Genomic DNA, 57,671 nt, shown 5'->3' with positions numbered 1-57,671 from the left:
CCCTGACTGTAAGTGTCAGTGTGCGCGTCGAAGTGAATCAGAGCCATCTCACCGTACTTCTTGCCGTATGCTCTTAACAAAGGCAGTGTAATGAAGTGATCGCCACCTAAACCTAACAGAGTTTTACCATTGTTTAGAATCGCATCAGCAGCCGCTTCTAAACGCTGAGTTAGGTCTTCTGCATCACCACAATCAAACACAAGATCGCCAGCATCAATCACCGAGGTGTGTTCAAATACATTGAAGTCCCAAGGGAATTTTTTGCCTTCCCACGCCAAGTTTACCGACGCACGACGAATCGCATCTGGTCCCATACGAGCGCCCGGACGACCCGACGTCGCCATATCTAACGGCGCACCTAACACAACCACATCGGCATCGCTATCGATTGGGTTCTGTACCAATGGACGACGCATAAACGTCATGGCGTTGGAATAAAGCGAGTAATCTGGTTTCGTAAATAGATCGTTCATTAAAAATCCTCAAGATAGGTGTAACCCATCAGGCCTTGCTCTAACTCTTCAAGTACGCTTTGCTGCTCTTGTGCTGGTACTTTTGCTGTTACCAGTTCTTTGTAGTTCTGACGAATCAGGTCCATATCGATGTGAACATAACGCATCATGTCTTCAACCGTATCGCCTTCGTTGATATAATCGATATTCGCTTGACCACTTTCATCAACATTCACCACTACGCTGTGAGTATCACCAAATAGGTTATGCATATCACCCAAGATCTCTTGGTATGCACCTACTAAGAAAAAGCCCATCAGGTATGGTTCATCTGGGTTCCATGCAGGAACAGGCAGCGTTGTTTCAATACCTTGGCCATCAACGTACTGATCAATCGTACCGTCAGAATCACATGTGATATCCAGTACAACAGCGCGTCGCTCATCCGCATTATCCAAACCACTTAGAGGTAATACAGGGAATACCTGATCGATACCCCAAGCATCTGGCAACGATTGGAACAACGAGAAGTTAACAAAGAACTTGTCGGCTAAACGCTCGCTCAACTCATCCAAAATAGGACGGTGGTAACGGTTCTTAGTGCTCATACGAGAGCTAAGTTCGTAGTTAATACGCAAAGACATCTGCTCTGCCCAAGCACGGTGCTGAAGATTCAGCATGCCTGTTGCAAATTGGTTGTGCGCTTCTGCGATATCACTCTGCGTGTCGTTATAGATCTCGATCAACGCTCGATCATCATTGCCTGCATCTAACTCCAAGAAGTTCTTCCACATGTTGTTTAGCAACAGTGGTGCGTCTGCTTCTGGCGCCGCCATGTCTTCTGGCGAGTAGCTTTCGGTACCAATCACGTTGGTCACTAGTACTGCATGGTGCGCAGTCAGTGAGCGACCAGACTCCGAAATAATCACAGGTTGTGGCTGATTGTAGAGCTTACAGATATCCCCTACTGTCATCACAATATTGCGAGCGTACTCAAGCAAGCCGTAGTTCATTGAGTTTGAAGATTGACTGCGTGTGCCGTCGTAATCAACCGCCAAACCACCACCAACATCTAAGTACTTCAATTGAGCACCGATATCGCGCAGTTCACAGTAGAAACGAGCTGCTTCGCTCACACCATTTCGTACATCACGAATATTGGCCATTTGTGAGCCAAGATGGAAATGCACTAACTCTAAAACATCGAGTTGGTCTTCTGCTTTCAAGCGTTCAATAACGGTCAATACTTGTGATGCAGACAAACCGAATTTCGACTTCTCGCCACCACTTGCTTGCCATTTACCTGCACCTTGAGATGCAAGACGAATGCGTAAACCTAAACGAGGTTTCACGCCAAGCGCTTTTGCTTCAGAAAGAACAAGATCAAGCTCAGAGAGCTTCTCTAGAACGATAAATACTTTATGACCCAGCTTTTCGCCAATAAGAGCAAGACGGATGTATTCTCTGTCTTTGTAACCGTTACACACGATCACCGAGCTCGCTTTTTGAGCCAGTGCCAATACCGCTAATAGTTCAGGCTTGCTGCCCGCCTCTAAACCAAGCTGCTTCTGCTCTAATTGAGCTTGGCTCGCTAAGATCTCGTCAACCACTTCTTTCTGTTGGTTAACTTTAATCGGGTAAACAAGTAGGTAACGGTTATCGTACTGATATTCGTCGATCGCTTGGTTGAATGCGTTACAGATATTGTGCACACGTTGATGCACGATTTGAGGAAAACGCACAAGAGCAGGCAAACCAATATTTCTCTGCTCTAACTGTTTTACGATCTGACTAAGAGGAACTTGATGATCGGTTTCGCTCGGTGAAACATACACCTCGCCATTATCATCAATTCCATAAAAACCTTGGCTCCAGTGCTTTACATTATACTCAGCACGGATGCGTTCCAAATTAACCGAATTTTCCAATTCTAGAGACCTCACACTATAGGGCCATCGACAGAAGATACCTCATTGGAATAGCGAGGTATAACCCAACAAAAAACGTTCGAAAACGATTTGTTGGCTGCATTAACCGATATTATTAAGAGTGAGTCCAACCATTGATATTTGTGGTTACGATTACGTTTTTTTATCGTCGAACCGACTTAAAGTGACAGGTAAGGTATTACAAGGTTTTAGACCAAAAAACAGGCTGAAGCGCATGAGATTTAAAGCACTTTCTAACAAAAAATCAGGTGAATAAAATACCAAAGACACATAAAATTCTTGGCTAATCAGGTCAAGTTAAGTCAGGGTTTTGACAAATATGACCACTTCCCAATCTGAACTCTCGCTATCACAAACACTACTTGTATCCCACGATTCGAGGCCTATAAACACTTCGTTCTTCCTACTAAAACTCGCTCACTTCAATGTTGTAACCGCTCAATTTTTGAACTTTTCTCACGCATATCTTGTATTCGGTTCGATCTTCTTGTAATTTCAGCTGACCAACCAATCGGTCAGCTTTCGAATTTAGGGGATACTATGAGCCATAATCTAGACCTTGAACCAACCACGTCGAACATCAACGACATGGATAAAATATTCAACCGACAAAAAGATCACTACCGCAGTAATGTTAATCCAACGCTTGAGCAGAGAAAAAAAAACCTCTCGGAATTAAAAGCGTTGCTAATACGCTACCAAGAGCAATTGATTGACGCAGTGTCTGAAGATTATGGTCATCGCGCAAAACACGACAGCTTGATTGCTGATATCACCCCTTCTCTTCACCAAATTAATTACAGTGATAAGAACCTTAAGAAGTGGTTGAAGCCATCACGCCGCAAAGCCGGTTTGATGCTGACGCCAGCAAAGATCACGGTTCATTATCAGCCTGTGGGCGTTGTAGGCATTATCGTTCCTTGGAACTTTCCTATAATGCTCTCTTTAGGTCCTCTCATCACTGCGTTAGCGGCGGGCAACACTGCAATGCTCAAGATGTCCGAGTTTACTCCTGCGACCAACCGAGTTTTAAAAGCCATGCTGGCCGAAGGCTTTAGTGAAGATCAAGTCGCGATTATCGAAGGTGAAGCGGATGTTTCCGCTAAATTTAGCCAGCTCCCGTTTGACCATATTCTATTTACTGGGTCGACCTCTGTGGGTAAGCACGTCATGAGAGCAGCAGCCGACAACTTAACGCCAGTAACTTTGGAGTTAGGCGGAAAGTCTCCGACCATCATTGCGCCTGATTTCGATGTCGCTGACGCGGTTGAACGTATCTTGTTTGCCAAGAGTCTAAACGCAGGTCAAATCTGTGTTGCACCGGATTACATCTTGCTGCCACGAGAGAAAGTCGATGCATTTATCACCGCTTACAAGCGCTACTTCAAGAAGCTTTACAAAGCAGGAATTGAGAGCAAAGACTTAACCTCAGTGGTTAATATGCGCCAGTACAATCGATTAAAAAGTGTAGTTGAAGATGCGAAGTCAAAAGGTGCTGTAATACACACTGTCACCGAGCAGGCACAAGACGACGTGAACCACAGAATGACACCGCACCTTCTCACCGAAGTGAATGATGACATGGTGGCAATGCAAGAAGAGTTGTTTGGCCCTGTGCTTCCTATCGTGCCGTATGATTCAATTGACGAAGCGATAAGCTACATCACATCAAGAGAACGTCCACTTGCGCTGTACCTCATGAGTCACGACAAGAAAACCCAAGACCGATTCCTATCAGACACTCATTCAGGCGGCGTTTGTATCAATGACTCTTTGGTGCATGTAGCAGCAGAAGACGCACCGTTTGGTGGTATTGGCCCTTCAGGCATGGGACACTACCACGGTATTGAAGGCTTCAAGACCTTTAGCCATGCAAAAACCGTGTTGACTCGAGGCAAGATCAACTTCACTAAGTTGATGCACCCTCCATACAACAACCCAATCAAGAAAATGATGTTCAAAGTACTGAATCGATGATTACAAAAAGGCAAAAAATCCTAGATGCTGCGCTCCTACTCTTTTCCCAACAAGGATTAGAGGGCACATCTACTGGGCAAATAGCGAAGACCGCCGGTGTAGCGAAAGCGACACTGTTTCATCACTTCGAGAACAAATCTCTATTGATTGATGAACTGTTTCGCGAGCTGAAATTGGAGCTATTCTCTACCCTTCAACAACACACTGATATTGCTGAGCAGGATCTCTATCAAGCCTTTAAGTTCATGTGGATCACTGGGATTGAATGGGCACTAGAAAATCCGGTTGCGATGAAGTTCTTCACCAATGTTCATTTCGACCCAACGACCCAAACTCGTGAAGTCATTGTTTCGCAAATGTTTGCGTCACTCGATGACATCATTTTGAAAGGACAGCAAGCCGAAGAGTTGATGGTGTTAGACATTAATCTCGTGAGACACTTCATCCATAGCCACTTTTTGATCTGTGCGAACTGGCTTATTGATCAACAAGAGCCGCAGCCAGAGCAGTCAGAAAAGTACATCAACGACAGTTTTGATATGTGCTGGCGTGCTATTGGTGGTCAAGCTCAGTCGTCCTATTAGCTAGATTATCTGCGAGCTGTAAGCTAAATACCCTGCCATTTAGCAGTGTCAGGTTTCATCGAATCAATAAAAGCGTGTCATCGGCGCTTTTATTATTTGGGTACATTTTAATCACTTCACCCTGTTGACTTTCTAAGCCCGTATTCAGTACCATTCCACCATCATTTCAAAAGAGAATAACGCCATAATGAAGTACTAACATCCTGACATCCGATTTATTTTTTAAAAATCATTTGGACACTCGGGGTTAGTGGGCGTTACTTCGTCATCTATTTTCGCGACAAATTAAGCTCTTAAAGATCCGCCTGTTTACGGCCTATATCTTCCAGAGCACACCTAAAAGACAGAAACTATCTCTATACCGCTTTCTCTCTTTCATTGGTCATCTACCTAAGTAACGCCTATGGCGACCTGTTGTTAGCATCCAGTTGGATCTTGCACAGAAAAGCGCCTCGCCCCTTTTACTCGTTTATACGTAAAGGGAGGTATTTTTATGCCTACTATTTTAGCCAATAATCTCTCATTCCAACTAGATACTGGTGAATGGCTATTTCAAGACGTCACCTTCAATTTGAACTCAAGACTGACTGGCTTAGTTGGAAGAAACGGAGCCGGAAAATCGTTGCTACTTTCATTACTCACTGGGCAAGTGCAGCCGACATCTGGGAGTGTATCTAGACAAGGCTCGATTGGTTTCTACTCACAACTGCCTTCAGAACTTTTGGATAGCACGATCAGCATTTCTGATTTCTTAGGTATCACGAATCAACTCAATGCCTTGCGAGCTATCGAACAAGGCAGCTGCGAGCATCAACATTTTGACATCGTTGGTGACGATTGGGATTTGCAAGACAACATTCAGAGGCTATTGACCAATCTGAAAATAACCAGCGAGTTGACCACGCCATGCAACACACTAAGCGGTGGGCAGCTTGCCCTTTTACAGCTTCATCAACTGTTTACGTCAGACCACAACATACTGATTCTCGATGAGCCGTCGAATCATTTAGACAGTGACGGGCGCAGCTGGTTAATAGAACAGTGCCAACAATTTGAAGGCAAAATACTGATGGTTAGCCATGACCGAAGCCTGTTGAGGCACATGGAAGGTATCTACCATCTCAACAGTTTGGGGTTACGTTTCTATAAAGGAAACTACGATGACTACTTCAAACAAATGTCGAATCAGGCCGATGCACTAGATAAACAGATTGCTCATCACCAGTCCGAAAAGAAACGTCTGGATCGCCAAGCTCAAGCCAATAGAGAAAAAACACAACAGCGAGAGGCGCAAGGAAACCGATTGCGAAAATCAGGCAGTCAGCCCAAGATCTTACTGGATGCAATGAAAGACAAAGCCGGACGAACACAAGCAGCATCAGCCACTAGCCAAAATAACTTAAAGGAGCAAAATCAAGATAAGCTTCAATCTCTAAAAGAACAAAAAGAGCAACTGAAACCGCAGGCCTTGTATCTACAACAGAGTAATAGCAAGAAAAAGAACGCGCTATTAACTGTTGAAGATTGCCGACTTGAATATGGGTCTGGTACTGCTATCAATTTTTCTCTGTCACAAGGTGAACGCTGTTATCTAAGCGGCGCAAACGGCTGTGGTAAGTCGACACTGTTGAAAGCGATTCACGGTCAACACGCCAATTATAAAGGCTCGATTAAGCGCTTGGGGGCGACCGTCTATTTGGATCAACACTTTGGCCTGTTAGACACCAACGATACGATGTTCGATAATTTAATAACGCATAGTTTTGGATTAACAGAGAGCGACGCGCGAATCCTGCTAGCGGGAATTGGATTCAGGCGAAACTCGGTATATCGAAAAGTCGCTCACCTCAGTGGTGGAGAGAAAATGAAGCTAGCGATGTTGATTATCAGTCATAAGCAAGACTCCCCATTACTGCTGCTTGATGAGCCAGACAATCATTTAGATATCGACTCAAAGCAGATATTGGCGTCAGCTTTGCGTGAATACCAAGGAGCTTTTATCTTAGTCAGTCATGACTTGGATTTTGTTGAGGAGGTCGGCGTTAGCCAAAATCGTATTCAGCTTTAACCTTGATATCAACAACCACTGAGTTTAGATAGGCGAGTATTGTTGCGGATACTCGCCTTTCTCGGTTGAGACAAGTAAACTACGCGCCTCGAACATCTATTCATAAGGCTAAGGTTTGCATACTCTAGAACAACTAAAATCAGGGCAACTTAAAGGGATTAAGCACTTACAACTGTCAGCAGATCTCACCGAATTTCCATTAGAGATCTTAGAGCTTGCCGATTCTCTAGAGGTTCTAGACCTTTATGGAAACCAACTATCAAGCTTACCAGACGAGTTTTCACAGCTTACGAACCTGCGTATCATCTTCGCTTCAAATAACCTGTTTACGCACCTGCCTGATGTTCTGGGGTCACTTCCTAAGCTTGAAATGGTTGGCTTCAAAACCAACCAAATCAAAACCGTTAGCGAGCAGTCTCTGCCGACTCAACTACGTTGGTTGATCCTGACCGACAATGAGATTGAGGCTCTGCCTAGCTCACTAGGTGAAAGACCACGACTACAGAAACTGGCATTGGCGGGTAACAAGATTCGCGTGTTACCTGAAAGCATGGAAAACCTATCCAACCTTGAACTGGTTCGCCTGTCTGCAAACCAACTGACTGAGTTCCCTGAATTCCTTATTAAGCTACCAAAACTGGCTTGGTTAGCATTTGCGGGTAACCCGTTTTGCAAACACCCTAGCAGCTTAGATAGCGTGCCTGCTGTAAGCTCGCAATGCTACTCACTGAATCAAGTACTTGGTCAGGGGGCATCTGGCGTAATTTCACATGCTAACTGGTTGAACGGCGATTTTGATTTCCCACAGGAAGTCGCTGTAAAAGTATTTAAAGGTGAAGTAACAAGCGACGGCTACCCACACGATGAGCTCGAAGCTTGTTTGCAGGCTGGTCACCATAGCAACCTAGTGAAGTCGATAGCTCAAGTCGATGAACCAGACTATCTCGCATTAGTGATGGAGCTTATCCCAAGCAACTATTACAACCTAGGCTTACCCCCTACTCTTGAAAGCTGTACTCGCGATACGTTCAATGAAGGCTTTGAGCTTTCAATTACTCAGATTAATAGCATTACCGAACAGATGGTTGATGTGTTTGAACACCTTCATGCCAACAAAGTCTGTCATGGTGATCTATACGCTCACAACACTTTAGTGAACGAAAAAGGTCAGATGATCTTTGGCGACTTTGGAGCGGCAACTATCTACGGCTACCTAACTGGAGAGCAGCAACAAGGCATTCGTCGTATCGAAGCTCGCGCATTAAAGTACTTTATTGAAGACCTACTGACGATTTGTGCAAAGCAAGATCAAGACAGCGAGCTTTATAGTCAACTAGCGAACTTCAAAGCTTAATGGCTTAACTGAATAGCTTAATAGCGCGTTGATTAGAAGTACTCGGTCGAATTGAAAACAACAAAGCCAACATCACTGTTGGCTTTGTTGTTCTTGGAATATCACTAATTTTAATGGACAAGCAAGGTTGGCTAAAAGGGATTAACGCTCAGCCTGCACCAATTTCAAATAAGAGTGCAGCTCACCATTTTTATATTCCACTGCAGAGTGAATATTAAGATCAGCACGAGCCACAACAGTAAACTGGTAGCGGTTCTCACCCTTCAGAATCTCGACGTGTAACAAACCATCTTTTAGTTGCCACTGCCCTGTGGTTTCAAATCGGTCGAACAAACGATATTCAATCAAAGAACCGTCAGCATTGAAGTGCACTTCAGTGATGTAACCACCGGGACAGCTCTTCACCCAAACTCGATTATCGATATCACTGACAATGAAGTCACGCTTTGTATCACGCCACGCTAGAAAGCCTTCGCTATCATAAAGAGCAATGTCGAGATCAGTTCTAGAGATTAACGGCTGCTCAGTCTGTTCACGACAATAAAGTTGAAGTTGAATTTTCTGAACTGTTTCGTTCTGTAACTCACTCATTGTGACTCCCCTCTCATTGCTCTGTGTTAGACGCGGTATTGATCAACCAATTCTATTTAAAGCGGGCTACACAAGCTCGTAAGAAACCACATACAGCTGAGAAATACCTGGGTAGATGTCTTGAATCACGTCTTTCAGTACTTGCAGTGTCATGTTCTCTTGCTGAGCATGGAACTCACCTAAGTCATCAAACAAAATGGGCTCAACGCTGATGATCTTAAGGTTACAGAACACACGTCCTTGCTCTAGCGTTGATACTTCCACAACACTGCCTGGCAGGTAGTCGCGCTCAGATTCATCGCGAATAGTAATCGTCTTCTTGCCAGAAAGGATGTCAGTTTCAAAACGTTCGAAGAACGTCATAGTAGTCGGTGCGGTCATTTATTTCGGTCGCTTAACATTTAAAGGTTAGGTAAATGTTTATATACTAGAATGCGTGTTCAAGCGAATAAAAATTAGGTGCGGGATGCGAGATGCGAGATGCGAGATGCGAGATGCGAGATGCGAGATGCGAGATGCGAGATGCGAGAGAGTATGGCAAAGCCAAATTACAGGCAATAAAAAAGGAGAACCGAAGTTCTCCTTTTCTTAAACCTTTAAGCTAACTCTAAATTATAGAGATGCTTTCGCTTTTTCAACTAGAACAGCAAATGCTGCTTTGTCGAATACTGCGATGTCAGCAAGAATCTTACGGTCGATCTCGATAGATGCTTTCTTTAGGCCATTGATGAAACGGCTGTAAGATAGACCATTTTGACGAGATGCCGCGTTGATACGTGCAATCCAAAGTTGACGGAATTGACGTTTCTTGTTGCGACGGTCACGGTAAGCGTATTGACCAGCTTTGGTAACTGCTTGGAAAGCTACGCGGTAAACACGTGAACGTGCTCCGTAGTAACCTTTAGCTTGTTTTAGAACTTTCTTATGACGTGCACGAGCTTGTACACCACGTTTTACGCGAGGCATTATGCTTCTCCTAAACTAAACGAATTTATAAACTAAAAAGAATTAAGCGTATGGCATCATACGTAGAACTTGAGCAACTTCACATTTAGGAAGGATCGAGTTCGGACGTAGCTGACGCTTGTTCTTAGTAGTACGCTTAGTCAGGATGTGACGTTTACCAGCGTGCTTAAACTTAATACCACCAGCAGTTTTCTGGAAACGCTTAGCAGCACCTTTGTTGGTTTTCATCTTAGGCATGATGAATAACTCCGCATTGTTGAGTTGTTAATAACATAGTAATTAGGGCGAATAAAACCCCGCAACCTGAGGCTGCAGGGTTTAATTACTTGCAAAGCCGTTAATTACTTCTTTTTAGGGGCCAACACCATGATCATCTGGCGACCTTCAATTCTCGTTGGGAAAGATTCGACAACTGCAAATTCTTCAGTATCTACTTTCAAACGATTAAGAACGTCAACACCGATTTCTTGGTGAGCCATTTCGCGGCCACGGAAGCGAATTGTTACCTTCACTTTGTTGCCGTCTTCTAGGAAACCAGTCAGGTTGCGTAGTTTTACCTGATAGTCTCCAATATCAGTTCCAGGTCGGAATTTAATTTCCTTGATCTGAACCTGCTTTTGCTTCTTCTTCTGCTCTTTCGCAGCTTTGCTCTTCTCGAAGAGGAACTTACCGTAGTCCATCACACGACAAACTGGCGGCTCGGCGTTAGGGCTGATCTCTACAAGATCCATACCAGCTTCATTTGCAGCTTCCATCGCTTCAGCGATTGATACTACACCAACAGCTTCGCCGTCTGCGCCAGTTAGACGCACTTCACGAACGCCACGAATGTCACCGTTTAAACGGTGCTGGTTTTGTTTGGCCGGTTGTTGGCCACGTCTTCCGCCTTTAATAGCTATTCCTCCAGATTGAGCTTACGGCTTGAAACCTCGGCTTGGATGTATGAAATAAAGTCATCCACTTTAAATTTGCCAAGGTCCTTACCTTTACGTGTACGTACTGCAATTTCGCCGGCTTCCATTTCTTGGTCACCACACACAAGCATGAACGGTACACGTTTCAAAGTATGTTCGCGGATTTTAAAGCCAATCTTCTCATTTCTCAAGTCTGCTTTGACTCTAAATCCACTTTTTTGCAGTTTTTTCGTAATTTCTTGTACATATTCAGACTGTTTGTCTGTAATGCCCATTACAACTGCTTGTTCTGGCGCCAACCACGTTGGGAAGAAGCCAGCGTATTCTTCAATAAGAATACCAATGAAGCGTTCTAGTGAACCTAAAATCGCGCGGTGGATCATAACTGGCGTGTGACGCTCGTTATCTTCACCTACGTAAGTAGCACCTAAACGTTCTGGTAATGCAAAATCGAGCTGCACTGTACCACATTGCCAAGCGCGGTCCAAACAATCATGCAAAGTAAATTCAATCTTAGGTCCGTAGAACGCACCCTCGCCTTCTTGAATCTCGTATGCAATGTCCATTGCCTCTAGCGCTTGCTTAAGGTCAGCCTCTGCACGGTCCCACATTTCGTCTGAACCTACACGCTGTTCTGGACGAGTAGATAGCTTAACAACGATGCTTTCGAAGCCGAAAGTTGTGTAAGTATCGTAAACCATTTCAATACAAGCTTTAACTTCTTGTTGAACTTGGTCTTCAGTACAGAATACGTGAGCATCATCTTGAGTGAAGCCACGAACACGCATAATGCCGTGAAGTGCTCCAGACGGCTCGTTACGGTGACATGAGCCGAACTCAGCCATACGTAGCGGTAGATCACGGTAAGATTTCAAACCTTGGTTGAAGATTTGAACGTGACCAGGACAGTTCATTGGCTTGATAGCGTATTCACGGTTCTCTGAAGAAGTAGTGAACATCGCTTCAGCGTACTTATCCCAGTGACCAGAGCGTTCCCAAAGAACACGGTCCATCATTAATGGGCCTTTAACTTCTTGGTAATCGTACTCAGTCAGTTTTTGACGAATAAATACTTCTAGCTCACGGAAGATAGTCCAACCGTTGTGGTGCCAGAACACCATGCCTGGTGCTTCTTGCTGCATGTGGAATAGGTCAAGCGCTTTACCGATTTTACGGTGGTCACGTTTAGCCGCTTCTTCTAGGCGCACAAGGTGAGCTTTAAGTGCCTTCTTGTCGTGGAATGCAGTGCCGTAGATACGTTGAAGCATCTTGTTGTCACTGTTACCACGCCAGTATGCACCCGCTACGTTAAGTAGAGTGAAGTGCTGGCAGAAGCTCATGTTAGGCACGTGTGGACCACGACACATATCGATGTATTCTTCGTGATGGTACAGGCCTGGACGATCGTCTTTAGAAACGTTCTCGTCCAAGATTTCAATCTTGTAAGTCTCGCCGCGAGCTTCGAATGCGTCGCGCGCTTCCTGCCAGCTAACTTTCTTCTTAACAACCTGGTATTTGGTCTTCGCTAGCTCTTTCATGCGCTTTTCGATCTTTTCTAGATCGTCTTGCGTTAGAGAGTGCTCAAGATCGATATCGTAGTAGAAACCGTTATCGATAGTAGGACCGATCGCCATTTTCGCTTCTGGAAAAAGCTGCTTAACCGCGTGGCCTAAAAGGTGAGCACAAGAGTGACGAACGATTTCAAGGCCATCAACTTCATCTTTAGCTGTGATGATTTGTAGGCTTGCATCGTTTTCGATAAGATCACAAGCATCAACACGCTCGCCGTCTACACGACCAGCAATGGTAGCTTTCGCAAGACCAGGACCGATTGATAGGGCAACATCTAGAGTTGATACAGGGTTGTCAAATTGACGCTGACTACCGTCAGGAAGAGTAATAATTGGCATTATTTGTCCTTTACAGTGGTGTTGCACACCAAGCAACACATGAAAATGTTTAATATATGTCTTTCAATCAACGAGTACGCTGATTGGGGATATATGCATAATAAATATACCCACATAGAAGCAAATACAGATGCCACATCTGTGAGTAGCCGAACATTGTAACGAAATAATATGAAATGACAATGTTAGTCCCGTAGCACCACAAAAACTATATGACTGAAATGTCTCTTCTATATAGATCCTTCTAACGCCTTACCCATAGCTCAATCATTAATTCGTTGGCTTTATCTACAATACAAAAAAGCCGAACGTTTAAGTTCGGCTTTAGAAATCATATTGAACCTATTAATAGAAAGACACTACTAACAGAGAGGGAACTACGCACTCATGATTCTTGATACAGCGTTGCGAATGTCTGAGTCGGCCGCATTAGCAGGTAAGCTGAATGAGATGTATTGGTCGCCGCGGAAGCTCATTGAGCGGTCGATTTCTGCTAGGCAGTGAACCATTGAACCTTCAACGATGAATGACAGCTCGATCTCTTTATTATTCATGAAGCCGCCGCTGCGAAACTCAATCTCTTGGTAACAGCCCGAACGAGAAGCAAAGCTGTTGCCTTTTAAGAAGCCCTTCTCTACGTCTGCTTTCACCATTGCCATACCTGATGCTTCCACGCCTCGGATGATTTTAGCCACTGTTGGCAATGGGTGTACGGAGATAAAGTCACGGTCTTTAGGGTCAATCGCGAAGCCTATATCTAGGTTGGTTTCAACCCACACATGGCATTGGTTCATTTGTGCGTTCAACGCGGTGACTGGCGTTTCATCATTTAACTTAAGACGGAATGGAACCAGTTTGGTTTCGTCCGGTTGGATAACGAAAGGCTCTACGGCTTGAATACGACCCAGTGAAAAGGTTTCGTAGCTGGTGCTATCTTCCGTTTCTACTTTTACTTCTGTGTTGAGAACCAAGTTGATCAGGTCGATTTGTTGCTCAACGTCACCACCAACAATGTGAACATTGCCAGACAACTCTCCACCTTGGAAAACTTCAATATTATCTAAGACAGTATCAACCTTTGCTGCACCGATGCCCAACGAGGCCTTTAATTTCTTAAACATATTATTTCCCTTTCTAATTATCTGATTTACGAATAGTTATTGCGTGACAATTTGCGACACTTGCCTCACAGAATCAAGCAATTTGCCCCATCTATGTTGAATAAGGTCACATTGCCCGAGGAAATGTTGAAATCGTGAAAAATTCCGTTACTCTATTTGTATAGTCAAATAAGGTTTCATTATGTCGAAAGCACCGCTCTACCTTCAGATAAAACAGTTCATAGATGACAAGATCAGCAGTGGTCATTGGCCGGTGGGTTACCAAATCACCACAGAACTCGAACTTACCGAGCAGTTCAATGTGAGTCGAATGACGGTCAATAAAGCCATTCGAGATCTTGTGTCTGAAGGCAAGCTCATCAGGAAACCAAGACTGGGGACTTTTGTTTGTGAACCCGACGAAAAAGCGCAATCTCCGTTGCTTGATATCAACAACATAGCGCAAGAGATCAAAGACCGAGGCCAAACGTATACTAGCCAAGTTATCAAGCACGATAGTATCAAGGCTGATGAAAGCACGGCTACACGGTTAGGTGTGATGATTAACGCAGAAGTGTTCTATAGTGAAATCATACACTTTGCGGACAACGCACCGATTCAATTGGAAGCGCGCTGGGTGAACTCTCAAGCCGCTCCAAAATACCTAGAGCAAGACTTTTCAACCTCTACGCCCAACGAATACCTTTCAAAAAGCTGCCCGTTAAGTGCTATCGAGCACACGGTTGAAGCCATTATTCCAGATTCTCAAATCAGAACGTCACTAAAGCTATCTGAATCAGAACCTTGCCTTCTTTTGAATAGAAGAACATGGAGCAAAGAACGCCTCATCAGCTTTGCATTGCTCTACCATCCTGGTTCTAAGTACAAATTAAGCTCCAAGATACTTCTAAATTAAAGAACATCATCCTGATCGCCGATCACATTTTTGCAACATCGACTTGATTCGGGTCAGCGTTTAGCCTATTTATTTGTATATACATTTAATGTTTAGCAAAGATCTAGGTGATTATGAATTTGATCCTCAAAAATGCACGAGTGGTCTCCATGAGCTCGGGAGTCGACGGTTATCAGCCCTCTTCCCCTCAAGATATCGTTATCGAAAGCGGTAAAATCGTGTCCATCTCTTGTTCAAACCAAGGCGCACTTGCTTCTGAGTTAGAACAAGTACGTGTTGATGGTTCTTTGGATTACGTCACCTATGACTGCAAAAACAAGCTCGTTACCCCAGGTCTTATTGATTGCCACACTCACCTCGTATTTGCAGGCAATCGCGCCAACGAATTTGAACAGCGTTTGAATGGTATCTCTTACACCGACATCGCCAAACAAGGCGGCGGGATTCTTGCGACAGTCACTGCAACACGCGCAGCGCAAGAGTCTGAACTGGTTGAAATGGCACTACCTAGACTCGATGGCCTACTAAGAAGTGGCGTAACCAGCATCGAAGTAAAATCTGGCTATGGTTTAACACTTGATGATGAACTCAAAATGTTACGCGCAGCCAAAGCTTTAGAGAATCATCGCCGAATTAAGATCACCACTACTCTCCTTGCAGCGCATGCTGTGCCACCCGAATACAAAGAGCAACCGGACAGCTATATCGATCTGGTTTGCCAAGAGATCATTCCTAAAGCTGCAGAGCAAGGGCTCGCCGATGCAGTTGACGTGTTTTGCGAATCTATCGGCTTCAACCTAGAACAAACCGAACGTGTATTTGCAGCAGCCAAAGCACATGGCCTCGCGATTAAAGGCCACACTGAACAACTTTCGAATATGGGTGGCAGCGCGCTTGCAGCTAAATACGGCGCACTCTCTGTTGACCATGTTGAATACCTTGATGAAACCGGAGTAAAAGCACTGGCAGAATCAGGCACAGTTGCCACCTTGCTACCCGGTGCTTTCTACTTCCTGAAAGAGACTCAACAGCCACCTATTGCTTTACTTCGTGAACACAAAATCCCAATGGCGATCGCGACCGACCTAAACCCCGGCACATCTCCCTTTGCAGACTTAACGCTGATGATGAACATGAGCTGCACCCTGTTTGGTACGACGCCTGAAGAAGCGCTACGCGGTGTAACTTGTAACGCGGCGGCTGCCATTGGTAAGTCACAAACCAAAGGCAAAGTCGAAATCGGTTATGCCGCAGATTTGGCTATCTGGAACATCGACCACCCTGCAGATCTAAGCTATCAAGTCGGTGTTCCTCACCTGCATAAACGCATTGTTAATGGCGAGGTGTGTCATGACTCAATCTAAATCCAACGGTATCCAAGAGAACGCAACAACCGTGCATAACTTTGTGTGGACCGGACGTAATGATCTTGAAGATGTCGCACTCGGTACTCGCGTTCATCACATTACCAAGCAAGTGCAAAGTAGTGAGTTAAGTGACAAGCTGACTGACGGTGATATCGCCTTGGTAGGCTTTGCCAGCGATGCCGGTGTTGCAAGAAATAAAGGACGCGTGGGCGCGAAACAAGCACCTAACTTGATACGCCAAGCGTTGGCGAATATGGCTTGGCACAGTGACGCACACATCGCCGATCTTGGTGATATCGAGTGCAATGATGGTCAATTAGAAGTCAGCCAAAAACAGTGTGCTTCTGTGATTGCCAATGCCTTAGCAACCAACAAAGTGATTACCCTTGGCGGTGGTCACGAGGTGGCTTGGGCAACGTTCCAAGGTCTCGCTGAGCACCTAAATAAAATTCAATCAGAACACAATCCTAAGATCGGCATCGTTAATTTTGATGCTCACTTTGATCTTCGTGAATTTGAAAGCGACATCACCGATGTTAAACCGAGCTCCGGCACGCCTTTTAACCAGATCAGTGATTACTGCCACGCACATCAATGGCCGTTTCATTACGCTTGTCTTGGTGTGAGTGCCGCCAGCAATACCAAAGCGCTGTTTAACAAAGCTGACCAACTGGGCGTGTGGTATGAACACGACCGCAACATGACCCAAGTGAATCAAGTCGCTCAACTGATCAAGTTACAAAAATTCATCGTTGAGTGTGATTATCTCTATCTCACCATTGATCTCGATGTTTTCCCCGCAGCTACTGCGCCGGGCGTAAGTGCACCAGCGGCAAGAGGCGTGAGCTATGAAGCGCTTGCTCCTTTTCTAGAACAGATTTTCCAACACAGTGAAAAACTCATTATCGCGGACATAGCGGAATACAACCCAAACTACGACGTCGATGGCCAAACGGCTCGATTAGCGGCTCGTTTATGTTGGGATATTGCCAGTGCAATGGCCAGCGACTAATCCAGCTATACCGATAACTACAACTACAACTACAACTACAACTACAACTACAACTACAACGATATAACGTGAAACAGAAGGAATTCCAAAATGACGGAACACCACAACAGTGACCCTCGTCTCGACACGACTCGCGAAATTCGCGCACCTCACGGCACCACTTTGCGCGCTAAATCTTGGTTAACAGAAGCACCACTGCGTATGCTGATGAACAACCTAGACCCTGATGTGGCAGAACACCCACATGCACTGGTTGTGTATGGCGGTATTGGTCGCGCGGCACGTGATTGGAAATGTTATGACAAAATTGTTGAAGTATTAGAGCGTTTAGAGGACGACCAAACGTTACTTGTTCAATCCGGTAAACCTGTGGGCGTGTTCCCGACTCATAAAAACGCACCTCGCGTACTGATCGCTAACTCGAACCTTGTTCCACACTGGGCGAACTGGGAACACTTCAACGAGCTCGATAAAGAAGGCTTGATGATGTACGGCCAAATGACCGCGGGCAGCTGGATCTACATTGGTTCACAAGGCATCGTTCAAGGTACTTACGAAACCTTTGTCGCTATCGCGAAGAAGCACTTCCAAGGTGAAGCAAACGGCAAGTGGGTTCTAACGGGCGGTCTTGGTGGAATGGGCGGCGCTCAACCTCTTGCTGCAACGATGGCTGGCTTCTCAATGATCGCAGTGGAGTGTGATGAATCACGAATCGACTACCGCTTGCGTACTGGCTATGTAGACAAAAAAGCCACCAGCTTAGATGAAGCGATGGCAATGATTAAAGAGTCAGACACGCCAATCTCTGTTGGCTTATTAGGTAACGCCGCAGACGTCTTCCCAGAGTTAGTTGAACGCAATATCACACCTGATGTGGTGACTGACCAAACCTCTGCCCACGATCCTCTTAACGGCTACTTGCCGCAAGGTTGGACGATGGAGAAAGCCGCACAAGAGCGCTCCATTGATGAAGCAAAAGTGGTGAAAGCCGCTAAGCAATCTATGGCGATTCAAGTACAAGCGATGTTAGACCTGCAATACCGCGGCGCAGCGACCGTGGATTACGGTAATAACATTCGCCAAATGGCACTGGAAGAAGGCGTAGAAAACGCGTTTGATTTCCCAGGTTTCGTTCCGGCTTATATTCGACCTTTATTCTGCGAAGGTATTGGTCCTTTCCGTTGGGCGGCACTATCTGGTGACCCAGAAGACATCTACAAAACAGACCAAAAAGTAAAAGAACTGATTCCAGACAACCCACATCTACATAACTGGCTAGATATGGCGCGTGAACGCATTCAGTTCCAAGGCCTGCCAGCGCGTATTTGTTGGGTTGGCTTGAAAGATCGTGAACGCTTAGGCCAAGCATTCAATGAAATGGTGAAAAATGGCGAACTGAAAGCACCAGTTGTTATCGGTCGTGACCACCTAGATTCAGGTTCAGTAGCAAGCCCGAACCGCGAAACAGAAGGCATGATGGATGGATCAGATGCCGTATCAGATTGGCCTCTATTGAATGCCCTTCTGAACACAGCGGGCGGCGCAACTTGGGTTTCTTTGCACCACGGTGGTGGCGTTGGTATGGGCTTCTCGCAACACTCAGGCATGGTGATTTGTTGTGACGGCAGTGAAGATGCATCACAGCGTATTGCTCGCGTACTTCACAATGACCCAGCAACAGGCGTTATGCGTCATGCTGATGCGGGTTACGATATTGCCAAGCAGTGTGCTAAAGAGCAGAAGCTTGATTTACCTATGCTAAACGAAGAACTTCGTCGCCTTTAACTTCTGGAGAGAACATGTTGAATTTATTACTTAAACCAGGACTTCTAGGCCTGCCTGAACTTCGAAAAATCAGCCGTAGCCCTGTAAACTTATCACTCGATCCAGCAGCGATTCCTGATATTGAAGCGAGCATGCACGTTGTAGAACAAGTGATTGCTGAAGATCGCACTGTGTATGGCATCAATACGGGTTTTGGCTTATTGGCAAATACCAAAATTGCGCCTGAAGATTTAGAAGTACTACAGAAAAGTATCGTGCTTTCTCACGCGGCCGGCATTGGTAAATTCATGTCTGATGAAACCGTGCGCTTGATGATGGTGTTAAAGATTAACAGCTTGTCTCGTGGTTACTCGGGTATCCGACTCAAGGTGATTAACGCTCTTATCGATCTTGTGAACGCACAGGTTTATCCGTGTGTTCCACAAAAAGGATCTGTGGGTGCTTCAGGAGATCTTGCTCCCCTCGCCCACATGAGTACGGTACTTCTAGGTGAAGGCCAAGCGCGCCACAACGGCAAAATCATCACTGGCTTAGAAGCAATGCAGATCGCTGGCTTGGAGCCAATCACACTTGCTCCGAAAGAAGGCTTAGCTCTGTTAAACGGCACACAAGCATCGACTGCCTTTGCATTAGAAGGTCTGTTTGCAGCTGAAGACTTATTCGCGTCTGCAACCGTATGTGGCGCGATGTCTGTAGAAGCAGCGCTGGGTAGTCGTCGTCCGTTTGACCCTCGAATTCATCGCGTTCGTGGTCATCGTGGTCAAATGGATGCCGCGCTTGCTTATCGCCATATGCTTGATCAAAAGAGTGAGATTGGTGAATCACACACTTGCTGTGAAAAGGTTCAAGACCCTTACTCGTTGCGCTGTCAGCCTCAAGTGATGGGTGCCTGTTTACAGCAAATTCGTAATTCAGCAGAAACGTTAAACGTTGAAGCGAACTCGGTATCGGATAACCCACTGGTATTTGCTGAAGACGGCGACATTATTTCAGGTGGTAACTTCCACGCAGAACCTGTGGCAATGGCAGCGGATAACCTAGCACTTGCGATTGCAGAAATTGGTAGCCTTTCTGAACGAAGAATGGCACTGCTGATTGATAGCGCACTAAGCAAACTTCCACCTTTCTTGGTCGATAACGGCGGCGTTAATTCAGGCTTTATGATTGCTCAAGTAACCTCTGCTGCTCTGGCAAGCGAGAATAAAACACTGGCACACCCAGCATCAGTAGACAGCCTTCCAACATCGGCAAACCAAGAAGATCATGTATCTATGGCAACCTTTGCGGGTCGTCGACTGCGTGACATGGCAGAAAACACCCGTGGCATCTTGGCTGTTGAATACTTAGCAGCAGCACAAGGCTTGGATTTTAGAGCACCAAATCTCTCTTCTCCTCGAGTAGAAGAAGCAAAACAGATACTGCGCGAGAAAGTCAGCTTCTACGACAAAGACCGTTACTTCTCACCTGATATCGAGCAAGCAAATCTACTGCTCAAATTATCAGTGCATAACCATCTAATGCCAGAAGGCCTACTGTGTAGCTTCTAAGGTTTGGCGAAATAGCACGTCATATAAACAGGGGCTATTGATTAGCCCTTGTTGCATTGAATCCAAGCCCCTATTCCCCTCAAAATCGTCACATACCATCCAACGTATTTATCTAATCGACTGATATATAAGCAAAGTTAACTGGATAGACCATTAGAACGAAGTTAGTTAGCTATAATCCACCCCAGATTTGATGACTAATAGCGATACTATGTTTCTGACACCTTACTTTTCTACTGAAGACAATCAATTTCAATTCACTCGTGAACAAGCTAGCCACTTTGCTAAAAAAGTAGCTGCTGACTTCAACCCAATTCACGATGAAGACAACAAGCGCTTCTGCGTGCCTGGCGATCTTTTGTTTGCAGTTCTTCTGCAGAAAGAAGGCATCAGCCAAAAAATGCGTTTTGATTTTTCAGGTATGGTGGGTAACGGTATTGCGCTTAGCGTTGACAACAAATGTGAGAAAGAAAGCTCACTGGTTGACGAGAAAGGCAAAGAGTACCTACACATGTCTTGTGAAGGTGAAAAGAGCCACGACCAAGCATTCATCGAGCACGTGGTAACAAACTACGTTAAGTTCTCTGGCATGAACTTCCCACACATCATGGTTCCTCTTATGGAAGAACAACAAATGATGATCAACTGCCAACGTCCTCTAGTGATTTACGAGAGCATGGAAGTTGAATTTACTCGCCTAGACCTGTCTCACCCAGAAGTTGAATTCTCTGGCGCGACTTTTGATGTTGAAGGCAAACGTGGCATCGTGACCCTGAACTTCGATTTCAAAGAAGACGGCGAAGTAGTAGGTAAAGGCGTGAAGCGTATGGTAGCAAGTGGCCTTAAGCCATACGACCAAGCTTCTGTAGACGACCTAGTAAACCGCTTCAACGAACGCAAAGAGATGTTTCTAGCTCAGTTCACAGCCGCTGCTTAATCAGCTCTAGAACAAGATCAATAAAGCCCAGCTTGATAATCTCAAGCTGGGCTTTTTTATTTCGATTACTAAGCCAGCACTCAAATCATCACTAAATCCAGCGTCTAACCTTTTGTTTGTAATCAACATATTCTGCGCCGAATAATTGTTCTAGTGCTCGCTCTTCGGGTTTGATTTGGAAGTAATTCATGTAGATTACGAAGCCAAAGCTAAGTAGTACACTGAAGATATTCTGGAAGAAGTAGCCAAAGCAAAATAGCAGGATGAACAACCCTAAGTACATTGGGTTTCGCGTGTAGCCAAAAATTCCACTGTCCACGACGGCTGAAGCGGTTTCTACTTTGATCGGGTTAACGGTGGTTTTCTGTTTTCGAAATTCCAATATGCCGGATATTCCGATCACACCACTCAATGTGACTCCGATTCCTAACACAATCATTCCATAAGGCAATGCCAGTGTCCCTTGGCTCAACTGTTGAGCGCAGAAGTATGATGCTACGAATACAATAATGAACAGTGCAACTGGTGGTACTTTTAATTCTAGAAATTTCATACTTTTCCTTATTAACATTCCTTTGTTAGTTTAGAAAAAAGCCCAGCAATTGCTGGGCTAAATGTATTAGAGAATTTTTGCTAGCGCCTGTAATGGGTGAGCAAGCTTCTCACCTTCAAAACGCTTCACTTGGCTGCGGCAAGAATAGCCCGTCACCAAGCAACGATCTTTTGGTAAGTCCTGCATTTGAGGCTTCCAGCTTAAACCATATATGTCTTTCGACATTTGTAGCTTATCGACTTCGTGGCCGAAAGTTCCCGCCATACCACAACAGCCGACAGGAACGCTGGTTAACGCCGCCCCAAAGTGTTTGAAGATAGTACCCCACTCTTTTTCAGCGTTCGGCATTTTGGTTTTCTCAGTACAGTGAGCAAACAAGTACCACATATCTTCACTTGCTGAGCGTGCTTCGAACTCACCTAGCGATGGCATTAACCATTCATGCACAGTAAGTACATCAAAGTCGCCGCGCTTGTCACCTAAGATCTCGACGTATTCATCGCGGTAACAAAGCACAAGAGCAGGATCAACACCGACCAAAGGAATTCCGATATCCGCCACCATCGACAAGAAATCCGAAGTCGATTTCGCCTCACGTGCAAAACGATTTAAGAAGCCCTTGATGTGCAACGCTTTACCATTCGGTTTGAACGGCAGCAGTACCGGAGTTTTGCCAAGTTTTTGAGCCAGAGTGACAAAGTCTTCAATCACCTCGGCATCATAGAAGCTGGTAAACGGGTCTTGAACGATCAGCACATGCTGTTTCTTCTGTTCAGAAGACAAGCCTTCTAAATACTGTAAATCGAAGAGTTGCAGCTCTTTACTCGCTAGACGATTTTTGAGCGTAGGCACCGACATCAATGGTGCATCAACATAACCGACCGTTTTAGCTGTTGCCGTTTGGATCCACTTTTGACCCAATGCAGCGTTGACTACTTTTGGCGCTTTCGCCATCAGCGGCAGCATGGTTTCAATGTTGGCAACTAGATAATCTTTTGCAGGGCGCTGGTAACGCGAGTAGTAGATGTTCAAGAATCGAGAACGGAAACTTGGTACATCGACTTTGATCGGACATTGACTCGCACACGCTTTACACGCCAAACAACCGTTCATCGCCTCATGAACTTCATGCGAGAAATCGTACTCATGGCGTTTGTTCATCGTATTGCGAACACGCTCAATCATAGTCTTAACGGGTGTGTTGTCTTTCAACGCTTCTTGCTCAAGGTCGAGAATATCAACGCCTTGTTCAGTCAGTTGACGCAACCACTCTCTTACCAAGCCTGCGCGGCCTTTGGGTGAGTGACGTCGGTCAGCCGTAACTTTCATTGAAGGACACATTGGCGAGCTAGTATCGTAGTTGAAACACAAGCCGTTACCGTTACATTCCATTGCTTGCTTGAAGCTGTCACGAACTTGTACGTCGATCTGACGGTCGTAGAAACCACGCTTGGTATCGGTGACTTTCACCAATTCAGCGTCACTTTCTAAAGGCGTACAGATCTTGCCTGGGTTCATCTTGTTGTGCGGGTCGAATGCTGCTTTAATACGTCTTAATTCGGTAAACAGCTCTTCACCAAAGAAGTCTGGGCCATACTCAGAACGGAAACCTTTACCGTGCTCGCCCCACATTAAACCGCCGTATTTCGCCACCAGCTTAACCACTTCATCAGAGACTTCATGCATCAATGCTTCTTGCATCGGGTCACACAGTTCCAATGCTGGACGAACGTGTAATACGCCCGCGTCAACGTGACCAAACATGCCGTAATTCAACTCTTTTGAATCGAGTAACACTCTAAATTCAGAGATGAAATCCGCGAGGTTTTCTGGTGGTACACAAGTATCTTCAGCAAAAGCGACTGGCTTAGCTCGGCCTTTCGCCGCACCTAACAGACCCACTGCTTTCTTACGCATGTTGTAGATTCGGCCAATGCTCGCCAAATCGCTACAAACTTGAAAACCAATCACGCCGGCTTCTTCGCTTTCAACCATGGTTTCAAGGCGTGCAGTCAGCGCTTGAACTTGCTGTTCAACTTCCGCTTCATCTTGGCCTGCAAACTCAACCATGTTGATGCCAAGCATCTCTTTGTTCGGAACATCAGTCAGCAAATCGCTCACGGTGTGCCAAACGATGTCTTGCTTCGCTAGGTTCAATACTCTTGAATCTACCGTTTCAACAGACAGTGCTTTCGCTTCCACCATGAACGGCGCATTACGCAGCGCAGAATCAAACGTGTTGTATTTCACGTTAACCAGTGTGCGCGCTTTTGGAATCTTGGTTAGGTTTAACTTTGCTTCCGTGATGAATGCTAAAGAACCTTCAGCGCCACATAGAACGCGAGTTAGGTCAAAGCTGTCATCTTGTTCGTTGATTGCATTCTTTAGGTCATAGCCTGTTAAGAAGCGATTCAGCGGAGGGAATTTATCTAAGATTTGAGCGCGTTTGTCTCGACAAACCGCCTCTGTCACCGCAAGTGCATGGTGAGCGAATTCACCCTCTACAGGTAAGCCGTGTGATAAATCAGATTCTAGACATGAACCATCTGCGAACACCGCTTGCAGCGACAATACATGGTCAGACGTTTTGCCGTACTTCAATGACCCTTGGCCCGAAGCATCGGTATTGATCATGCCACCCAAGGTTGCTCGGTTACTGGTAGAAAGGTCTGGAGAAAAAAAGTAACCATAAGGGCGAACAGCGTCGTTCAATTGATCTTTAACGACACCAGACTGAACTCTTACCCAGCCCTCTTTCTCGTTAATCTCAAGAACCTTATTCATGTATCGCGACAGGTCAACCACGACACCTTTTGTTAAAGATTGTCCGTTGGTTCCGGTACCGCCGCCACGAGGGGAAAAAGTCACGCGTTCGTAAGCGGATTTAGAAACCACTTTACCGATAAGCACAACGTCTTGCGTTGTTTTAGGAAGGATGACCGCCTGCGGCAATTGCTGATAGACACTATTATCAGTCGCCACAGCCAAACGGCTAGAATATTGAGATTCAATGTCGCCAGTAAAGCCCGCTGTTTTTAGTTCATCTAAAAAGCGTACAACAACTGGATCGACATCAGCATTGAGTTGAAGTCTTGGTAACATTTGCTTCCTGCCCCTACTTCGCTGATCCTATCAGCATTGGGTTATCTGAGATTTTTAATAATTTTCTTTGAATTTCGTCACTTTACTACTATTAAGATCATATAAAAAGGTGATCAAATCAGAATCTCAGTGCAAGAATGGAGAAATAGTCACTTTAGTCTTAATTCAGTAACAATATACTGAATAACATTTTGTTTAAGACATCTCCACGAGCACATCACAATGAAAAAAAACAAAACAGTCACAACTGAAGATATCCTTCTTAAACTATGCCAATCAGTCTCAAGCGTACTGACTTCAGCGACGGCTTCTCAGGTGTCCTATTCAGCCATGGTTCAAAAGATCAACAAGACAAGCCTAAAGCCAGATTTTGGTTGCTTCGTTCTGTTTGACGGCGGCTTTTCTGGTCTCGTTGTTATTAATTTTACGTCCAAAGCAGCGCTAGAGATCTACACCAATTACATGCGCAATATGGGCATGCCTGAAAACGAGCTTGCTGTGCTTCATACTTCAGACGAAGTGGGTGATGTATTGGGTGAGTTGATGAACCAATTAGTTGGCGATTTCACCAATAAAATCCGCAAAGAGCTGCAAACCAACATCACACAAAACCAACCGAAAATGCTGGCTCTGAACAAGCAAGTTAACCTTTCTGTTGATACCAATCTCGACCGTCCACAAGCTCGTCGTGTGACCTTCTCTACCGCTAATAACAACATCTTCTACCTTGAGCTTGCGATGGATAAGACTGAGTTCATTCAATTAGAAGAATTTGAAATCGCAGAAGACGAATGTCCAGATAGCATTCTTGAGGCGACTCAGAAAAAAATGCAAGAAGCGAACAAGCCAGCTCAAAGCTCTGGCAATGATTCTGCGGCAGATCTACTCGATGAACTGGGTATCTAGTTTACGAATGCTCTAGACATATTGAAAAAACGTGTCACTAACGCCATCAATACGCTTGATGGCGTTTTTGTTTTTACCGCCAACTGGGCTCATGCAGTTCAATGTTCACCGCCTTCCTTGTTCATCAAACCAGTTTTGCCTTTCTGTTACCCGCGAAAACATGTAAAATGTTGGACTTTTAAAAATTTGCGGTACTGATTAAATTGTCGATGGATAAGAAAAAAGCCCTAAAGAAAATTGCCAAGTGTCTTGAGCTTGGAAATTCTGCGAACGTCAATGAAGCTGCCAATGCGATAAAAATGGCGCATAACTTGATGCTGAAATATGGTCTCGAAAAAGACGATATTGAATTTATCAAGATGGGGAAAACTCAGTCCAGTCACCTGTTACCTGCAAATATCAGTTCTACACTGCTGCGTGTTATTCGCGGTATCAACACCAAATTTGGCGTAGAAGCCGTATTGCTGAATCATAAAGGCCTCAAGCGTGTTGAGTTCATTGGTGAAGCCGACCGCGCGATCTTCGCAGCGTTCGCTTTCGATATCATTTATCGTGAACTGAATGAACACACCGGCCAATTCAGAAATAGCTTTGCTGGCTCTGGCACAGGGTCCTTAGAAGTGACACGCCGCGTGAACTCGTTTGTTTCAGGCTGGGTTGAAGGTGCGCTTGAAAAGCTACCAACCATTACTCCCGACGACGAATCAAACAACAAGATCAATAACTACATTGATAAAGAATTCAAAAATATCGACCGTGAAACGTTCAAGCAGCAACTGAGAGAAGCGATGAAAAACCTCACCGCCGATTATGAAGTTGGTTTGAAGAAAGGTCGTAAATTGTCTGTTAATCGACCAGTTGGCGGTACCCAGGCAGCTAAAAAGATAACTAAATCATAGAGCCACTTTACATTGCTTCGACGTATTGATAAAAACCATCAATAAGATTTACAGGACTATGTTTGTCACTCGGATTCATTCGTTTGACAGAAGTACATGATGGAGAAATACGTTAAAAAAATCACACTAGCCCTAGCGCTTACTATCGCTTTAACGGGTTGTCAGGCAACTCAACGCCAAAACGCGACAACTGGCGAATCTGAGACTAACTCTGCAACTCAAGGCGCTCTAATTGGTGCACTCGCTGGTGCCGTTGCTGGTGCTGCAACTGGTGACTCTAAAGACCGTGGTAAACGTGCACTTATTGGTGCTGCCGGTGGCGCCGCTGTTGGTGGTGGTATTGGTTACTACTTTGACCGACAAGAAGCTGCCCTTCGTGAAGAGCTAATGAATTCAGGCGTTCAAGTTGAACGTGTCGGTGAGAACCAACTTCTACTTCGCCTAGAAAACGGCATCGGTTTTGATTCTGGCTCTTACGCTTTGGAATCAAGCATTCACAATACCCTTCGCAGCGTTGCTCGCATCCTAGTTGAATACCCAGACACTAGCCTAGTGATTGAAGGTCACACTGACAGCGAATCGACGAACCAAATCCTTTCTGAGCGTCGAGCTGAATCTGTTCGTGCATTCTTGATCTCTCAAGACGTTGCTGCAGGTCGTGCTATTGCTCGTGGTAACGGTGAGCGCTACCCTCTATGTGACAATAACACCTCTCAAGGTCGTGCTTGTAACCGTCGCGTAGAAATTCAAATCTTGCCGCTTAAGTAGCACGATTAAAGCCCAGTCCATCTTTATCTATTGAATTAACCTCTATATAGTTGTTTATCAGTTATGTTACTCATTTAACGTGATAATAATAATCAACGACCATAAAGCGTATTCATACTGACATATCGATTCTGGGCTTTTTTACGAGACTTATCTTTTGCTGATCCTATCCAACATTCTGTCATCATCATTTCTTAGAACACTATTTCTAGCCCTCATCTTTTCCACGATTCAACTGTCCACCACACATTTCGTGCACGCAGCAAGCAGTGATGAATTTTCACTAGAATCACAACCTCAAGATCCAGTTTCTCAATACCAATTGGCTCAAGCTTATGAATCGGGTGTCGACGTTCCTGTTAGCACCAGTGATGCATTGTATTGGTACACGCAGTCAGCAGAAAACGGCAACCCAAACGCGCAATTTAGACTGGGTGAATGGTACTTGGCAGGTACAGGTGTTGAACAAAGTAACAAGCTTGCTTTGGAATGGTTTATTAAAGCGGCGTTGCAAGGTAACCAGCGCGCACCTATCGAGGTAGCAAAACTCTACGAATCCTCGCTAGAACAAGACCTCCTTCAACCATTAGATAAAGCGCAGCTATGGTATGAAGCAGCCTTAAAAGATAATCCACAAGCAGAAGAGGGCTACAACCGCATTTTGGAAGCACAATTCAACCAGCAACGTGCAAAACAGATCTCTTCAATAGAACAGCTCGATGACAGCATCGACTCTGAAATAGACACCAGTCAGGGGGTATCTAAGCACGTTCAATCTAACCAAGCATCACGCTCTAACCTCTCCAGTTCTAACCTAACTAGCTCTGACTATATGATTGGTGCTGCGTTGGCCGTGTTGATTTCAATCATCAGCATTATTGCGACGCTCGTTATCTCAAGAAAAAGACAAGCTCTAAAGTCGGGTGATTCGCGACAGCAACAACAATCACTTGAAGCGCAGCTTAGCTCGAAGGACCTTACGATTAAGCAGCAAAAACGCCAGCTGAACACTATGTTCCACGAATTGAAGAAGCAGAAAAACAGCAAAGGTCTGAGTAATTTGCAGGTGGCCTGCGCGCTATTTGGCTACACACCTAGCTCAATCCCCGACCAGAAAAGCATCAAGATCCGATACAAACAGCTATCAAAGATCTACCATCCAGATGGTCACGGATGTGACGAAGAAATGAAACGTTTGAACAATGCGCTAAAAACCATTTTACAAAATGTTACAAAACCGTAAACAAACACACATCTTCATTTTCCTAGATCTCAAAGATATCGATTTTATTGGTGTTGCAATCGATCCCCCTCTCAAAAACGGGTAACAAACTATTAACTAATGGGTCTTACTTGTGTCATAATTTGCGCCGAAAATACACCTGACTTAAACAGGTGAGGAGAGAATATGTTCACAATAGAAGGCGTTTGTGATTGGTGCAAAAAGCCAAGCCTAGTTAAAAAGCACGACTACCTAGATGGTAAGTGTCATCATGCATGTAACGAGTGCAATGATATTGCAACCATTGATGTTCGCCAGTTCAATATTGGTGAAATTGAAATGAGAGCAAAACTCTCCCAAGCGACATTGAGATAAGCAACACCGTGAAATATAAGAAAGCGCCTAAGGCGCTTTTTTTGTGCCTGTGGTTTTAGATCTTCTTTCTTCTTTCTTCTTTGTTCTTTGTTCTCTCTTCTATACAGGTATATACAGTACTTTTCTGCAAAAACCAGTGTATACACCTGTATAAAGCTCACATTTATTCAACTTATGATACAAAACAGCAGATTCATTCAAATTTAATTTATCGAATACTTTCAATGATTTAATCATTTACCATCCATAACCTCAGACGAAATCGTCCAATAATCCCGCAAAAAACGCTTGATCTTATAAGTAACTAAAACTACTGTATACACATACAGCATGTATATAAGGACAGCAAAATGATTCAAGCACACGTTAAAGCACAACACTCTAGCCCGCTAGTTCACTGCGCATTTACATCAGTTTCTCGTAAAAGCAAAAATTCAAACGAGGAAGCGTTGTTTGCAAGAATGGCGTTGCTGTCCAATCAACATCAGTGGTTACTGTTTACGGCTCAAACACCAAGACCATCGGCTAAGCAGCTTAAGCAACATAATGTTTGCTGCGACCGCGTTATTCATATGAAAGCCTCTCATCAAATGACTGAGGTAGAGACTGTCGAGAAAGCAATCCGCTCTAAGAATGCGAGCGCGATTGTTGCAAGTGCATCGATTGATCAGTTCAGCCAACAGTACCTAAGAACATTAGGGTTACGCTTTCAATGTGAAGTCTTCTTTATGGATGCAAATTCAGAGCGTATTCACTAAGCCACCTTGCTTAATAACATGTTGGCTTAATAACATTTTGGCTCAAAAACATGGTCCACAAACATAGCTTAATCTTTTAGCTAACAAACTTAATTTAACTTAAGAAACAATTCGCCAAAACACAGTCCAAACATACTGCCTTCCCCTGCCCTACAATTCGCCCATTTTTTAGCGGATTGTTAGGCGGGGGTTTTTATTTAAACAACAGATTTAGCAATCGTTTGCTTTTTCTCTGGAAGCAAATAGTAGATTGGGTATAATGCCCGTCTAATCATGTGCACACCGCACTTCTCTGTATGACGTTTGATAAAAGATAGGAATGTCTAAATGAGCCTTGCTGATCAAGTTCTTGCCGTAAATGATGACCTACCAATCCGTACTGACAAACCTGTCCACAGTGGCAAGGTTCGCTCAGTCTACTGGTTAACTGAAGAAGATAGCCAACGACTAATTAAAGAGAAAGGCTACGACGTAGCACCCGATGCGCCTCTAGCTATCATGGTGATCAGTGACCGTATCTCTGCATTTGATTGTATCTGGCGTGGTGAAGGGAATCTTAAAGGTGTTCCAGGTAAGGGAGCGGCTCTGAATGCTATCTCTAACCACTGGTTCAAATTGTTTAAAGACAACGGACTTGCTGACAGTCATATTCTTGATATCCCTCACCCGTTCGTATGGATTGTACAAAAAGCTCGCCCAGTCATGATCGAAGCGATTTGTCGTCAATACATCACTGGTTCAATGTGGCGTGCATACGCAAACGGCGAACGTGAATTCTGTGGTATCGAGATGCCTGAAGGCCTTGAGAAAGACAAGAAGTTGCCTGAGCTACTGATCACGCCTTCAACAAAAGGGATTCTGAAAGGTATTCCTGGCGTTCCAGAAGCTGACGATGTGAACATCACACGCAACAACATCGAAGATAACTTCGCAGCATTCAACTTTACTCAAGCAAGCGACATCGCGCATTACGAAAAACTTCTTAAAGAAGGCTTCAACGTAATCAGCCAAGCGCTAGCAAAAGTAGACCAAACCTTTGTTGATACCAAATTTGAGTTTGGCTACGTCAACGATGCTCAAGGCAAAGAAAAGCTTATCTACATGGACGAAGTCGGTACTCCAGATTCATCTCGCATTTGGGATACTCAGGAATATAACAACGGCAACATCGTTGAGAATTCAAAAGAAGGCTTCCGTCAGTTCTTGCTTAACTACTTCCCTGATGCCGACATTCTTTTGAATAAAGAGCGTATGCCAGAACGTGAAGCATTGGCTCGTGACAATGAACTTCCACTGGATTCTCTAATGTCTCTGTCTCGCACTTACCTTGATATCGCAGCGAAAATCACAGGTGCGGAGATCGTACTGAGCGAAAATCCTAAGCAAGAGATCATCGATGTACTGCGCGCTGACTATGGTCTAATCGACTAGTCGCTTAATTGCTAATTGCTTAATCGCTTAATCGCTTAATCTCAAAATAAAAAGCTCGAAAGCTAATAAGCTCGTAGACTCAAGTTTTAGATACTAAAAGGGCCTCAATATTTGAGGCCCTTTTTACGTGTACGTTTTTACTATTCCTCGAGAGAGATTATAGGCGAGCTGAAGTTACAGCTTAATCGTGAACTCTTCTCCAGAGTTACCCGCAATCACTAAATGACTGCGCGATTCAATATACTCGATCTGCTCTTCTTCAAGTGAATATGGCATCACCACTTTGAGCTCATTGATCCCTTCCAGCTTAGCGAGCTTGAGTAAGGTAACAATGTTCGACTCATCACTTTTACGCGTCGACATTGATTTCAATGCCATCTGCCATAAACGATCCTCAGGGGTGCCCAACTCTTTAATGCTATCTCGCCAGACGGTACTGAACACTGGCGCAATTGTGGTGAGTGCTTCCAGAAAAGTCCATTTTTTACTGCATGAGGCGCCAAGAAATGTTGTGTAATCGAACTCTACACGCGTCTCTTCCTGTTTATCCATGATGTCCCCCGACACTTTGGCAACACAATATACTCAATATCTATCAACTCTTTCTTTATAGCAATAGGATATAGAAGAATAGTCTTTTATGACCTTTTGATTGGTTAAAAAGGAATATAAAAATCAAACTTGTAACAAAATAAGCACTGAAAAATCATATATGCATCTATTTGATTAATATTTTAGAGATAAAACTTATCCATCTATTTAATATCAATTATTCGACTCGCTTTTTTGAACTGAATACGCCAACCAGACCATGTCGGTAGCTCCCAACGTTTTGGCGATAACTTTCGGCTACCCGACTGATAATGGACGTAAATCAGCTTTCTTGCGGGCAAGTATTCAACATCGAGTTGCAAGTCGGCAAGGCTCAATGCAAACGGGTATTTTTCCGAAAATTCTGAGTAGAGCCAAGTTGGAATGCCATCGAACGGTATGTCTGCATGATCGAACATTTCCAATTCGCTGACATCAGTAACACCTAGTACTTCAAGCTGCTCTATAAACCATAGCTCAAAGTTAATGTTCTCAATTTCTGGTGTGTATTTAGTTTGTTCATCGAGACCAAGTTTCACATACAACTGCCAGTGTTTGATTTCTTGAGTGCGAGCCTTTGCAAAACCGGGAAGCTGCTCTCCATTTAACACAAGGTCGACGATAGGTTTTAACGATAGTTGCCCTTCAGCGGCGACGAGTTTGGTTGTAATCGTGCGGCCTGCGTACACCAATGCCATCTCGGTAAAAACACCATCATCATTCACAACGGTTTCGCCTTGCTCCCACTCTCCTAGTTCAGCATCAATGAGAAGCTCAAGAGGAATGGGTGTCGTGACCGTCGCTAAGGTCAGTGTTTGCTTAACGCCTCTTCCCGGCAAGCTGTGAGTATCCAACACCAACATCGCTTGTGCATTATCAGGGAAACGGTTCTGACGACCGAGCACCACTTCTAAAACACCATTGGCAAAGGCTTCTTTCCTTTTCAGTCGGCGCACAAACACCAGTTCAGGATGCAGATTCACAATGGTCTTTAGCAATTCAATGCGTTGGAAACGTGACGCGACTTCTAGCTGAGGAAGTTCAAATACCTCCCGCATTTGCTTCGCCAATCCTTGAGCTTCATTCAGAGCCTGTTGGTCGATGTCTAAATGCGGATATTCTCGACCGCGCACAATCTGAATCAACAGGCTTAAATCACACCCTTCCTTCTCTTGTTGCGCGAGCGCTTCAAGATGTTCTGCATTGTTTGGTAACTGATACAAGCGAGCAGGAACGGACAGCGCCGCAGTGAGATCAACCATCGCCTCTTTTAATGCTTTGGTTTTGATTCGAGTAACGATATCGGCATACAAAGCATCAATCGGCAACGGATACAGCTTTTTACCATGCTCGGTAATTTGATGGTCGGCGTTAATCGCTTCCATCGTCAGCAAGGTTTGAGTTGCACTGTTGAGTGATTTCTCTGGAATAGGGTCAAGGAAGGACAAGCTCTCAAGCGGAGATCCACAACATGCTGCGGCCAACATAGGTTCAGTCAGCTCTTCACGCTGCAATTCAGGCGGTGTGACTAACTCTAACGCCGCATGTTCACCATATAGACGCACGCAAACGCCATCCATTACCCTACCCGCGCGGCCAGCTCGCTGTTTGGCACTCGCTCGTGATATGGATTTAAGCATCAGTGTGGTTCTGCCATTACGCTGAACGGTGCGTCTCTCTAATCCTGAATCTATCACCACGCCAATGTCAGGAATGGTTAATGAGGTTTCTGCAACGTTGGTCGCAAGGATGACCTTTTTCAGGCCATTACCTTCAGTATTGATATTACGACCCGATAAGGCTGAATCTCGCTCTTTATCACTGACCGACGCATGCAATTTAACGACTTGGATATCTGGATTTTTCGCCAAGGCTTGTTCGCATTGCACGATCTCTTTTTTACCCGGTAGAAAAACCAACATATCGCCAGAAGAAGCGATCAGCTGATGATTCACTTCTTCCGCGATACGCTGCCCTAGATGTCGGATATCAGGCAGTGTTCTGGATTCATTCGCTCTGTGTTCAATCTCAACTAGATAAGTTCGCCCTTCACAGCTTATGCGATTCGCATCCAAATACTGAGCAAGGCGCTCACCCTCAATGGTTGCTGAAGTGATCACCAAGCGATGGCTCTCTTTTTGTTTCAGAATCGCCACCAGCAGATCAATGTCCCAGCGCCTCTCGTGAAACTCATCCACCACAATCACATCAAAACTGGCTAATCCGTCTTCTGATAACCAACGCAGCGCGATACCGGGAGTCACAAAAACAACGTTAGTTTGCTCGTTATACTCTGACTCAAGCTTAATCGCATAGCCAACCTTGCTACCAAGCTTCTCACCCGATTGCTGTGCGAGGTATTTAGCCAATGACGTACACGCGATACGTCTTGGTTCCACCACCAGCACTCGTCCATGCTGAGAAGCCCAAAGTGGCAGGCGCGTTGATTTACCTGATCCGGTTTCCGCCTCTACGACAAGGTGAGAATTAGCGATTTGTTCGTGGAATACGTTTTGATAAGCATCGATGGGAAGTAATGACATAAAATGGCGAGTAGCGAAAAAGTGTGAGCAAAGTATAACGAATTATCGTGTTGAAATTCGATAAGTGTGGGACAGAGGTAAGAATATCATTTTGTTTGCTCAGATCGCGGAGAAACTATTTACAATTGAATAACTAAACCGTTATCATTTTTTAGTTACCCTTTCTCCCATATTAGGCATCCAATGAACAACGATAAACGCCCTCTATATATCCCTTATGCTGGTCCTGCTCTACTAAGTACACCTCTTCTAAACAAAGGCAGCGCATTCTCTGCTGAAGAGCGCAGTTCTTTCAACCTTGAAGGTTTGTTACCGGAAACAACCGAAACAATCCAAGAGCAAGTAGGACGTGCATACAAACAATATTGTAACTTCGAAAGTGATATGGATAAGCATATCTACCTTCGTAACATCCAAGACACTAATGAAACGCTTTTTTATCGTTTAGTTCAAAACCACATCTCTGAAATGATGCCTATCATTTATACGCCAACAGTTGGCGCAGCATGTGAGAACTTCTCAAATATTTACCGTCGTGGCCGTGGTCTGTTTATCTCATACCCGAACCGCGATCGTATCGATGACCTACTGAATAATGCGACAAACCACAACGTTAAAGTTATCGTGGTTACGGATGGTGAGCGTATTCTTGGTTTGGGAGACCAAGGCATCGGTGGTATGGGTATTCCAATTGGTAAGCTAGCACTTTATACAGCTTGTGGCGGTATCAGCCCAGCTTACATGCTACCAATCGTGCTCGATGTGGGTACTAACAACCCTCAACGTCTTGCTGACCCAATGTACATGGGCTGGCGTCATCCTCGTATTACGGGTGCTGACTACGATGCATTCGTTGAAGAGTTCATCCAAGCGGTTCAACGCCGTTGGCCTGATGCATTAGTTCAGTTCGAAGATTTCGCACAAAAGAACGCAATGCCACTGCTTGAGCGCTACAAAGATCGCATCTGTTGTTTCAACGATGATATCCAAGGCACAGCAGCCGTAACGGTTGGTTCTCTACTTGCAGCATGTAAAGCAGCAAACAGCAAACTTTCAGATCAACGCATCACTTTCTTAGGTGCGGGTTCTGCAGGTTGTGGTATTGCTGAAGCTATCATTGCCCAAATGGTGTCTGAAGGTATCAGCGATGCACAAGCTCGCTCTCAAGTTTACATGGTTGACCGTTGGGGTCTGCTACAAGAAGGCATGCAAAACCTGCTTGATTTCCAACAGCGTCTGGTTCAAACCAACGAAAACACCAAAGACTGGGAAAGCGATGGCACTGGTTTCTCTCTACTAGACGTAGTTCGCCACGCGAAACCAACCGTATTGGTTGGTGTGTCTGGTGCTCCAGGTCTATTCAGCAAAGAAGTCATCAAAGAGATGAACCTACACAGTGAACGCCCTATCGTGTTCCCACTGTCGAACCCAACAAGCCGTGTTGAAGCGACGCCAAACGACATTATTCGTTGGACTGATGGCCAAGCACTTGTTGCGACAGGTAGCCCATTTGAGCCAGTCGTTCACAACGGCACAACTTACCCAATCGCTCAGTGTAACAACAGCTACATCTTCCCAGGTATTGGCCTTGGTGTATTGGCTGTGAATGCTTCACGCATCACTGACGAAATGCTAATGGAATCAAGCCGTGCACTTGCTACGTGTTCTCCACTAGCAATCAATGGCACAGGTGCTCTACTTCCACCATTGGAAGAGATCCACACGGTATCTAAGAAAATTGCTCTTGCGGTAGGTAAAAAGGCGATTGAACAGGGCGTTGCTCTAGAGATCACTGAAGAAGCACTGCAACAAGCGATTGACCAGCACTTCTGGCAGCCAGTTTACCGTCGCTACAAGCGCACGGCATTCTAATAAAGCGTACTGCGCTTGGAATAAAGAGCGTTAACGACTCTTATATGAGCCTCTGCATTTGCAGGGGCTTTTTTCTTTAAACTGTCTTGTCTTTTTAACTGATTTTTCTCATTTTTATTTGGTATTATCGAGCACTCAAAAATTAATGCTCAGTGAAAGGACCATACCGAGAGTGAAATTTGATTCTCACATTATCCGTAGCTACATAAAAAAAGCTTACAAAAAACTGCAAGGTTTTCTGTTTGGCGCTTTCCTCGTGTTCTTAGTAGGCAGCGCTGCGGTTATTGCGATCGATTATTGGGTTTCATGGCAAGCGGAAGATCGCATCATCTACGATATAGATGAAGTGCCCGAGCTTGAGGTCGCCGTTGTGCTTGGCACGAGCAAATATTTGGGTCGAACACTCAACGACTATTATAAGCACCGAATCGAAGCCGCGATTGAGCTGTTCGATCGTGAAAAAGTGGACCAATTTCTACTGAGCGGCGATAACGCTCATCGCTCTTACAATGAGCCGTGGACGATGAAACGCGACTTACTGAAAGCGGGTGTACCCGATGAACGCATTAACCTCGATTACGCAGGCTTTAGAACCTTAGACTCGATTGTTCGCGCTAAAAAGATCTTCGACACCGACAACTTCCTGATCATTACTCAGAAATTCCACTGTGAAAGAGCACTATTTATCGCTAATTCTTACGATATTCATGCACAATGTTTAGCGGTTTCAGGCCCTACTAATCATTCAGGCACCTCTATCCGTTTGCGTGAAGTTTTTGCGCGTACCAAAGCCTTCTTAGATTTGTATATTATGGGGACAACGCCAAAGTTCCTTGGACCTAAAGAGCCCATTCAATCGAGTCCAAAACCGGAATCATTTCCGATTCCAAACCCTATGACTGACCCCTCTGTAAACCCTGTTGTAGATCCTACAACAAACCCTATTGCAGACCCAGCAGAGACAGATGTGTAGAAAACTACACATTTTGAATTTGTTGCCTCACATTTCCCCACTGTTACACAAAAACACACCAACACGCCTTTATTAACTTAAGTAACATTCTCCCAACAAAGTCTGACCCTACATCAAGCTATATACCTCGAAAATAATAAGCACGACTCAATGAAGTCGTGCACCAATAAAACGAGGATAACAAAAGGAGCGTCTTATGACGGCACTTGTTACTACACTGAAACACTGGTTGTTCACCCGCAACAGCATGATATTAATTGGTAATTTCACGCTATTCGCACTCTTGCTCAACACCCTTCCTTTCGAATCACAAGTCAATACTGGTTTGAGTATTCTCGTGTTCGTTGCGGTTCTATGGTTAACCGAAGCTATTCATGTCAGCATCACCGCTCTGCTCGTTCCACTCTTGGCTGTCTTGTTTGGTGTGTTCAATACGCCCGCTGCATTAGCGAACTTCTCGAACCCAATCATCTTCCTATTCATGGGTGGTTTTGCCCTTGCTGCTGCGCTCAACAAGCAAGAGCTCGATAAGGCGATTGCCGACAAAGTTCTGCTGATTGCAAAAGGCAGAATGTCGGTGGCGGTGTTCATGCTATTCGGTGTGAGTGCAGGCTTGTCGATGTGGATTTCGAACACAGCAACGACTGCAATGATGCTTCCCCTTGTTCTTGGCATCATGAACAAAGTTGACCAAAGTGAAGACCGCAACACGTACGTGTTCGTACTGCTGGGTATCGCTTACTGTGCATCGATTGGTGGTATCGCAACCTTAGTGGGTAGCCCACCGAACGCAATCGCCGCTGCAGAAGTTGGCTTGAGCTTTACTGAGTGGATGGCACTTGGCCTACCTATCTCAATGATCTTACTGCCAATCGCGATGATTATTCTTTACGTGATGACTAAGCCAAAGCTTGACCACAAATTCGAGCTAGACCACGCTCCCGTTGAGTGGACAAACAGCAAGAAAATCACACTGTCTATCTTCCTTCTAACCGTAACGCTTTGGATATTCGGTAAACCAATCAACGCAATGATTGGCGGATTCTCTAAATTTGATAGCTTAGTAGCGATTGGCGCAATTGTACTGCTTGGCGCTTCTAGAGCGGTGGAATGGAAAGACGTTGAGAAGACAACGGACTGGGGTGTTCTTATCCTATTCGGTGGTGGTATCTGCTTAAGTAACATTCTAAAAGCGACAGGAACCAGCGTATTCTTAGCACACTCACTAAGCGGATTTTTAGAAACAGCTGGCGTACTGCTTACGATTCTAGCCGTGGTAGCGTTCGTGGTATTCCTAACGGAATTTGCGAGTAACACAGCGAGTGCAGCACTTCTGGTGCCAGTATTCGCAACCATCGCTGAAGCACTTGGTATGTCGCCAGTTATTTTGTCTGCACTGATCGCTGTTGCTGCGTCTTGTGCCTTCATGCTTCCTGTTGCAACACCACCAAACGCAATCGTGTTTGGCTCGGGTCACATCAAGCAGAAAGAGATGATGCGAATCGGTATGGTGTTGAACCTAGTTTGTATCCTAGTTCTGACTCTGTTCGCTTGGATCTTCTGGTAAGCACTAACGTCCTATAAGCGCATGCTTACAGGAATGCACCCCTAAACTGGTTGAACTTCCCCCAGTTCAACCAGTACAAAAATGCCCGCTCAGTTTGAAACTATCAGTCAACAGAACGGGCGCATAAAAACAAGAAACGCTTTTCCCTTTTGGTGGCCCCGCGCCACCTTTTTTGTTTTTGGCTTTTGGGAGAAGAACCATAAAAACGCCACACGTCACATATGCACGTGTGGCTTATAAACTCATCAAAACAATTTTCAGATTAGTGACTCAAGATCACCTGGTTTCGACCTGAATGCTTTGCTTGATATAAAGCTTCATCAGCGCGAGCAATGGTCTCTGTCACTCGCTCTTGCTTCATCTCGGCAACACCGATACTGCATGTCAGCGGATCGCCATGAACCCAAAGGTGCTGGCTAACCAATAATCGAATGCGTTCAGCTTTTATCTGCGCCTCTCCGGCTTCGGTCTCAGGGCAAAAAACAATGAACTCTTCACCACCCCATCTCACCAACTTGTCGGTAGCGCTGATCGAACTGCCCACCACCATGCTGAACTCGCGTAAAATATGGTCACCCATTTGATGTCCGTACTTGTCATTTACACTCTTGAAGTAGTCGATATCGAGATACAACATACCCAGCTTGCCATGTCCTTGCTTCACATGTTGTGACTGCATTTTCAACCAATCACGAATCGCGTGGCGGTTTAGTATTCCGGTTAACTCATCACGATGGGCCATCTCTGAAAATTCAAAATTCTGTTCTCTCAGTGCGCGATTGACGTTCTTTAAGTGGTGATGTCTTTTCTCTGCGATCACCATGCGTTTTCTTGAACGGTTTAACTCTGACAGCAAGAATACGGTGCCCGTCCCCACCCACACAAACAGTAGGATCATGAACAAGCTTTCTGCGGTGATATACGAACCTTCGAATTCAATACTGCGGATGACGATTCTGTGGTGACCGAGTTTCGCTCCAGACGCAGTAGCAAACTCAACCATATTCACATTCGAAAATTCAGGGGCCGAATGCTCTAACGCAATGTCGTTGTCAGCCAGCCACCATGTCATCACTTGCAGATTTTTGATCGGGATTTCAATCACACCACCATCGACTCCTGGAGAAAACTCCATCCCGTTGTACTTATGTGTGTACTCGTCATCGGGAACAGAATAAGCAGGATTGTAGTTGCGTAGGTAAGTTCTCAAACGGCCACGAGAGTCCGCTTCCGCATGGTAATCAATATTCACTCTAAAGGTGTGATACTGGGAGAGATCAAGGCCTTCGGTAATGTCTGGATTGATACGAATCGATAGGCCGCAATAAGGCCACGGATACTCAGACTTTTTAAGCTCACAGTCGAGAATATACTGACCATTTTGATAAGATAATTGGGACGTACTGACGCCTCTATCCACTTGATCGCTGGTCGCGATAAACTCATATTTATCCGGCGTAATTGCCGTTATCACACGATTTCCGCTCACACGGTAATACTGGACAATCGCCAGTGTCGTGATAACTAAAAAGATGACTATTTTATGGATCCACTTCACGTCTAAGCTTCCGGCTTAAGGTCCCTATAGTTGGGATTTCACGATAAAAAATAAGTTAGGTAAATTAGTGATCTTAATGCCAATAATTTACTAAAAAACGTTATATCACGCCTGAACAAAATGTCATACCATAATTTTGAGCGAGCGTTTACTCATCAATTATCCATCGCAATAATCAAGTAATATTGCGTATTAAAACGGACTCTATTTGTTATACTCATCGCATAATCATCGTTAACCGTAGCGCCTGCTTACAGAGCGTCCGAGTCGACGAAATAATAATCAAAATACAACGAGTAATGTCATGTCTTTATTAGCAAAAGGAACACTCAAGAAAATGAGTGCTTCGCTCGATGGTGCGGTTACCTACCGTTTACCTGTCGGTGAAGAGTTTGTAGAGCTAAACCCTCTGATTGGTAAAACCATCAACCTCACTCACACCGGTAATATTTTTTGCTGCTCGTGTGGCAAGAAAACCAAGAAAAGCTACTCTCAAGGCCACTGCTTTGTGTGCATGAGAAAGCTAGCAAGCTGCGACATGTGCATCATGAAGCCAGAAACTTGCCACTACGATGAAGGTACTTGTCGTGAGCCTGAATGGGGCGAAGCGAACTGCATGGTTGATCACTTCGTTTACCTATCGAACACATCAAGCCTTAAAGTGGGTATCACTCGTCACACTCAAATCCCTACCCGTTGGATTGACCAAGGCGCGACTCAAGGTTTGCCTATCTTGAAGGTAAAAACACGTCAGATTTCTGGCCTGATCGAAGTTGAGTTAGCAAAGCACATTGCTGACAAAACCAACTGGCGCACGCTGCTTAAAGGCGACGGCGACGATATGGAATTGGTAGAAAAAGCCAAAGAACTGTTGCCGTTGGTTGAGGATAAAATCCAAGAGATCAGAGCGAAGTTTGGTGATGATGCTATCGAGATTCTGAGCGAAAACATCACTTCATTGAGCTACCCAGTTGAACAGCACCCAGTGAAGATTGTGTCGCACAACTTTGACAAGAACCCTGAAGTATCTGGTGTGCTGCAAGGTATTAAAGGCCAATACCTAATCTTAGATACGGGCGTGATTAACATCCGTAAATTTGGCTCTTACGAAGTGGAAGTGTCTGCATAACTTGTAGAACTTAAACGTTTCTTATAGTTAGAAGCGCTTAGTGAATAGCCAAAAAATAAAATGCCCTCAAGTGATGACTTGAAGGCATTTTTCGTTGTCGATCCTATTCGCTTTCGATGACGATTTTAGGCGTTAGAGCGCAACCACATCTCCGTCTACACAATTCTTGCCGTTGGCTTTCGCGCGATAGAGAGATTGATCGGTTAAATTCACGAGTGCATCAATCGTGACACCGTCTTCACAGGCTTGGCTATCACTGATTCCGATACTGACACTCGAATTAAATCGTAACTGTTCATCAATCTTAAATTCGGTTTGATTAAACTGCTCTCGGATCTGATCAGACACTTGACGCGAAATCTGAGGCGACGCATTAGGGATAAATACAATGAACTCTTCACCGCCCCATCGACCTGCGACACCGCCCACAGCCTCAACATTACGCTTAGTAATATCAGCCAAAGCACAAATGACCTCGTCACCCACCATGTGCCCGTAGGTATCATTGATCGATTTGAAGTCATCGATATCAAGCAGCATACACACTAAGTGAGTCTCAGAGACAAGGTGCTCTCTCAGCCACTCATAAATCGCCCTACGGTTAAGCAAATCCGTCATTTCATCGTAATTCGCTTGGTGTACCAACTGCTTTTCCAGCATCACCTTTTGAGTCACATCTTCGAGCACAACCTGAACGGCTGGCTGACCTTTCCAAGTAATCGCATTGTCGTAAATATTGAAGAACCGATGAACGCCGTCAAAGCCAATGTTTTCAACCACGGTACTAGTACCTGACAACTCCCCTGATACGATCGCGTGATAGTGCTTGCTGATGCCATCGGCATTCTGTTTTGGTACCAGTTCAAGGATAGAGTCCAGCTCTAATACTTGCTCGATGGTAGCCGCGCCTTGCATGTTGACCCAAGATTGATTAACCATCAGCGGCTTGAAATCTCGGTGAACCAAGATGCCCTGCCCAGATTGCATGATCATGTCGTGATACATCTTATCTTGCTCACGCACCGCATTTTGCAGCTGAATCGCAGGGGAAAGATCGATCACTGTGACTTGCAGTGCAGGTCTTCCCTGCCACTCCGTCACATGGTCGATAGAAAACACGGTGAACTCTCTGCCATTGCGATCAACATTGGTATAGGTGTGAACCTGAGGGTCGCGTTGACCACTGACCGTTTCAAGGTAATTTTGATAGGCGAGAACATGATAATCTTCTGAGATTAGATCTAGAAAGCTATCGATATTAGAAAGTAGTTCTTCGGGCGATTGGTATCCATAGATGCGAGCATAGTTAGCGTCAACACTCACTACATTCATATCTTGAATAGTTATTACACCGTACGTGGATTCGAAATTTATTGAAGACATTGCCAACTCCGCACTCTAGCTACACTTCATAAACTGGAGCATAACAACACATCCTGCCAACGCTTCCACACAATCTATCACGCGCTAGGGACATTAATATTCCATCTAGTATATCGTACTGTTGCGGCCTTCTCTACAACTCAATTGCTAACACGAGTTAGTAAAAGTAGACAAGCATCTCAATCCCATTATTCGCGTCAAAAAACAGAAATAGATAACCTATACCAATGTAACCATTATCTTTTTCTACTTTTGGCCTTGAACTGATGAAAGAATCCGCTCCCAACCACTTCAAATCCTGTTCGCTATTCTTTTAAACCTGCGCACTATTCTTTAAACCTACGAACTATTCATTCCAATCAGAGAAATATGAGACTAAGAAGTCGATAGCTAACCGTGCTCTCTGTGGAAGAAAACGACGGTTCTGATAAACAATCCAACTGCTTGTGCCCGCTCCCCAATACTCTTCTAACACAGGGACGAGTTTTCCATTGCTAAGACTGCCATTGAAACTGCTTTTAGGAAGATAAACGATGCCAAGCCCCTCTTCGCAAGCTTTCAGTACAGCGCTTGAATTGTTGCTTTTCCAACGGCCATGAACTCTGACTGCGGTTAGCGGATTTCCATCGTTCTCGAACAACCACTGGTCACTGTTGGCGATAATACAGCTGTGCAGCTTGAGTTGTTCTGGATTCGCTGGAGCACCAAACTCAGCAATGTAATCTTTGCTTGCTGCCGCTGCCATCGGGCGATCAACCAGCTTTCTTGCCACCAGCCCTGAATCGTCTAATCGACCATAACGAATGGCGAAGTCGATACCATCTTCGATGAAGTTCACCATCTTGGTGTTGAAGTTCATTTCGATAGTCAGATCGGGATGATCTTTAGCAAATTCCATCAGCGCCGCGGCAACATGGTTCTCTGCAAATGCGCCCGCCGCACTAACACGTAAAGTACCACTCAACTGAGTTTGTTGAGACGTGACTTGTTCATTGGCCTGTTGCAGCCCAATCACCAAGTCTTTGCACTGTTGGTAATAAGTGTGGCCAGATTCAGTCAGGCTAACCATCCGTGTTGAACGCGCAAGCAGAGCCACTCCCACTCTCTCTTCCAACCTTGAAACCTGCCGACTCACATGGCTGGTACTGCAACCTAACTGTTTGGCGGCCGCTGAAAAGCCGTGGCACTCAGCAACTGCAACAAATTCGTTAATCCCTTCAAAGCTATCCATACTTAATCTACTCGTATTTTATCTTTGCTATATAGCAACAATGTTTTGCCTGTTTAGCATATTATCACCTAATTGGTTTATAACTAGTATTAGAAACAACAAGACGGCGATAGCTAAGTAACAACGCGATACCTAGCGCCTAACGAAAAGCTTCAGTGCTTAACGAAAAGCGTCAGCACCTAAATAAAAAAACAGCAGCTCAAAGGGACGAACCATGAAAAAAATACTAATTCCAGTGACTAACCACGCAACACTAGGCGATACAGATCAAGCGAATGGTACTTATGCGCCTGAACTGACTCATGCTCTCAAAGAGATCATTGCTGCGGGTTTTGAGTACGACATCGCTTCTATCAAGGGTGGTAAAGGCCCGTTGTATGGAACCGATATTGAAGGGGATTCAGTAAACGCGGAGATCTTGGCTGATGATGACTTCCAAAACCGCATCAACAATACGATTCCTGTAAACCAAATTAATGCAGAAAGCTACGATGCTATCTTCTACCCAGGTGGTTTCGGTTTGCTTTCAGACCTAGCAACCAACGAGCAATTCGCTGCTATTGCGGCTAAGCATTACGAAGATGGTGGTGTGATTGCGTCAGTATGTCACGGCCCTGCGGCGCTGCTTCCGATTGTTTTAAGCAACGGCGAGAAGCTACTAAGCTCTAAATCGGTGACTGGCTTTACACGTGAAGAAGAGATCGACTTTGGCACCATCAACGACATTCCGTTCCTACTGGAAGAGTCTCTTGCTCGCAGCGCAGCGCGTTTCAACAAGGTTCAACCTTGGCAAGAGCTTGTGATTGTTGATGAGCGAGTAATTACAGGCCAGAACCCAACTAGCGCACACGCAGTGGGTGTAGCAATTGTTGAGCAGCTTTCTTAGTCGAATCGCTGTATTGATTAGGTCACAGGCGATAACTAAATAAGCGCGCTGAAACGAAAAAGAGCATATTTCCTACTCACTATTCATGAGAGAAGTATGCTCTTTTCTAATTCTGTCGCTATTAAGTGCTCGTGACTTCTTGCTAATTACTTCTACTAATGGCTTCGCAAGATCCCTTCAAGCACATTGAACAACAAGTCGATCTCTTCAATCGAGTTGTAATGCATACAACCAATACGCACCACGCCCTGCTCTTCAATACCCAACTGTTTCACCAAACCTAATGCGTAGAAATGTCCGTTCCACACACAGATATTATGTTCACCCAGCTTCTTGGCGATGAACTCTGGAGAATGGTTTTCAAAAGTAACCGCAAAGGTTGGCGTTCTTAGGTTCGAATCAAACTCTGTTTTCCCGTAAAGCTTTGCCCCTTCAAGATCAGACAAGCGTTTAAGGAAGTACTCACTGAGCTGGCTTTCATGCTTATTATAAAGCGCGTAGCTTTGCTCTAAACGAGAACGCAATGAGTCGGTTGGCTCACCGAATTGCGCCAAGTAATCTACCGCCGAAATCACACCTGCAAGGCCTTCAAAGCTTTGCGTACCTGTTTCAAAACGGCCTGGGCCAATATTGGTTGCAGGCTCAACCTTGTAAGGCTTTAACGTGTGTAGCCATTGAGGCGCAACATAAGCAATGCCCACATGCGGGCCGAAGAACTTATACGCTGAACACGCTAAGAAATCACAATTCAGTTGCTGAACATCAATCAAATGATGCGGTGCGTAATGCACGGCATCGACATAAACCTGCGCACCATGCTGATGTGCAAGTTCGATCACTTTCGCCATATCAACAATCGAGCCTGTCGTGTTCGAAGCAAACGTGACTGCGACAAGCTTGGTTTTCTCGTTAAGCAGCGATTCAAAATGCGCCATATCCAAACTGCAATCCGACTCGTCTACACGAACTTGGCGAACAATCGCGCCTTTGTCGTCTGCCGCTTGCTGCCAGCTCGATACATTTGAGTAATGATCTAACGCCGTGACGATAACTTCATCGCCCTCTTTCCAATCGCGGCTGATCGCTCGGCTAAGTTGGAAGGTCAGAGATGTCATGTTCGCACCGAACACAACATTGCCAGAAGACTCCGCATTAAGCAGTGCTTGCGCCGCTTCTCGCGCTTGCTGCATTAAGCTTGTGGTCTTTTGGCTAGAAAAATAGTGGCCGCCTAGGTTTGAATTAAAATGCCCTAGGTATTCGGTCATTGAAGCTAAAACATTCTCAGGTACCTGAGAGCCACCCGGCCCATCAAAAAAGGTCACCGGCTTACCGTTATGGTATTGGCCTAGCGCGCTAAACTGCTGGCGCACATCATTAAGAGTGAAGGACATTGCGCGCATCCTTAGCCGTTAGAACAAACACATCCATGTAGCCCATCTCGCCGTGGTCTATGGTACGAATCGGTTGTGCATTGTGCCAAAGCTTACTATCAGCAAGAATTGCCACTTCACCATCGCCTAACACTTTTCTGAAGAACGGTGCTTCGTGGCTATCTTGATAAAGCATCACTTCACCACCCACAATGTTGTGGCGAGTAACACCAATGATCGCGATGTGGTCAAAACCGTCCTGGTGAACACCTTCTGGTGCAACTTGAGTTTCTTCAAAAATAGCGGCAATGCGGATTTGATGGATTTCGATTTCTTGTCCGTCTTCAAGCCCGTTGGTTTCAATAAACAATTCACACATCTCTTGCATGCCTTCGCTGCTTAGAATTTGTGCTTCAATCGGCTCGAATTGACGAACAACGTCACCTTGAAAGTGATTAATGTCTTCAGACTGAACAAAGTTATGTTTGTCTAGCTCAACGACTTGTCCATTACTGAATTCAACCACTGAGTACCTTCTCAATCGGAACTGGCCATCCGCATGCTCTGTGCTTGGTAGCTTAGAGAATGAAGGTGACAACTCCTTAACCGCGTGGTTACTGAGGTGGGTAATATGTAGGGTATTTTCGTGAGCATGTAACATCATCGACTCCTTAATGATTGTTAATTAACTTTCGATATTTAACGTTTTGTTTACATAAAGGATACTTGAAGATCTTGCCAAATCAACATTAAACAATCATTTATCCCGTCAGATTTAATAATTCAGACACTAAATCCAACCTAGAAATAAAAAGCAGTGTATAACACCAGAATAAAAGATGACCAACTCTTAAAACTAGCACACTCCACTAGCTAGTTATAAATCCCTGCAAATTTAAATTTAACGATATTATAAACTAGCAAGCTATGTTTCATATTGTGTCAGCCCTTTCCCTTTAATACGCCAGCCTCCTTGCCTGAGTTCAGGCATCACACTCGCCATCATTCATTTCTATGCTTTTGCACCGCGAAATACGACCTACCTATCAATTGCCAAACTATTGATTATTTACACAACAAACTGAAATTGGTTAATTTATGAGTACGCCAGAAACCAAACGCCTTTGCTTGCGCGTCTGGAACAGGTCGAGTTCGGGGGGAACTCGGCCGCCCCAAATGGTTTACTTCTTTTTAGGGAGCGAGTTGATTGCTCTTTTAGCCTAGAAAGTGTTTGAAGTGGAATATTGAGAAGAGAGTTTAGTTAGTGTTTTTTGACAGCCAAGAACATTAGTAGGTATTCACAAATGTTAGAGACTCTTCACTAACACGTTTATGCCCCACTTTCACTTAGTGCTTATACTCATTCACACCCTGTTCATAGGCTTTTCCCCTACTAAAAGTTGTCCATTCTTCTAATGCTGTTCGTTGTGAGCCTTCGTTTTGTATCAAGGGGGTAAATTCGACAGAACTATCAGTGACGAGTTAACCTCACTATATGTGACATATCAACTTATATTGTGAGCTAAATCGATAAAATCCTTTATGCCACCTGTTGCTAATAGATCACCTAAACATCATACTGTTTAGGTGTGAATTTAGAAAGGAATACGATGAAAGTTACACCTATTTGTTACGCTGTTCGTTGCTATTTAACTCTCTACGAAGTAACCAAGAGACGCCCGCCTCCCGGTTGTCTATGTGATGTCTTGACCCACTATTTAAACAAGGTCGAAGTTATCCACTTTGTTGAGTCACTATTAAGAAGAACGCAATCAAAAGGCATAGTTTCAAGAAGCAGTACTATTAGTATCAAAGATTGCCAAATAACAAACTGTGGTACAGCAGTAGATATGGACTCTGCTTCCTCTATTGATATCGATCATCTTGCTGTCACGAATTGTAATATGGGAATTAACGTAAAAAGTAATGCTAACGAGGAAATAGAAATGCCGCTAAACATAAAAAATAGCAATTTTAAACGAGTTGATACTGCCGTTAGAGCACCCGAAAAAATGATGGTTGATGTAGATAATTGTGATTTTGAGGATATAAAAATTGGTTTCGATTTTTACATTTCTGAGTCGGACTTATCAAAGCTTGGATTACCAAAAGACACACCTCAAGAGTTGCTTCTTGAAGTTGCTAAAATCGTTCGCGATGACAGCACTAAAGATAGCCAAACTGTAATCGACAAAATATCCCAATCAGCTTTAGTAAAATGGCTCAATGTTACTTCTGGCATTGTTACTGTAGGAACTCCGATCATTAGCAATTTGGCGACCTATTTTTCATAATTTGGATAGGTAATTCGAAGAGAAAAACAGGCTCTACTCGGAGTCTATCTAAGGCTTTACTTGCATATGTATAATGATAATAAATTTGTTTTTTATGAGAAGCAGTACTATCACGAATTGGACATGAAACAAAAAATAGACCTTAAACTACAAGCATTAATTGTCTTTGCGTTTGCTTGGTTAAACTTAACCTCATACATGGTTCAAGTAGTCGATGATAGTGGTGATCTTCTCGTTTCATACTCTTATTATTTTTTTGTTGCTATTTACCTTTTTCTTCTTGGTATGAGCCTCAGGTATTCAGTTTTTAGCTTTTATGGGAACGTATATCAATACATAGAAACCCCAAAGGTTTTTGATGATTACTATCAGGAAATGCATACCTACTATGAGAAGTATCATGACGGTGATAATCCAGCTGAACTTGAACTTAATAAATTCATTAAAGAAAACCTGATAAATTCTACGCACCATAATGCATTGTTAAATGATGCTCGCTCACAGAAGTCTTTCGAATCAACGAAATGGATGGTTATTTCATTCGTTCCATTCGTTATAGCTTTTATCATTTTTGTGTATTTCAAGCTGGATCTAACACACCCTACAAAACCTATTTTAATCGAAGAGAAAAATCTCACTGGAGCCTATAATTATGTCGAGCGACTCAACGCCACAAACACAGAAACCATCTCCGCCCCCAAAACCGTCAGGTATTAGGAGTGTAAAAAGTAATGTAGAAAAGCCGTTTTCTGCAAAGAATCCGCCACAATCCCCTAAAGGAAAGTAAAGGAATGACTGAAAAAAAACCCGCTTCTCCACCTCCTCCACCGAAGCCACCTTCGGGAGTTAGATTCGTGAAAGATGGAATACCATCAGCGCCGAAAAAGACCAAATAAAATTAGAAAGGCTCCTTCACGGAGCTTTTTTGTTACTTGATTTTTGCTATTGCCCTAGCGAGACCAAGTAAATGTGTGGAAGTCTTAATCTCTAACTCAAGCTGAATAGGATTTTCCTCACCCCAACTCATTTCGTTGGCTTGCTAGCATAAAAATTACAATTATTAATTTCTCGTTTAGCTTACTAAACACGCCACAACCCCTTCCCGCAAAGCCTTTAGGTGCTTTCACCGATCTTCCAGCCACGGAAACGTTTGTCTCCATTAAGTTCTAACGTATAACGATTAATTACACTTCAGCCCTTGTTTAACCTTTTATTGCCTCCATATTTTCCATACAATCCTAAGCGATTATAAATAAAAACAATTTCAATTTCGGAGTCCTCATGAGCGACGTAAAGCACTGTAATTTATTGATTCTTGGTTCTGGCCCTGCTGGCTATACAGCTGCAGTTTACGCTGCTCGTGCAAACCTAAACCCAGTTCTGGTTACTGGTATGCAGCAAGGTGGTCAGCTTACAACCACAACAGAAGTGGAAAACTGGCCGGGTGATCCTGAAGGTTTAACGGGTCCAGCTTTAATGGATCGCATGAAAGAGCACGCAGAGCGCTTTGAAACAGAGATCCTGTTCGACCACATTAACGAAGTAGATCTATCAAACCGCCCTTTCCGTCTTAAAGGCGATTCTGGCGAGTACACATGTGATGCGTTGATCATCTCAACAGGTGCATCAGCTAAGTACCTAGGTTTAGATTCTGAAGAAGCATTCAAAGGCCGTGGCGTTTCTGCTTGTGCAACGTGTGATGGTTTCTTCTATCGCAACCAGAAAGTAGCAGTTGTTGGTGGTGGTAACACGGCTGTTGAAGAAGCACTTTACCTGTCTAACATCGCGTCTGAAGTTCACCTAGTTCACCGCCGTGACACGTTCCGAGCTGAAAAGATCCTAGTGAAGCGTTTAATGGACAAAGTAGAGAACGGCAACATTGTTCTTCACACTGACCGCACGCTAGACGAAGTTCTAGGCGACGACATGGGCGTAACGGGCGTTCGTATTAAAGATACTCAGTCTGACAAGACAGAAGACATCGAAGTAATGGGCGCGTTCATCGCTATCGGTCACCAGCCGAACACTGAAATCTTCAAGGGCCAAGTGGATATGAAAGATGACTACATCATCGTTCAGTCAGGTCTTGAAGGTAACGCGACACAAACCAGCATCCCAGGCGTATTCGCTGCAGGTGATGTAATGGACCACAACTACCGCCAAGCAATTACTTCTGCAGGCACAGGTTGTATGGCTGCATTGGATGCTGAACGCTTCCTAGATGGCCTTAACGATAAGTAAATCTGAGATTGCAGATTTGATTATCGGAGCTCTCGCCTCAGTAGATGCAGGGCGTCATCACAATTTGTTGTAAATCCCTAGAGCCCAGCGGTATATCCACTGGGCTTTCTTTTGTATACTACCCGCCCTCAACAAATAATAATTATCATTAAGCCTTCATAATGGATAAGAAAAAACAACGCAGCTTGAACAAGTGGCTTAAGCAACAGAGTAAGTTAGCGAAACGCTGGCTTATGATTGCGATTAGCCTTGGCGTACTTTCAAGCGTGTTCTTAATTGCTCAAGCAGCTCTTCTCGCCTCTATTCTTCACCAGCTGATCATCGAAAATGTCGATAAATCTGAACTGGTTGGTCATTTCGCAGGCTTGGCATTATCGGTCGTTGGCCGTGCTGGCTGTACATGGGGACGTGAAATCGCAGGTTATCGCTGTGGCGAACAGATCCGTGTCTACATCAGGCAACTCATCCTTGATAAGTTACGTGAACTTGGCCCTGCTTATATCAAAGGCAAACCTGCGGGTACGTGGGCAACCCTGTTGCTAGAACAAGTAGAAGACATGCAAGACTTCTTCTCTCGTTACTTACCTCAGATGTCTTTATCGGTAATGATTCCATTCATTATTTTAGTTGTGGTGTTCCCAGTTAACTGGGCAGCAGGACTGATCTTCTTGATTACTGCTCCACTGGTGCCGATGTTCATGGCACTTGTAGGTATGAAAGCGGCCGATGCAAACCGTAAAAACTTCAAAGCACTGCAACGTCTTTCTGGTCACTTTTACGACCGTTTGCAGTCAATGACAACCATTCGTCTATTTGATCGCACTAACGCTGAAACCGAAGTACTTAAAGGTGCATCTGAAGTGTTCAGAACGCGCACCATGGATGTGTTGAAAATCGCTTTCTTGTCTTCTGCGGTACTTGAGTTCTTCACGTCGATCTCTATCGCAATGACAGCGGTTTACTTTGGTTTCACCTACATTGGAGAGCTTAACTTCGGCCACTACGGCGCTGGCATTACGCTATTCGCAGGTTTGTTTATCCTTATCTTGGCGCCAGAGTTTTACCAACCTCTGCGTGACTTAGGTACTTTTTACCATGCGAAGCAACAAGCGGTTGGCGCAGCCGAAAGTATTGTCGAGTTCCTAGAAACAGACATCACTAAGGTTAAATCAGGCGACACTCAGCTCGACCCGGCTCAAGGCATCAATATTGAAGCTCAAGATCTCAAAGTGTTAAGCCCTGAAGGTGTTCAATTGGTTGGTCCTATTTCGTTCGCACTTAACACTCGACAGTCGACTGCGTTAGTTGGCCCAAGTGGTGCGGGTAAAACGAGTTTGATCAACGCTATTCTTGGTTTCATGCCTTATGAAGGAAGCTTGAAAATCAATGGCATTGAACTGCTTGACCTCGACTTAGCCTCTTGGCGTAAAACCATTAGCTGGGTTGGTCAAAACCCGTTGCTACTGCATGGCACAATTCGTGACAACGTCACCCTTGGTAAGCACGATATCACTGACCAAGTTGTCGCGAATGCACTTGAGCAGTCTTTTGCTAACGAATTCGTAAATGAGCACGGCTTGGATTATATGATCTCTGATCGCTCTGGCGGTCTGTCTGTGGGTCAGTCTCAGCGTTTAGCTCTGGCTCGCGCAATGATTCAAGACGGTCAGTTCTGGTTGCTCGATGAACCCACTGCCAGCTTAGATACTCGTAGCGAACAGTTGGTAATGAAAGGCATCAATAGCAATATCGAAAGCCGCACTGCCCTACTTGTGACGCATCAACTTGCCCCGCTTCAATCGGTCGATAACATTCTGGTTATGCGCGATGGTGGTCTGGTTGAACAAGGTCATTACTCTCAGCTTTCGACTGCGGGTGGTTTGTTTGAAGAGATGCTGAACGCGAACTTAGCTCAACAAGATAATAAGGGTAATTTAGATGCGTGATTTACTGCCTTACCTGAAACTCTATAAAAAGCATTGGTTTGGCCTATCGCTAGGGATGCTATTGGCTTTTGCTACTCTATCGGCTTCTATCGGCTTGTTAACGCTATCAGGCTGGTTTATTTCAGCTTCTGCGGTTGCTGGCCTTACGATTGCGCGTGAAACCTTCAACTACATGCTACCGGGTGGTGGTGTGCGTGGTTTGGCAATGAGCCGAACTGCAGGTCGTTGGGGTGAACGTGTTGTTAGCCACAATGCGACATTCAAACTGTTAACTGATCTTCGTATCTTCTTCTTCAAGAAGCTGGCTCCGCTGATCCCAGGTCGTATTTCAAACCTTCGAGATGCTGATCTTCTCAACCGTTTGGTTGCCGATGTCGACGCCATGGATCACGTGTACTTGCGCTTAGTAAGCCCTGTGACGGTGGGTGTGTTCGGGATTTTCTTCCTGACTCTGTTCTTGATGTGGTTCGATAGCTCACTAGGTTTAATCCTAGGTTCTATCCTTCTTATCATGCTGTTGGTTTGGCCAATCTTGTTCTACAAGCTTGGTAAACGTAATGGTGGTGAGCTAACACAGAACAAAGCGGATCTTCGTGTAACGACGCTTGATTGGATTGAAGGCTACAGCGAGCTAACTCTGTTCGGTGCTGAGGAGCGTTACCGTAATGCGATTCTAGAAACGCAACGCAAGCTGATGGCGAATCAGTTTGTGAACGCTAACCTAACCGGTATGGCTTCAGCAGCGCTAATGCTGTTCAACGGTTTGACGCTGGTTCTTATGCTTTGGCTTGCGGCTGACGGCGTGGGTGGTAATGCACCAGACCCGTTCATCGCGCTAATGGCATTCGCAACCATGGCAAGCTTCGAGCTATTAATGCCAATTGCAGGTGCATTCCAGCATTTAGGTCAAACTTTGTCTTCAGCTCGTCGCTTGAATGAAGTGATTCTGTCAGAACCTGAAGTTCAGTTTGCTGAAGAGAAGCTCGACATCAACAAGCCACTGGATATTACGTTCTCAAACGTGACGTTCAACTACCCTGACTCTGAGCGCAGTGTTCTGAACGCTGTCGACCTAACGATCCCTGCAACGAACAAGGTTGCGATTGTGGGTCAAACGGGTTCTGGTAAATCAACACTGATTCAGCTTTTGACTCGCTACTGGGATCCTAAGAAGGGTTACATCTCAATCGCGGGCATTGAACTGACTCAGTGGAATGAATCACAGCTTCGTGAATCAATCAGTGTAGTAAGCCAACGTGTCGACATTCTAAATGGTACTTTGCGTGACAACTTGTTAATTGCAAGACCAAAAGCAACCGATGATCACTTAGCGAATATCCTTAAAGATGTTGGCCTAGAAAAACTGCTGGAGAATAACGCGCTTGATAGCTGGTTGGGTGACGGTGGTCGTCAACTGTCTGGTGGTGAGAAGCGCCGTATTGGTATTGCACGTGCGATTCTTCATGATGCCCCTATCCTGCTTCTTGATGAGCCAACAGAAGGCTTAGATAAGCAAACAGAGCAAAGCATCATGACGCTGTTCGAGAAGCACTTCGAAGGCAAGACGGTTATCTTCATCACTCACCGTTTGATTGGTCTAGAGTCGATGGATTCTATCGTTCTGATTGAACAAGGCGAGATTGTTGAAAACGGCTCTCACGAGAAGCTGTTAAACGAAGAAGGACGTTATTTCCAACTTCGTCAGGCAATCTAGCTTCCCCTTAAGCTATAAAGAAAACTATTCAAGGCCCGAGTTTATGCTCGGGCTTTTTGTTGTCTGCGATTCTAGTCTCGAGCAACCATTCCCCCCTAAACGGTTGTTCATGCGCTGATTAGTTTTGCCCTTTCCTACAAAAACTTACCATTTACAAAGCAACGAGTTGCACACAATTCAAGTCGTAGCACATTACTATGATCATCTTTCTAGGATAATACGTATCAATCAACCTCATGGAATAACCTCCCCCTAAAATAATGGAGAACAGTGTATGTCTTTACGATTAATCGCAACAACGATAGCGCTTGTAGGTGCTAGCTTTACCGCTCAAGCGAGCTCGGAATGTGAAGTATCGATTGATGCTAGTGATCAAATGAAATTTTCAACTGACACATTAAGCGTTCCAGCGAGCTGTAAAGAAGTGAAGCTGACGCTAAACCATACTGGTTCTATGCCAGCCCAATCAATGGGTCACAACGTCGTTATAACAGACACTGCGTCGCTACAAGCAGTAGGTATCGATGGTATGTCGGCAGGTATCGACAATAACTACGTAAAACCTGACGACAGCCGCGTTTACGCCTTCACTCGTGTTATCGGTGGTGGCGAGTCAACCTCAATCACTTTCAGCACAGAGAAAATGACAGCCGGTGGCGATTACTCTTTCCTATGTTCATTCCCGGGCCACTGGGCAATCATGAAGGGCAAGTTTGAGTTTAAATAACTCGTTAGTCTAGATTGTACAGATACATCAAAGCCCCAACCTAGGTCGGGGCTTTGTTATATTGGCTTCGCTTACAGCTTGAAGCGGCTGATTTCGCTTTCTAGCTCGTGAGACAGTTCAGATAACTGAGCAGCTTGCTCTGCAGCTTGGTGTGCTTCGTCTGCTAGCTCGTTAGATACGTCACGAATTCCCTCAGTGTTACGAGTAATCTCAGACGTTACTGACGCTTGCTCTTCTGCAGCAGAAGCAATCTGTGTTGCCATGTCGCTAATGCGTTCAACAGCAGCGTGGATTTGCGTTAAGCTTGCAGCCGCTGAGTTCGCATCATCAACACTGGTTTCAGCAAGACTACGGCTATCGTTCATGATGCTAACCGCTTTGCCTGTTGTACCTTGTAGCAACTCAATAGTTTGCTGAATCTCTTGCGTTGAACCGTGTGTACGTTGGCTCAGAACTCGAACTTCATCCGCTACAACCGCGAAACCACGACCTTGTTCACCCGCACGTGCTGCTTCAATAGCGGCGTTAAGTGCAAGTAGGTTTGTTTGTTCTGCAATACCTTGAATGTTAGACAAGATAGCGTTGATGCTGTTGCCGTGCTCTTCAAGTTCTAGAATCACGTTGGTTGCGATTTGAACTTCTTGAGCCAGGTTTTGGATAGAGCTTTGAGTCTGTGTCACTTGACCAGTACCGTGCTCACACGCGCCAACCGCTTCAGATGAGTTCTGTGCAGTGTGGTCTGCGTTACCTGCGATCTCTTGTGTTGCTGCAGCCATTTCGTTAACGGCTGTTGCTACCATGTTGATCTCGTCTTGTTGCATTTGGATACGAGCACTACGTTCTTCAGCTTGAGAAGCCGTTTGACGCGCTTGGTTGCCCAGCGCAGCAGATACTTCGCTTAGCTTGATCACCATGGTGTGCATGTTGCCCACAAAACGGTTGAAGTTTGCTGCAAGCTGACCAATTTCGTCGTCGCTCTTAGGCTCAAGGCGTTGAGTAAGATCGCCCTCACCTGAAGCAATTTCTTCAAGTGCTGCTGAAACGCGGTTTAGGTCGCGGAATAGGAAGCTTACTAACCAAGACACAAGTACGATTACGATGAGCGTAATAATGACAGCAGTGATGATCAGCTGAGTAAGTAGCGTTGAGTGGTTCGCTTCTTCTGTTGCTTTGTCCATCTGAACCGCGAAGATCCAGTTAGTGTTAGGCACCTTCGTGAAGTAAAGCAGCTTGTCTGCGCCGCGCTCTTTGATGATCTCGATGCTACCCGTACGCACTGCGTTTTCGATGATAGGCATAGAGATATCGTTTGAAAGTTGGCTTACCGGCTTCAAGCTTAGTGCTGAATCTGGGTGTGCTAGGAATGTGCCGTCAGAGGCATCAATTAGCATTGCGTAAGCGTTGTCACCAACATCAAGGCTGATTACATCGTTAACCAACTGGTCGATCAGTACGTCTGCACCAACAACACCAACAAGTTGGCCATTGTGGCGAACAGGTTCTGCGATCGTTACTAGAAGTGCTTTGGTGATTGCATCTTGGTAAGCCGTAGTAATGATTTGCTTACCTGCAGCGTTTGCTTCTTGGTACCAAGGACGTTGACGAGGATCGTAATCTGCACGATTACGTTCAGGATGTGAACGGTACATTCCACCTTCTGGAGTACCTAAAAAGATATCGTCAAAGCCACCCGCTACACGAGCTTGTCTAAGGAAAGGAACAACATCACCCTCTCGTGAAAAGTCATTAAATGCTGATGCGATATCAGTACGGATATCAATCCAGTTTTTAATACCTTCAGATGCTGCTTCAGATACGCTTTCAGCTCGTAGGTATACGCCATTACGAGTCTGTTCAAATAATTGGTTTGCTGACAACCAAGTCAACGCTGTAGCCATAACGACAACAGCAGATAGGCTAGCGCCTATCAACTTCTGCTTTAGTGTTAGTTTCATGTCAAAGTTTCACGAGTGGTGGGAAATCTCGCGCATACTACCCAATATTAGTATTAAATTCGAGCGATTTCACAATTTAATATTGGAATATAATTTTAAGCAAACCATAAGCTTAAGTAATGTCAAATCCTTGGCTTATCGCCAAATTTAAGGCTGTGTTGTCTCTACGGTTATTAACATTTTTATCGCACTTCACATGCTTAAAAGAGACAAGAAAACACGGTAAAGAATGTCTCGTCCTAAAATAC

At 44.8% G+C, this 57,671-nt stretch carries 46 protein-coding genes and 3 pseudogenes (1 of these 49 running past the window's edge); 29 read left to right on the top strand and 20 right to left on the bottom strand.

Going from position 1 to position 57,671, the window contains the following annotated elements; all coding sequences use genetic code 11:
- Positions 1-473, bottom strand: the 5' portion of a protein-coding gene (gene speB / locus AB4507_RS18950; protein WP_215921695.1) for an agmatinase. The gene continues 457 nt to the left of window position 1, outside the view; only the first 473 of its 930 coding nucleotides appear in the window; the start codon lies at positions 471-473; the stop codon falls past the left edge of the window.
- Entirely contained in the window at positions 473-2,380 is a 1,908-nt protein-coding gene (gene speA / locus AB4507_RS18945; RefSeq protein WP_102320535.1) for a biosynthetic arginine decarboxylase, read from the bottom strand. Before speA ends, speB begins: the two co-directional genes overlap by 1 nt.
- A 561-nt stretch (positions 2,381-2,941) precedes the next feature.
- Between speA and AB4507_RS18940 the strand changes: the two genes are divergently transcribed.
- The 4 genes from AB4507_RS18940 to AB4507_RS18925 all read left to right on the top strand — a co-directional run bounded on the left by AB4507_RS18940 (position 2,942) and on the right by AB4507_RS18925 (position 8,384).
- Entirely contained in the window at positions 2,942-4,378 is a 1,437-nt protein-coding gene (locus tag AB4507_RS18940) for a coniferyl aldehyde dehydrogenase (protein ID WP_372183088.1), read from the top strand.
- On the top strand, positions 4,375-4,962 hold the full coding sequence (locus AB4507_RS18935) for a TetR/AcrR family transcriptional regulator (RefSeq protein WP_372183087.1): 588 nt from the start codon (positions 4,375-4,377) through the stop codon (positions 4,960-4,962). The genes AB4507_RS18940 and AB4507_RS18935 overlap by 4 nt, the downstream gene beginning before the upstream one ends.
- A 493-nt stretch (positions 4,963-5,455) precedes the next feature.
- Positions 5,456-7,030: an ATP-binding cassette domain-containing protein gene (locus AB4507_RS18930; RefSeq protein WP_372183086.1), complete on the top strand. Its 1,575-nt coding sequence runs from the start codon at positions 5,456-5,458 to the stop codon at positions 7,028-7,030.
- A 115-nt stretch (positions 7,031-7,145) separates the two neighbouring features.
- Positions 7,146-8,384 (top strand): leucine-rich repeat-containing protein kinase family protein, encoded by a 1,239-nt coding sequence (locus AB4507_RS18925; RefSeq protein ID WP_372183085.1) that lies wholly within the window; start codon positions 7,146-7,148, stop codon positions 8,382-8,384.
- A gap of 141 nt (positions 8,385-8,525) precedes the next feature.
- On the opposite strand, the gene AB4507_RS18920 is transcribed toward AB4507_RS18925, so the two are convergent.
- From AB4507_RS18920 to AB4507_RS18890, 7 genes are all read right to left on the bottom strand, one after another.
- Positions 8,526-8,975: a hypothetical protein gene (locus tag AB4507_RS18920; protein ID WP_054542400.1), complete on the bottom strand. Its 450-nt coding sequence runs from the start codon at positions 8,973-8,975 to the stop codon at positions 8,526-8,528.
- Positions 8,976-9,041: 66 nt separating this feature from the next.
- Positions 9,042-9,356, bottom strand: a complete 315-nt coding sequence (yqfB, locus tag AB4507_RS18915) for a N(4)-acetylcytidine aminohydrolase (protein ID WP_102393424.1) — start codon at positions 9,354-9,356, stop codon at positions 9,042-9,044.
- A gap of 231 nt (positions 9,357-9,587) precedes the next feature.
- Positions 9,588-9,941, bottom strand: a complete 354-nt coding sequence (gene rplT / locus AB4507_RS18910; RefSeq protein ID WP_004733517.1) for a 50S ribosomal protein L20 — start codon at positions 9,939-9,941, stop codon at positions 9,588-9,590.
- A gap of 42 nt (positions 9,942-9,983) precedes the next feature.
- Positions 9,984-10,178 (bottom strand): 50S ribosomal protein L35, encoded by a 195-nt coding sequence (rpmI, locus tag AB4507_RS18905; protein WP_004738430.1) that lies wholly within the window; start codon positions 10,176-10,178, stop codon positions 9,984-9,986.
- Positions 10,179-10,282: 104 nt separating this feature from the next.
- Positions 10,283-10,834, bottom strand: coding sequence for a translation initiation factor IF-3 (gene infC / locus AB4507_RS18900; protein WP_080572739.1), 552 nt, complete (start codon positions 10,832-10,834; stop codon positions 10,283-10,285).
- A 2-nt stretch (positions 10,835-10,836) separates the two neighbouring features.
- Positions 10,837-12,765, bottom strand: a complete 1,929-nt coding sequence (gene thrS / locus AB4507_RS18895; protein WP_372183084.1) for a threonine--tRNA ligase — start codon at positions 12,763-12,765, stop codon at positions 10,837-10,839.
- Positions 12,766-13,142: 377 nt separating this feature from the next.
- Complete coding sequence (locus AB4507_RS18890; RefSeq protein WP_017059779.1) at positions 13,143-13,886, bottom strand: sporulation protein; 744 nt, start codon at positions 13,884-13,886, stop codon at positions 13,143-13,145.
- 181 nt (positions 13,887-14,067) lie between these two features.
- Here AB4507_RS18890 and hutC point away from each other — a divergent pair, with 181 nt between their 5' ends.
- The 6 genes from hutC (at position 14,068) to AB4507_RS18860 (ending at position 21,429) form a co-directional block, all read left to right on the top strand.
- Positions 14,068-14,781, top strand: a complete 714-nt coding sequence (gene hutC / locus AB4507_RS18885) for a histidine utilization repressor (protein WP_102501283.1) — start codon at positions 14,068-14,070, stop codon at positions 14,779-14,781.
- A 113-nt stretch (positions 14,782-14,894) separates the two neighbouring features.
- Entirely contained in the window at positions 14,895-16,145 is a 1,251-nt protein-coding gene (hutI, locus tag AB4507_RS18880; protein WP_372170527.1) for an imidazolonepropionase, read from the top strand.
- Positions 16,132-17,160, top strand: a complete 1,029-nt coding sequence (hutG, locus tag AB4507_RS18875; protein WP_372170524.1) for a formimidoylglutamase — start codon at positions 16,132-16,134, stop codon at positions 17,158-17,160. The genes hutI and hutG overlap by 14 nt, the downstream gene beginning before the upstream one ends.
- A 90-nt stretch (positions 17,161-17,250) precedes the next feature.
- Complete coding sequence (hutU, locus tag AB4507_RS18870; protein WP_017063597.1) at positions 17,251-18,945, top strand: urocanate hydratase; 1,695 nt, start codon at positions 17,251-17,253, stop codon at positions 18,943-18,945.
- Positions 18,946-18,959: 14 nt separating this feature from the next.
- Positions 18,960-20,492 carry a histidine ammonia-lyase gene (hutH, locus tag AB4507_RS18865; RefSeq protein ID WP_102320505.1) on the top strand — a complete coding sequence of 511 codons (1,533 nt, stop codon included), beginning with the start codon at positions 18,960-18,962 and terminating at the stop codon, positions 20,490-20,492.
- 211 nt (positions 20,493-20,703) lie between these two features.
- Positions 20,704-21,429, top strand: a complete 726-nt coding sequence (locus tag AB4507_RS18860; RefSeq protein ID WP_016792117.1) for a DUF3581 domain-containing protein — start codon at positions 20,704-20,706, stop codon at positions 21,427-21,429.
- Positions 21,430-21,520: 91 nt separating this feature from the next.
- Here the strand turns inward: AB4507_RS18860 and AB4507_RS18855 are convergent, their stop codons facing one another.
- Both AB4507_RS18855 and AB4507_RS18850 read right to left on the bottom strand, forming a co-directional pair.
- Complete coding sequence (locus AB4507_RS18855) at positions 21,521-21,982, bottom strand: isoprenylcysteine carboxylmethyltransferase family protein (protein ID WP_017066183.1); 462 nt, start codon at positions 21,980-21,982, stop codon at positions 21,521-21,523.
- Positions 21,983-22,048: 66 nt separating this feature from the next.
- Positions 22,049-25,084 (bottom strand): FAD-binding and (Fe-S)-binding domain-containing protein, encoded by a 3,036-nt coding sequence (locus tag AB4507_RS18850; RefSeq protein WP_372183083.1) that lies wholly within the window; start codon positions 25,082-25,084, stop codon positions 22,049-22,051.
- Between the two features lie 222 nt (positions 25,085-25,306).
- Here AB4507_RS18850 and AB4507_RS18845 point away from each other — a divergent pair, with 222 nt between their 5' ends.
- The 8 genes and pseudogenes from AB4507_RS18845 (at position 25,307) to AB4507_RS18810 (ending at position 31,443) form a co-directional block, all read left to right on the top strand.
- Entirely contained in the window at positions 25,307-25,990 is a 684-nt protein-coding gene (locus AB4507_RS18845; protein ID WP_017059770.1) for a DUF3334 family protein, read from the top strand.
- Positions 25,991-26,199: 209 nt separating this feature from the next.
- Positions 26,200-26,889 carry a DUF2786 domain-containing protein gene (locus AB4507_RS18840; protein WP_017059769.1) on the top strand — a complete coding sequence of 230 codons (690 nt, stop codon included), beginning with the start codon at positions 26,200-26,202 and terminating at the stop codon, positions 26,887-26,889.
- Positions 26,890-26,988: 99 nt separating this feature from the next.
- The gene (locus AB4507_RS18835; protein ID WP_372134003.1) at positions 26,989-27,657 is read left to right on the top strand and encodes an OmpA family protein; all 669 of its coding nucleotides are present in this window, start codon (positions 26,989-26,991) and stop codon (positions 27,655-27,657) included.
- A gap of 157 nt (positions 27,658-27,814) precedes the next feature.
- Positions 27,815-28,382: pseudogene (locus AB4507_RS18830) on the top strand (tetratricopeptide repeat protein); the annotation flags it as partial.
- An 80-nt stretch (positions 28,383-28,462) separates the two neighbouring features.
- Positions 28,463-28,900, top strand: a pseudogene (locus AB4507_RS18825) (hypothetical protein); the annotation flags it as partial.
- Positions 28,901-29,065: 165 nt separating this feature from the next.
- On the top strand, positions 29,066-29,254 hold the full coding sequence (locus tag AB4507_RS18820; RefSeq protein WP_017070242.1) for a hypothetical protein: 189 nt from the start codon (positions 29,066-29,068) through the stop codon (positions 29,252-29,254).
- A 350-nt stretch (positions 29,255-29,604) separates the two neighbouring features.
- Complete coding sequence (locus AB4507_RS18815) at positions 29,605-30,012, top strand: SulA-like leucine-rich domain-containing protein (RefSeq protein WP_017055178.1); 408 nt, start codon at positions 29,605-29,607, stop codon at positions 30,010-30,012.
- Between the two features lie 327 nt (positions 30,013-30,339).
- On the top strand, positions 30,340-31,443 hold the full coding sequence (locus AB4507_RS18810; protein ID WP_017055177.1) for a phosphoribosylaminoimidazolesuccinocarboxamide synthase: 1,104 nt from the start codon (positions 30,340-30,342) through the stop codon (positions 31,441-31,443).
- 174 nt (positions 31,444-31,617) lie between these two features.
- Here AB4507_RS18810 and AB4507_RS18805 read toward each other — a convergent pair whose 3' ends face one another.
- A complete protein-coding gene (locus AB4507_RS18805; RefSeq protein WP_017059766.1) occupies positions 31,618-31,995 on the bottom strand; it encodes a hypothetical protein in 378 nt (125 codons plus the stop codon).
- Between the two features lie 203 nt (positions 31,996-32,198).
- A complete protein-coding gene (locus tag AB4507_RS18800) occupies positions 32,199-34,577 on the bottom strand; it encodes a helicase-related protein (RefSeq protein WP_372183082.1) in 2,379 nt (792 codons plus the stop codon).
- A gap of 183 nt (positions 34,578-34,760) precedes the next feature.
- On the opposite strand from AB4507_RS18800, the gene AB4507_RS18795 reads away from it, so the two are divergent.
- From AB4507_RS18795 to AB4507_RS18785, 3 genes are all read left to right on the top strand, one after another.
- On the top strand, positions 34,761-36,449 hold the full coding sequence (locus AB4507_RS18795) for an NAD-dependent malic enzyme (RefSeq protein WP_017059764.1): 1,689 nt from the start codon (positions 34,761-34,763) through the stop codon (positions 36,447-36,449).
- Positions 36,450-36,621: 172 nt separating this feature from the next.
- Positions 36,622-37,422 carry a vancomycin high temperature exclusion protein gene (locus tag AB4507_RS18790; protein WP_372133997.1) on the top strand — a complete coding sequence of 267 codons (801 nt, stop codon included), beginning with the start codon at positions 36,622-36,624 and terminating at the stop codon, positions 37,420-37,422.
- A 196-nt stretch (positions 37,423-37,618) separates the two neighbouring features.
- Positions 37,619-38,989, top strand: coding sequence for a DASS family sodium-coupled anion symporter (locus AB4507_RS18785; RefSeq protein WP_017059762.1), 1,371 nt, complete (start codon positions 37,619-37,621; stop codon positions 38,987-38,989).
- A 262-nt stretch (positions 38,990-39,251) separates the two neighbouring features.
- Here AB4507_RS18785 and AB4507_RS18780 read toward each other — a convergent pair whose 3' ends face one another.
- On the bottom strand, positions 39,252-40,547 hold the full coding sequence (locus tag AB4507_RS18780) for a GGDEF domain-containing protein (protein WP_372183081.1): 1,296 nt from the start codon (positions 40,545-40,547) through the stop codon (positions 39,252-39,254).
- Positions 40,548-40,851: 304 nt separating this feature from the next.
- Between AB4507_RS18780 and AB4507_RS18775 the strand changes: the two genes are divergently transcribed.
- Positions 40,852-41,676 carry a DUF2797 domain-containing protein gene (locus AB4507_RS18775; RefSeq protein WP_017070245.1) on the top strand — a complete coding sequence of 275 codons (825 nt, stop codon included), beginning with the start codon at positions 40,852-40,854 and terminating at the stop codon, positions 41,674-41,676.
- A gap of 132 nt (positions 41,677-41,808) precedes the next feature.
- Here AB4507_RS18775 and AB4507_RS18770 read toward each other — a convergent pair whose 3' ends face one another.
- Together AB4507_RS18770 and AB4507_RS18765 are read right to left on the bottom strand one after the other, a co-directional pair.
- Entirely contained in the window at positions 41,809-43,059 is a 1,251-nt protein-coding gene (locus tag AB4507_RS18770) for a sensor domain-containing diguanylate cyclase (RefSeq protein ID WP_136982287.1), read from the bottom strand.
- Positions 43,060-43,405: 346 nt separating this feature from the next.
- Entirely contained in the window at positions 43,406-44,290 is an 885-nt protein-coding gene (locus AB4507_RS18765; protein WP_136982288.1) for a LysR family transcriptional regulator, read from the bottom strand.
- A 214-nt stretch (positions 44,291-44,504) separates the two neighbouring features.
- Here AB4507_RS18765 and AB4507_RS18760 point away from each other — a divergent pair, with 214 nt between their 5' ends.
- The gene (locus AB4507_RS18760; protein ID WP_102398220.1) at positions 44,505-45,176 is read left to right on the top strand and encodes a type 1 glutamine amidotransferase domain-containing protein; all 672 of its coding nucleotides are present in this window, start codon (positions 44,505-44,507) and stop codon (positions 45,174-45,176) included.
- A gap of 155 nt (positions 45,177-45,331) precedes the next feature.
- Here the strand turns inward: AB4507_RS18760 and AB4507_RS18755 are convergent, their stop codons facing one another.
- Positions 45,332-46,567: a cysteine desulfurase-like protein gene (locus AB4507_RS18755; RefSeq protein ID WP_372129907.1), complete on the bottom strand. Its 1,236-nt coding sequence runs from the start codon at positions 46,565-46,567 to the stop codon at positions 45,332-45,334.
- A complete protein-coding gene (locus AB4507_RS18750) occupies positions 46,551-47,207 on the bottom strand; it encodes a 2OG-Fe dioxygenase family protein (RefSeq protein ID WP_372183080.1) in 657 nt (218 codons plus the stop codon). The genes AB4507_RS18755 and AB4507_RS18750 overlap by 17 nt, the downstream gene beginning before the upstream one ends.
- A gap of 949 nt (positions 47,208-48,156) precedes the next feature.
- On the opposite strand from AB4507_RS18750, the gene AB4507_RS18745 reads away from it, so the two are divergent.
- A complete protein-coding gene (locus tag AB4507_RS18745) occupies positions 48,157-48,840 on the top strand; it encodes a hypothetical protein (protein ID WP_372149500.1) in 684 nt (227 codons plus the stop codon).
- A gap of 123 nt (positions 48,841-48,963) precedes the next feature.
- Complete coding sequence (locus AB4507_RS18740) at positions 48,964-49,557, top strand: hypothetical protein (RefSeq protein WP_372125607.1); 594 nt, start codon at positions 48,964-48,966, stop codon at positions 49,555-49,557.
- A gap of 211 nt (positions 49,558-49,768) precedes the next feature.
- On the opposite strand, the pseudogene AB4507_RS18735 reads toward AB4507_RS18740, so the two are convergent.
- Positions 49,769-49,843, bottom strand: a pseudogene (locus tag AB4507_RS18735) (regulator); the annotation flags it as partial.
- Between the two features lie 278 nt (positions 49,844-50,121).
- Here AB4507_RS18735 and trxB point away from each other — a divergent pair.
- From trxB to azu, 4 genes are all read left to right on the top strand, one after another.
- A complete protein-coding gene (gene trxB, locus AB4507_RS18730; protein WP_012603688.1) occupies positions 50,122-51,081 on the top strand; it encodes a thioredoxin-disulfide reductase in 960 nt (319 codons plus the stop codon).
- A gap of 161 nt (positions 51,082-51,242) precedes the next feature.
- Positions 51,243-53,027, top strand: a complete 1,785-nt coding sequence (gene cydD, locus AB4507_RS18725; RefSeq protein WP_372183079.1) for a heme ABC transporter permease/ATP-binding protein CydD — start codon at positions 51,243-51,245, stop codon at positions 53,025-53,027.
- Entirely contained in the window at positions 53,020-54,741 is a 1,722-nt protein-coding gene (gene cydC / locus AB4507_RS18720) for a heme ABC transporter ATP-binding protein/permease CydC (protein ID WP_372170512.1), read from the top strand. The genes cydD and cydC overlap by 8 nt, the downstream gene beginning before the upstream one ends.
- A 274-nt stretch (positions 54,742-55,015) precedes the next feature.
- Positions 55,016-55,468: an azurin gene (gene azu / locus AB4507_RS18715; RefSeq protein ID WP_017063577.1), complete on the top strand. Its 453-nt coding sequence runs from the start codon at positions 55,016-55,018 to the stop codon at positions 55,466-55,468.
- A 71-nt stretch (positions 55,469-55,539) separates the two neighbouring features.
- On the opposite strand, the gene AB4507_RS18710 is transcribed toward azu, so the two are convergent.
- Positions 55,540-57,423 (bottom strand): methyl-accepting chemotaxis protein, encoded by a 1,884-nt coding sequence (locus tag AB4507_RS18710; RefSeq protein WP_372183078.1) that lies wholly within the window; start codon positions 57,421-57,423, stop codon positions 55,540-55,542.
- Positions 57,424-57,671 lie beyond the last annotated feature (248 nt).

This window comes from Vibrio sp. 10N.222.54.A3, from assembly GCF_041474095.1.
GTDB classification, from domain to species: Bacteria; Pseudomonadota; Gammaproteobacteria; order Enterobacterales; family Vibrionaceae; genus Vibrio; species Vibrio crassostreae_C.
Note: the sequence above shows the minus strand (reverse complement) of the source record. Positions and strands in the feature narration are given on the sequence as shown.

Coding starts and splice junctions, on each gene's coding strand:
- AB4507_RS18940 (WP_372183088.1), top strand. CDS start 2,942: ATGAGCCATAATCTAGACCTTGAACCAACCACGTCGAACATCAACGAC.
- AB4507_RS18935 (WP_372183087.1), top strand. CDS start 4,375: ATGATTACAAAAAGGCAAAAAATCCTAGATGCTGCGCTCCTACTCTTT.
- AB4507_RS18930 (WP_372183086.1), top strand. CDS start 5,456: ATGCCTACTATTTTAGCCAATAATCTCTCATTCCAACTAGATACTGGT.
- AB4507_RS18920 (WP_054542400.1), bottom strand. CDS start 8,975: ATGAGTGAGTTACAGAACGAAACAGTTCAGAAAATTCAACTTCAACTT.
- yqfB (WP_102393424.1), bottom strand. CDS start 9,356: ATGACCGCACCGACTACTATGACGTTCTTCGAACGTTTTGAAACTGAC.
- rplT (WP_004733517.1), bottom strand. CDS start 9,941: ATGCCTCGCGTAAAACGTGGTGTACAAGCTCGTGCACGTCATAAGAAA.
- rpmI (WP_004738430.1), bottom strand. CDS start 10,178: ATGCCTAAGATGAAAACCAACAAAGGTGCTGCTAAGCGTTTCCAGAAA.
- thrS (WP_372183084.1), bottom strand. CDS start 12,765: ATGCCAATTATTACTCTTCCTGACGGTAGTCAGCGTCAATTTGACAAC.
- AB4507_RS18890 (WP_017059779.1), bottom strand. CDS start 13,886: ATGTTTAAGAAATTAAAGGCCTCGTTGGGCATCGGTGCAGCAAAGGTT.
- hutC (WP_102501283.1), top strand. CDS start 14,068: ATGTCGAAAGCACCGCTCTACCTTCAGATAAAACAGTTCATAGATGAC.
- hutI (WP_372170527.1), top strand. CDS start 14,895: ATGAATTTGATCCTCAAAAATGCACGAGTGGTCTCCATGAGCTCGGGA.
- hutG (WP_372170524.1), top strand. CDS start 16,132: ATGACTCAATCTAAATCCAACGGTATCCAAGAGAACGCAACAACCGTG.
- hutU (WP_017063597.1), top strand. CDS start 17,251: ATGACGGAACACCACAACAGTGACCCTCGTCTCGACACGACTCGCGAA.
- hutH (WP_102320505.1), top strand. CDS start 18,960: ATGTTGAATTTATTACTTAAACCAGGACTTCTAGGCCTGCCTGAACTT.
- AB4507_RS18860 (WP_016792117.1), top strand. CDS start 20,704: ATGTTTCTGACACCTTACTTTTCTACTGAAGACAATCAATTTCAATTC.
- AB4507_RS18855 (WP_017066183.1), bottom strand. CDS start 21,982: ATGAAATTTCTAGAATTAAAAGTACCACCAGTTGCACTGTTCATTATT.
- AB4507_RS18850 (WP_372183083.1), bottom strand. CDS start 25,084: ATGTTACCAAGACTTCAACTCAATGCTGATGTCGATCCAGTTGTTGTA.
- AB4507_RS18845 (WP_017059770.1), top strand. CDS start 25,307: ATGAAAAAAAACAAAACAGTCACAACTGAAGATATCCTTCTTAAACTA.
- AB4507_RS18840 (WP_017059769.1), top strand. CDS start 26,200: ATGGATAAGAAAAAAGCCCTAAAGAAAATTGCCAAGTGTCTTGAGCTT.
- AB4507_RS18835 (WP_372134003.1), top strand. CDS start 26,989: ATGGAGAAATACGTTAAAAAAATCACACTAGCCCTAGCGCTTACTATC.
- AB4507_RS18820 (WP_017070242.1), top strand. CDS start 29,066: ATGTTCACAATAGAAGGCGTTTGTGATTGGTGCAAAAAGCCAAGCCTA.
- AB4507_RS18815 (WP_017055178.1), top strand. CDS start 29,605: ATGATTCAAGCACACGTTAAAGCACAACACTCTAGCCCGCTAGTTCAC.
- AB4507_RS18810 (WP_017055177.1), top strand. CDS start 30,340: ATGAGCCTTGCTGATCAAGTTCTTGCCGTAAATGATGACCTACCAATC.
- AB4507_RS18805 (WP_017059766.1), bottom strand. CDS start 31,995: ATGGATAAACAGGAAGAGACGCGTGTAGAGTTCGATTACACAACATTT.
- AB4507_RS18800 (WP_372183082.1), bottom strand. CDS start 34,577: ATGTCATTACTTCCCATCGATGCTTATCAAAACGTATTCCACGAACAA.
- AB4507_RS18795 (WP_017059764.1), top strand. CDS start 34,761: ATGAACAACGATAAACGCCCTCTATATATCCCTTATGCTGGTCCTGCT.
- AB4507_RS18785 (WP_017059762.1), top strand. CDS start 37,619: ATGACGGCACTTGTTACTACACTGAAACACTGGTTGTTCACCCGCAAC.
- AB4507_RS18775 (WP_017070245.1), top strand. CDS start 40,852: ATGTCTTTATTAGCAAAAGGAACACTCAAGAAAATGAGTGCTTCGCTC.
- AB4507_RS18770 (WP_136982287.1), bottom strand. CDS start 43,059: ATGTCTTCAATAAATTTCGAATCCACGTACGGTGTAATAACTATTCAA.
- AB4507_RS18765 (WP_136982288.1), bottom strand. CDS start 44,290: ATGGATAGCTTTGAAGGGATTAACGAATTTGTTGCAGTTGCTGAGTGC.
- AB4507_RS18760 (WP_102398220.1), top strand. CDS start 44,505: ATGAAAAAAATACTAATTCCAGTGACTAACCACGCAACACTAGGCGAT.
- AB4507_RS18755 (WP_372129907.1), bottom strand. CDS start 46,567: ATGTCCTTCACTCTTAATGATGTGCGCCAGCAGTTTAGCGCGCTAGGC.
- AB4507_RS18750 (WP_372183080.1), bottom strand. CDS start 47,207: ATGTTACATGCTCACGAAAATACCCTACATATTACCCACCTCAGTAAC.
- AB4507_RS18745 (WP_372149500.1), top strand. CDS start 48,157: ATGAAAGTTACACCTATTTGTTACGCTGTTCGTTGCTATTTAACTCTC.
- AB4507_RS18740 (WP_372125607.1), top strand. CDS start 48,964: ATGAAACAAAAAATAGACCTTAAACTACAAGCATTAATTGTCTTTGCG.
- trxB (WP_012603688.1), top strand. CDS start 50,122: ATGAGCGACGTAAAGCACTGTAATTTATTGATTCTTGGTTCTGGCCCT.
- cydD (WP_372183079.1), top strand. CDS start 51,243: ATGGATAAGAAAAAACAACGCAGCTTGAACAAGTGGCTTAAGCAACAG.
- cydC (WP_372170512.1), top strand. CDS start 53,020: ATGCGTGATTTACTGCCTTACCTGAAACTCTATAAAAAGCATTGGTTT.
- azu (WP_017063577.1), top strand. CDS start 55,016: ATGTCTTTACGATTAATCGCAACAACGATAGCGCTTGTAGGTGCTAGC.
- AB4507_RS18710 (WP_372183078.1), bottom strand. CDS start 57,423: ATGAAACTAACACTAAAGCAGAAGTTGATAGGCGCTAGCCTATCTGCT.